General features: G+C 67.8%; 54 protein-coding genes and 3 pseudogenes (1 of these 57 cut by a window edge). 34 read left to right on the top strand and 23 right to left on the bottom strand.

Features of this window, described 5'->3' with window-relative positions:
- The 6 genes from K5L49_RS14750 to K5L49_RS14775 all read left to right on the top strand — a co-directional run.
- Positions 1-1,142, top strand: partial view of an ADP-ribosylglycohydrolase family protein gene (locus tag K5L49_RS14750; protein ID WP_223693870.1) — the 3' portion only. The gene continues 946 nt to the left of window position 1, outside the view; only the last 1,142 of its 2,088 coding nucleotides appear in the window; its start codon lies beyond the left edge, outside the window; its stop codon occupies positions 1,140-1,142.
- 24 nt (positions 1,143-1,166) lie between these two features.
- Positions 1,167-1,604, top strand: coding sequence for a secondary thiamine-phosphate synthase enzyme YjbQ (locus tag K5L49_RS14755; protein WP_223693872.1), 438 nt, complete (start codon positions 1,167-1,169; stop codon positions 1,602-1,604).
- Positions 1,604-2,509 (top strand): PfkB family carbohydrate kinase, encoded by a 906-nt coding sequence (locus tag K5L49_RS14760; RefSeq protein ID WP_223693873.1) that lies wholly within the window; start codon positions 1,604-1,606, stop codon positions 2,507-2,509. The genes K5L49_RS14755 and K5L49_RS14760 overlap by 1 nt, the downstream gene beginning before the upstream one ends.
- A gap of 1 nt (position 2,510) precedes the next feature.
- The gene (locus K5L49_RS14765) at positions 2,511-3,476 is read left to right on the top strand and encodes an SIS domain-containing protein (protein WP_223693875.1); all 966 of its coding nucleotides are present in this window, start codon (positions 2,511-2,513) and stop codon (positions 3,474-3,476) included.
- Positions 3,477-3,569: 93 nt separating this feature from the next.
- A complete protein-coding gene (locus tag K5L49_RS14770; protein ID WP_223693877.1) occupies positions 3,570-4,370 on the top strand; it encodes a GntR family transcriptional regulator in 801 nt (266 codons plus the stop codon).
- Between the two features lie 84 nt (positions 4,371-4,454).
- On the top strand, positions 4,455-5,333 hold the full coding sequence (locus tag K5L49_RS14775; protein ID WP_223693879.1) for a siderophore-interacting protein: 879 nt from the start codon (positions 4,455-4,457) through the stop codon (positions 5,331-5,333).
- A 21-nt stretch (positions 5,334-5,354) separates the two neighbouring features.
- Here the strand turns inward: K5L49_RS14775 and K5L49_RS14780 are convergent, their stop codons facing one another.
- Complete coding sequence (locus tag K5L49_RS14780; RefSeq protein WP_223693881.1) at positions 5,355-6,062, bottom strand: FadR/GntR family transcriptional regulator; 708 nt, start codon at positions 6,060-6,062, stop codon at positions 5,355-5,357.
- Between the two features lie 159 nt (positions 6,063-6,221).
- On the opposite strand from K5L49_RS14780, the gene K5L49_RS14785 reads away from it, so the two are divergent.
- Together K5L49_RS14785 and K5L49_RS14790 are read left to right on the top strand one after the other, a co-directional pair.
- Positions 6,222-7,430: an aromatic ring-hydroxylating dioxygenase subunit alpha gene (locus K5L49_RS14785; RefSeq protein ID WP_223693882.1), complete on the top strand. Its 1,209-nt coding sequence runs from the start codon at positions 6,222-6,224 to the stop codon at positions 7,428-7,430.
- Between the two features lies 1 nt (position 7,431).
- Positions 7,432-7,905: a hypothetical protein gene (locus K5L49_RS14790; RefSeq protein WP_223693884.1), complete on the top strand. Its 474-nt coding sequence runs from the start codon at positions 7,432-7,434 to the stop codon at positions 7,903-7,905.
- A gap of 232 nt (positions 7,906-8,137) precedes the next feature.
- Here the strand turns inward: K5L49_RS14790 and K5L49_RS14795 are convergent, their stop codons facing one another.
- Positions 8,138-8,422: a Fe-S cluster assembly protein HesB gene (locus K5L49_RS14795; protein ID WP_223693886.1), complete on the bottom strand. Its 285-nt coding sequence runs from the start codon at positions 8,420-8,422 to the stop codon at positions 8,138-8,140.
- A gap of 137 nt (positions 8,423-8,559) precedes the next feature.
- On the opposite strand from K5L49_RS14795, the gene K5L49_RS14800 reads away from it, so the two are divergent.
- A complete protein-coding gene (locus K5L49_RS14800; RefSeq protein ID WP_223693887.1) occupies positions 8,560-9,384 on the top strand; it encodes an aldo/keto reductase in 825 nt (274 codons plus the stop codon).
- Positions 9,385-9,638: 254 nt separating this feature from the next.
- Positions 9,639-11,183: an amino acid permease gene (locus K5L49_RS14805; protein WP_223693889.1), complete on the top strand. Its 1,545-nt coding sequence runs from the start codon at positions 9,639-9,641 to the stop codon at positions 11,181-11,183.
- Positions 11,184-11,260: 77 nt separating this feature from the next.
- On the opposite strand, the gene K5L49_RS14810 is transcribed toward K5L49_RS14805, so the two are convergent.
- Together K5L49_RS14810 and K5L49_RS14815 are read right to left on the bottom strand one after the other, a co-directional pair.
- Entirely contained in the window at positions 11,261-13,408 is a 2,148-nt protein-coding gene (locus K5L49_RS14810; RefSeq protein WP_223693891.1) for a S9 family peptidase, read from the bottom strand.
- A 4-nt stretch (positions 13,409-13,412) separates the two neighbouring features.
- Positions 13,413-14,963, bottom strand: coding sequence for an FUSC family protein (locus K5L49_RS14815; RefSeq protein ID WP_223693892.1), 1,551 nt, complete (start codon positions 14,961-14,963; stop codon positions 13,413-13,415).
- A 77-nt stretch (positions 14,964-15,040) separates the two neighbouring features.
- Between K5L49_RS14815 and K5L49_RS14820 the strand changes: the two genes are divergently transcribed.
- A complete protein-coding gene (locus K5L49_RS14820) occupies positions 15,041-15,505 on the top strand; it encodes a MarR family winged helix-turn-helix transcriptional regulator (RefSeq protein ID WP_223693894.1) in 465 nt (154 codons plus the stop codon).
- A complete protein-coding gene (locus K5L49_RS14825; protein ID WP_223693896.1) occupies positions 15,502-17,205 on the top strand; it encodes a glycoside hydrolase family 13 protein in 1,704 nt (567 codons plus the stop codon). Before K5L49_RS14820 ends, K5L49_RS14825 begins: the two co-directional genes overlap by 4 nt.
- 24 nt (positions 17,206-17,229) lie before the next feature.
- On the opposite strand, the gene K5L49_RS14830 is transcribed toward K5L49_RS14825, so the two are convergent.
- The 4 genes from K5L49_RS14830 to K5L49_RS14845 all read right to left on the bottom strand — a co-directional run bounded on the left by K5L49_RS14830 (position 17,230) and on the right by K5L49_RS14845 (position 21,336).
- The gene (locus K5L49_RS14830; protein WP_223693897.1) at positions 17,230-17,814 is read right to left on the bottom strand and encodes a TetR/AcrR family transcriptional regulator; all 585 of its coding nucleotides are present in this window, start codon (positions 17,812-17,814) and stop codon (positions 17,230-17,232) included.
- A 70-nt stretch (positions 17,815-17,884) separates the two neighbouring features.
- Entirely contained in the window at positions 17,885-20,176 is a 2,292-nt protein-coding gene (locus tag K5L49_RS14835; RefSeq protein WP_223693899.1) for a transglycosylase domain-containing protein, read from the bottom strand.
- 81 nt (positions 20,177-20,257) lie between these two features.
- Positions 20,258-20,710 (bottom strand): MarR family winged helix-turn-helix transcriptional regulator, encoded by a 453-nt coding sequence (locus tag K5L49_RS14840; RefSeq protein ID WP_223693901.1) that lies wholly within the window; start codon positions 20,708-20,710, stop codon positions 20,258-20,260.
- 338 nt (positions 20,711-21,048) lie between these two features.
- Positions 21,049-21,336: a ParB family protein gene (locus K5L49_RS14845; protein ID WP_223693903.1), complete on the bottom strand. Its 288-nt coding sequence runs from the start codon at positions 21,334-21,336 to the stop codon at positions 21,049-21,051.
- A 157-nt stretch (positions 21,337-21,493) separates the two neighbouring features.
- Here K5L49_RS14845 and K5L49_RS14850 point away from each other — a divergent pair, with 157 nt between their 5' ends.
- The 3 genes from K5L49_RS14850 to K5L49_RS14860 all read left to right on the top strand — a co-directional run bounded on the left by K5L49_RS14850 (position 21,494) and on the right by K5L49_RS14860 (position 24,174).
- Positions 21,494-22,171, top strand: a complete 678-nt coding sequence (locus K5L49_RS14850; RefSeq protein ID WP_223693905.1) for a PadR family transcriptional regulator — start codon at positions 21,494-21,496, stop codon at positions 22,169-22,171.
- A gap of 156 nt (positions 22,172-22,327) precedes the next feature.
- Positions 22,328-23,356, top strand: coding sequence for an ABC transporter ATP-binding protein (locus K5L49_RS14855; RefSeq protein ID WP_223693907.1), 1,029 nt, complete (start codon positions 22,328-22,330; stop codon positions 23,354-23,356).
- Positions 23,353-24,174: an ABC transporter permease gene (locus K5L49_RS14860; protein ID WP_223693909.1), complete on the top strand. Its 822-nt coding sequence runs from the start codon at positions 23,353-23,355 to the stop codon at positions 24,172-24,174. The genes K5L49_RS14855 and K5L49_RS14860 overlap by 4 nt, the downstream gene beginning before the upstream one ends.
- A 162-nt stretch (positions 24,175-24,336) precedes the next feature.
- Here K5L49_RS14860 and K5L49_RS14865 read toward each other — a convergent pair whose 3' ends face one another.
- Complete coding sequence (locus K5L49_RS14865) at positions 24,337-25,062, bottom strand: winged helix-turn-helix domain-containing protein (RefSeq protein WP_223693911.1); 726 nt, start codon at positions 25,060-25,062, stop codon at positions 24,337-24,339.
- A gap of 420 nt (positions 25,063-25,482) precedes the next feature.
- Complete coding sequence (gene upp / locus K5L49_RS14870) at positions 25,483-26,115, bottom strand: uracil phosphoribosyltransferase (protein ID WP_223693913.1); 633 nt, start codon at positions 26,113-26,115, stop codon at positions 25,483-25,485.
- Between the two features lie 40 nt (positions 26,116-26,155).
- On the opposite strand from upp, the gene tadA reads away from it, so the two are divergent.
- A complete protein-coding gene (gene tadA, locus K5L49_RS14875; protein ID WP_263298880.1) occupies positions 26,156-26,623 on the top strand; it encodes a tRNA adenosine(34) deaminase TadA in 468 nt (155 codons plus the stop codon).
- A 34-nt stretch (positions 26,624-26,657) separates the two neighbouring features.
- Here tadA and K5L49_RS14880 read toward each other — a convergent pair whose 3' ends face one another.
- The gene (locus K5L49_RS14880; protein ID WP_223693915.1) at positions 26,658-27,620 is read right to left on the bottom strand and encodes a cation diffusion facilitator family transporter; all 963 of its coding nucleotides are present in this window, start codon (positions 27,618-27,620) and stop codon (positions 26,658-26,660) included.
- A 23-nt stretch (positions 27,621-27,643) separates the two neighbouring features.
- Here K5L49_RS14880 and proC point away from each other — a divergent pair, with 23 nt between their 5' ends.
- Positions 27,644-28,492 carry a pyrroline-5-carboxylate reductase gene (proC, locus tag K5L49_RS14885; RefSeq protein ID WP_223693917.1) on the top strand — a complete coding sequence of 283 codons (849 nt, stop codon included), beginning with the start codon at positions 27,644-27,646 and terminating at the stop codon, positions 28,490-28,492.
- 105 nt (positions 28,493-28,597) lie between these two features.
- Here proC and K5L49_RS14890 read toward each other — a convergent pair whose 3' ends face one another.
- The 3 genes from K5L49_RS14890 to K5L49_RS14900 all read right to left on the bottom strand — a co-directional run bounded on the left by K5L49_RS14890 (position 28,598) and on the right by K5L49_RS14900 (position 31,731).
- Complete coding sequence (locus K5L49_RS14890) at positions 28,598-29,275, bottom strand: endonuclease domain-containing protein (RefSeq protein ID WP_223693919.1); 678 nt, start codon at positions 29,273-29,275, stop codon at positions 28,598-28,600.
- Positions 29,276-29,630: 355 nt separating this feature from the next.
- The gene (locus K5L49_RS14895; RefSeq protein WP_223693920.1) at positions 29,631-30,302 is read right to left on the bottom strand and encodes a potassium channel family protein; all 672 of its coding nucleotides are present in this window, start codon (positions 30,300-30,302) and stop codon (positions 29,631-29,633) included.
- Positions 30,295-31,731: a TrkH family potassium uptake protein gene (locus K5L49_RS14900; protein ID WP_223693922.1), complete on the bottom strand. Its 1,437-nt coding sequence runs from the start codon at positions 31,729-31,731 to the stop codon at positions 30,295-30,297. The genes K5L49_RS14895 and K5L49_RS14900 overlap by 8 nt, the downstream gene beginning before the upstream one ends.
- 65 nt (positions 31,732-31,796) lie before the next feature.
- Here K5L49_RS14900 and K5L49_RS14905 point away from each other — a divergent pair, with 65 nt between their 5' ends.
- From K5L49_RS14905 to K5L49_RS14925, 5 genes are all read left to right on the top strand, one after another.
- Positions 31,797-32,228, top strand: coding sequence for an ArsR/SmtB family transcription factor (locus K5L49_RS14905; protein ID WP_223693923.1), 432 nt, complete (start codon positions 31,797-31,799; stop codon positions 32,226-32,228).
- 130 nt (positions 32,229-32,358) lie between these two features.
- A complete protein-coding gene (locus K5L49_RS14910; RefSeq protein ID WP_055889786.1) occupies positions 32,359-32,553 on the top strand; it encodes a helix-turn-helix domain-containing protein in 195 nt (64 codons plus the stop codon).
- A gap of 70 nt (positions 32,554-32,623) precedes the next feature.
- Positions 32,624-32,722, top strand: coding sequence for a 30S ribosomal protein bS22 (locus tag K5L49_RS14915; protein ID WP_003792170.1), 99 nt, complete (start codon positions 32,624-32,626; stop codon positions 32,720-32,722).
- A 93-nt stretch (positions 32,723-32,815) separates the two neighbouring features.
- Positions 32,816-33,079, top strand: a complete 264-nt coding sequence (locus K5L49_RS14920; protein ID WP_223693925.1) for a glutaredoxin family protein — start codon at positions 32,816-32,818, stop codon at positions 33,077-33,079.
- Complete coding sequence (locus K5L49_RS14925; protein ID WP_223693926.1) at positions 33,076-33,378, top strand: Dabb family protein; 303 nt, start codon at positions 33,076-33,078, stop codon at positions 33,376-33,378. The genes K5L49_RS14920 and K5L49_RS14925 overlap by 4 nt, the downstream gene beginning before the upstream one ends.
- A gap of 16 nt (positions 33,379-33,394) precedes the next feature.
- On the opposite strand, the gene K5L49_RS14930 is transcribed toward K5L49_RS14925, so the two are convergent.
- The 4 genes from K5L49_RS14930 to K5L49_RS14945 form a co-directional block, all read right to left on the bottom strand.
- Entirely contained in the window at positions 33,395-34,096 is a 702-nt protein-coding gene (locus tag K5L49_RS14930; RefSeq protein WP_223693928.1) for a GntR family transcriptional regulator, read from the bottom strand.
- Positions 34,096-34,770 (bottom strand): GntR family transcriptional regulator, encoded by a 675-nt coding sequence (locus K5L49_RS14935; RefSeq protein ID WP_223693930.1) that lies wholly within the window; start codon positions 34,768-34,770, stop codon positions 34,096-34,098. The genes K5L49_RS14930 and K5L49_RS14935 overlap by 1 nt, the downstream gene beginning before the upstream one ends.
- 106 nt (positions 34,771-34,876) lie before the next feature.
- Entirely contained in the window at positions 34,877-35,059 is a 183-nt protein-coding gene (locus tag K5L49_RS14940; RefSeq protein ID WP_223693932.1) for a YegP family protein, read from the bottom strand.
- Positions 35,060-35,208: 149 nt separating this feature from the next.
- Complete coding sequence (locus tag K5L49_RS14945; RefSeq protein WP_223693933.1) at positions 35,209-35,598, bottom strand: SHOCT domain-containing protein; 390 nt, start codon at positions 35,596-35,598, stop codon at positions 35,209-35,211.
- 175 nt (positions 35,599-35,773) lie between these two features.
- Here K5L49_RS14945 and K5L49_RS14950 point away from each other — a divergent pair, with 175 nt between their 5' ends.
- Both K5L49_RS14950 and K5L49_RS14955 read left to right on the top strand, forming a co-directional pair.
- Positions 35,774-37,726, top strand: coding sequence for a hypothetical protein (locus tag K5L49_RS14950; RefSeq protein WP_223693935.1), 1,953 nt, complete (start codon positions 35,774-35,776; stop codon positions 37,724-37,726).
- A gap of 573 nt (positions 37,727-38,299) precedes the next feature.
- Positions 38,300-39,184, top strand: coding sequence for a PPK2 family polyphosphate kinase (locus K5L49_RS14955; RefSeq protein ID WP_223693937.1), 885 nt, complete (start codon positions 38,300-38,302; stop codon positions 39,182-39,184).
- A gap of 25 nt (positions 39,185-39,209) precedes the next feature.
- On the opposite strand, the gene K5L49_RS14960 is transcribed toward K5L49_RS14955, so the two are convergent.
- Positions 39,210-40,529, bottom strand: coding sequence for an isochorismate synthase (locus tag K5L49_RS14960; protein ID WP_223693939.1), 1,320 nt, complete (start codon positions 40,527-40,529; stop codon positions 39,210-39,212).
- Positions 40,530-40,652: 123 nt separating this feature from the next.
- On the opposite strand from K5L49_RS14960, the pseudogene ubiE reads away from it, so the two are divergent.
- Positions 40,653-41,336, top strand: a pseudogene (gene ubiE, locus K5L49_RS14965) (bifunctional demethylmenaquinone methyltransferase/2-methoxy-6-polyprenyl-1,4-benzoquinol methylase UbiE); the annotation flags it as partial.
- Positions 41,337-41,420: 84 nt separating this feature from the next.
- Here the strand turns inward: ubiE and K5L49_RS20710 are convergent.
- Positions 41,421-41,543 (bottom strand): annotated as a pseudogene (locus K5L49_RS20710) (pentapeptide repeat-containing protein); the annotation flags it as partial.
- Between the two features lie 161 nt (positions 41,544-41,704).
- Between K5L49_RS20710 and K5L49_RS14975 the strand changes: the two are divergent.
- The 3 genes from K5L49_RS14975 (at position 41,705) to K5L49_RS14985 (ending at position 45,218) form a co-directional block, all read left to right on the top strand.
- Complete coding sequence (locus K5L49_RS14975; protein WP_223693941.1) at positions 41,705-42,763, top strand: polyprenyl synthetase family protein; 1,059 nt, start codon at positions 41,705-41,707, stop codon at positions 42,761-42,763.
- 18 nt (positions 42,764-42,781) lie between these two features.
- Positions 42,782-44,140 (top strand): FAD-dependent oxidoreductase, encoded by a 1,359-nt coding sequence (locus tag K5L49_RS14980; RefSeq protein WP_223693943.1) that lies wholly within the window; start codon positions 42,782-42,784, stop codon positions 44,138-44,140.
- Positions 44,141-44,228: 88 nt separating this feature from the next.
- Positions 44,229-45,218, top strand: coding sequence for an alpha/beta hydrolase (locus K5L49_RS14985; protein WP_223693944.1), 990 nt, complete (start codon positions 44,229-44,231; stop codon positions 45,216-45,218).
- A gap of 15 nt (positions 45,219-45,233) precedes the next feature.
- Here the strand turns inward: K5L49_RS14985 and K5L49_RS14990 are convergent, their stop codons facing one another.
- A complete protein-coding gene (locus tag K5L49_RS14990) occupies positions 45,234-45,722 on the bottom strand; it encodes a YajQ family cyclic di-GMP-binding protein (RefSeq protein ID WP_223693946.1) in 489 nt (162 codons plus the stop codon).
- 288 nt (positions 45,723-46,010) lie between these two features.
- Here K5L49_RS14990 and K5L49_RS20715 point away from each other — a divergent pair, with 288 nt between their 5' ends.
- Positions 46,011-47,174 carry an ROK family transcriptional regulator gene (locus K5L49_RS20715; protein WP_223695312.1) on the top strand — a complete coding sequence of 388 codons (1,164 nt, stop codon included), beginning with the start codon at positions 46,011-46,013 and terminating at the stop codon, positions 47,172-47,174.
- A gap of 243 nt (positions 47,175-47,417) precedes the next feature.
- Here the strand turns inward: K5L49_RS20715 and K5L49_RS20720 are convergent.
- Together K5L49_RS20720 and K5L49_RS15005 are read right to left on the bottom strand one after the other, a co-directional pair.
- Positions 47,418-48,578 (bottom strand): annotated as a pseudogene (locus tag K5L49_RS20720) (Bcr/CflA family efflux MFS transporter); the annotation flags it as partial.
- The gene (locus K5L49_RS15005; protein WP_223693948.1) at positions 48,575-50,782 is read right to left on the bottom strand and encodes an alpha-galactosidase; all 2,208 of its coding nucleotides are present in this window, start codon (positions 50,780-50,782) and stop codon (positions 48,575-48,577) included. The pseudogene K5L49_RS20720 and the gene K5L49_RS15005, both read right to left, overlap by 4 nt.
- 137 nt (positions 50,783-50,919) lie before the next feature.
- On the opposite strand from K5L49_RS15005, the gene K5L49_RS15010 reads away from it, so the two are divergent.
- From K5L49_RS15010 to K5L49_RS15030, 5 genes are read left to right on the top strand one after another with little or no spacing between them, the layout of a single operon-like run.
- The gene (locus K5L49_RS15010; protein WP_223693950.1) at positions 50,920-51,648 is read left to right on the top strand and encodes a ThuA domain-containing protein; all 729 of its coding nucleotides are present in this window, start codon (positions 50,920-50,922) and stop codon (positions 51,646-51,648) included.
- 21 nt (positions 51,649-51,669) lie between these two features.
- Positions 51,670-52,677, top strand: coding sequence for a Gfo/Idh/MocA family protein (locus tag K5L49_RS15015; protein ID WP_223693952.1), 1,008 nt, complete (start codon positions 51,670-51,672; stop codon positions 52,675-52,677).
- A 14-nt stretch (positions 52,678-52,691) separates the two neighbouring features.
- Positions 52,692-53,633 (top strand): carbohydrate ABC transporter permease, encoded by a 942-nt coding sequence (locus K5L49_RS15020; RefSeq protein ID WP_223693953.1) that lies wholly within the window; start codon positions 52,692-52,694, stop codon positions 53,631-53,633.
- On the top strand, positions 53,630-54,451 hold the full coding sequence (locus tag K5L49_RS15025; protein ID WP_223693955.1) for a carbohydrate ABC transporter permease: 822 nt from the start codon (positions 53,630-53,632) through the stop codon (positions 54,449-54,451). The genes K5L49_RS15020 and K5L49_RS15025 overlap by 4 nt, the downstream gene beginning before the upstream one ends.
- A gap of 46 nt (positions 54,452-54,497) precedes the next feature.
- A complete protein-coding gene (locus tag K5L49_RS15030) occupies positions 54,498-55,760 on the top strand; it encodes a sugar ABC transporter substrate-binding protein (RefSeq protein WP_223693957.1) in 1,263 nt (420 codons plus the stop codon).
- Positions 55,761-55,762: the final 2 nt, after the last annotated feature.

Below are 55,762 nucleotides of genomic sequence, written 5' to 3' on the forward strand. Positions count from 1 at the left end.
CCGATCGGGCCATCGTCGTCAGCGCGGACGGGGGCGAGAGTGTGACAGACGCCGCGCGCGAAGCACGGCGCATCGTCGACGCCGCACGGACGCAGCGGGGGATGCCCCCGATGCCGCGGCGGGCGCGGTTCGACTTCAGCCTGCCGGGCGCCGTGCACGGTTTCGAGTCGTGCCCGTACCTCCCGGATGCAGTGGTCACCGAGGCTGTCAATCGCAATTACTCGACGGGCCCCGCCGCGCTCGAACTCCGGGTCGGAGCCGGCGAGCAGGCCGCCGTGTCCGCCCCCGTCTTCCTCGACCCGCGTGATGCGATGTCGAACTTCTCGACGCTGGCGTCGCCCACCCTCTATCCCACCGACACGATCACCGCCACGGTGAGTGCCGGTGCTTCGATGCGGGTGTTCCTCTTCGCCGTCTACCAGGACGGCGACACCGTCCACATCGAGCGGGGACCGCTGTCGTCGGTCGATGCCGGCGAGACACGGCTCGACTGGGAGATCCCGGTGGCCGGTGCCCTCATCCCGTTCCGGGTCGGAGTCGCGGCGATCGCGGAACCCGGAGCAGGGTCGACGCTGCTCCTCCACGGGATGGACTGGTCGGGTGCGCCGCGTCGCTTCCAGCAGGAGGGTATCCTCCTCGACTCCATCTGGGACACGAAACCGCAGGCGCTCGCGCCGTGGGTCAGCTCCGCGCGCAACTTCGAGGCGGACTTCGCGACGACGTACTCGGTCTCCCACCCCGAACGCGGCGGTGTCGCGACGATCGGATCGCGCGAGTGGGTCGACTACTCGGTGCGCTCGACCCTCGTCTTCTCTCTGCACGACGGAGCCGGCCTCGTGGTGCGTGCTCGGGGCCACCGCAGCTTCGCCGGTGCTGTTTTCGCGGCGGGCGAGGTGAGGCTCGTCGACCAGAACGGGCCGGAACGGCGCACGCTCGCCTCACGCTCGTTCCCTGCCCGGCTCGACCGGCGGTACGACGTCGAACTCCGATGCTTCGGCCCCCACCTCGCACTCCTCGTCGACGGGGAGCTCCTCCTCACCGCGGAGACGCCTCGCACGCTCGGCGGCGGCGGCGGATTCCTCATCGACTCCGGGACGATGTCGGCCGACGGACTCACCGTCGAACGCATCGCATCCCTCTGACCACCCCTAGGAAAGGCAACACAAATGACAACCACTGGAAAGTGGAGCAGCATCCCCGTCAATACGACGCCGGCGGCCGGGTTCGCGAACCCTGTGCACTACGTCGATGTCACCGACCAGCTCCGGGATGCAGCCCGGGGCGACCACGGCGACGGCGTGCTGCACGTCTTCCTCCCGCACACCACCTGCACCCTCATCTTCAACTCCGGCGTCGACGGGACGACCCTTCAGGACATCCGCCTGTTCATTGAATCCCAGATCCCCGTCGATCAGCCGTTCGTGCACCTCCACGACGGCCCTCAGGATGCGGCGGCGCACGTGCGCTGCGTGTTCGGCGTGCAGTCGCTCCAGCTTCCGGTCGTCGCGGGCGAACTGGGTATCGGGCACAGCCAGGGCGTCTACCTGCTCGAGATGGACGGACCGCGCGACCGCACCGTGCAGTACGCGCTGCAGACGTTCTGATGCCGAAGGTCGTCGGGGTCAGGGGAGGGCTCTCCCTCGACCACCTCGTCACCGTCGGGGCCGGAGCGCGCTTCGACGAGCTCGGCGGACCCGGACTCTTCGGAGCCCTCGGGGCCCGGCTGGTTGCCGGCGCGACCGCCGCCCTCTGCACCAACCTCCCCGCCGACGACGGGCGCTTCGCTCGTCTGTTCGGCGAGGTGGGCGTCGACCTCTCCTCGTCGGAGACGACTCCTTCGGTGCCGCGGGTCTGGATCCTGAACGCACCGGAGGGCCGGCGGATCGTGGAGACCGCCTCCGTGTCGTCTGTCGAGTTGGAGGGCGGAGAGCCACGCGAGGGTGGTTCTGAGGCTGCCGCAGTGGCGCTTCCCGCGCCGGTCGCCTTCTATGACCGGGTGGATGCTCTGCTCGAGAGTTCGCCGACCGAACGGCCGCCGGTGCGGCGGCCGATTCCGGTCGGACTCGACCCGCACCAGCTTCCCCTGAGCGTGGAGGGGATCACCTACCTCGAGCGGGTCAGCCCGACCGGCGCCGTCATCCTGCCGAGCCGCGTGCAGCTCCGGCTGCTGAACAAGGATCCGCGGGCCGCCGCGCGCGAAATGTCGGCGGCGCTCGGCCTGCCGGTGATCGCTCGGCTCGACAGCGAAGGAATGTACGTCGTCGCGCCGTCGGGCGTCTGGTCGGTGCGCGACGCCGCGGTCAGGGTCGTGGAGACGACGGGGGCCGGCGACTCCTCGGCCGCCGCGATCGTCGCGGCGCTCGCCGTCGGCGCCGATCTCGTCACGGCGGCGCAGTTCGGCGTGAGCGTCGCCCGTCTCGCCCTCTCTGATTGGGGGCACGCCGGGCTGCTCGCCTCCGACCCGCTCACCGCACCACTCAACACCATCGAATCGAACCAGGAACTTTGACATGAACTCTGATCAGTACACGCGGATCATCACCGCTCTGCAGGACTCCGCCGATGTGCGGCCGAGCATCCGCGCCGGGGCTCTCGACGGCGCCGTGTTCGTGGGCTCCGGCGACTCGCTCTCCTCGGGGCTGCTGGCGTCGGCTTTCGGCCACCGGGCGCTGTCGTCGGGCGACATCACCTGGACGGGCCGGCTTCCCGCTGGAGCGGAGATCGTGGTCGGCATCTCGCACTCCGGCACGTCCGGCGCGACGGTGCGAGCCTTGCGGCTGGCTCGTGAGGCGGGCAAGCGCACGATCGCGATCACCTCCAATCCGGATTCCCCGCTGGCGGCGGAAGCCGATGAGCTGCAGCTGGTCCCGTCGCTGGGCATCGAAGAGGTCGTGCCCGTTGCCGGCCACCTCATGCTGGGGTTGGGTGTCGCTGCGGTCTGTGGGGTCGACACGGCCGAGGCCACGAACGACCTCGCCCACGTGATCGCGGCACAGCGCGACGTCATCGATGGGGCGATCCAGGGACTTCCGGCCTCCGCGCCCACCGGGATCTCGCTGCTCACACTGCCCGAGCTCCGTGGCGCCGGCGACTTCTGGATGCTGAAGCTCATCGAGGCGACCGGGCTGACCGTTCGCACGGTCGCGCTCGAGGAGAGCGGGCACGTCGACTACTTCATCGGCCCGGATGCGCATCTGACACTTCAGCTCGTCGGCAAGGACGGGAGCGCGCGGTTCGAACGCCTGGCGGTCGCCCTGGAGAGCACGGGGCAGACCCTGCAGCGCGTCGGCCTCCTGCGCGGGGACACCGGAGCGGATATCCGTGGCTCGCTGCTGTTCGAGCTGGCCGGGGCCGCCGTCGGCACCCTTGTCGCCGATGCCGCGGCGGCGAAGTGGGGCCGACCGCCGTTCCGTGGCGGTGCGGTCAACATGGATGCGCGGCACATCAAGCTGGACGAGGAGCCCGCCGCGGTCTGAAACTGGGGGCGCGGCATCCCGCGGGATGTCGCGCCCACCAAAGGTCATGATGTTATAATCATGACATCTATTCGAAACAGTTGGGGACCTCGAATGACCGTCGAATCCGTCGCACATCCGATCGCAGCTATGGCCACGACCGTCGACCGCAAGTCGCCACTGCCCGCGTGGGCGCAGGTCGAACGAGACCTCCGATCGCTCATCGACCAGGAGCTCGAGATCGGGTCGCAACTGCCGACCGAGAACGACATGGCCACGATCTACGGCGTGAGCCGCATTACGATCCGGCAGGCGCTCGCGGCGCTGGCCGACCACGGCTACGTCGAGCGCCGGCAGGGAACGGGAACGTTCGTCGCCGATCGCCCGCGCCTCGTGCAGCACGACTTCGGGCTGATGACCCCGTGGCGTGATCGTTTCCGGGCCGCCGGCGAGACGGCCGAATCCGTGTACCTCCGGGATTCCGTGGTGGAGGACGAGCCGTACGAGGTCAGCCACGAACTCTCCGCCGACGAGCGGCTCGCGCCGCGGCTGCACCTGAAGCGCCTGCACCTGGTGAATGGCCGGCCGATCGGGCTCACCGACTCCTGGCTCGCGGGCAAGGCGGCCGACGCGTTGAGGCAGGCGCCGCTCGTCGAATCGTCGGTGTCGAAGACTCTGGAGACCTTCGGGCTCGCATCGACGCATGTCGAGCACTTTCTCGAGGTGCGTTCTGTCACCTCGACCGAGTCGGTTCTGCTGCAGACCGGGATCGACTCGCAGGTCTTCGTCGACTGGTCGATCGGGCGGCTGAACGGCGAGCTGCTGGAGACCTCACGCACGGTCTGGCTCGGTTCGCGCGTGCGTTTCCACTACGCCACCGACCTGACCGGGCTCTCGGCGTCGACCGACGTGTAGACGGTCGGTCGAGCGGGCCCGACGCATCCGTGGGCGGCACAAGGCACAGCCGGGTGCACATTCGGAGGCGATACGGTCGACGGTATGGACTCGCCCGTGAACGCCGCTCCGTCTGAACCCGTTCGCCGTGCCCGGGGGGTGCAGCACGTGTTGCGCGTGGCGGAGAGCGAACGGCTCTCGCCGCGGATGGTGCGCGTGCATTTCGAGGGCCCGGGGGTCGTCGCCCTGCTCGAGGCGGCGGATGAAGGCAAGCTTGTATCCACCGACAAGTACGTCAAGATTGCGTTCGCCCGCCCCGAGCTCGGGTTGGAGCCGCCCTACGACCTGGCGGAACTGCGGGAGCGACTGCCGGTCGAAGATCTGCCGTCGCAGCGCACGTACACCGTGCGCTCCGTCGATCGGTCGGCCGGCCGTATCGCGATCGACTTCGTCGTGCACGGCGACGAAGGAATAGCGGGACCGTGGGCGGCGCAGGCCGCACCAGGAGACCTCGTCGCTCTTTCCGGTCCGGGCGGCGGCTACACGCCGAGCGGAGACCCGGAGGTGTGGCATCTCCTCGTCGGTGACGAGTCGGCGCTGCCGGCGATCGCGGCGGCGGTGGAGGCGCTGCGACCGGATGCGCGCGGCCGGGTGGTCATCGAGGTGCACGGCCCGGAGGACGAGCTGTCGCTCACCGCCCCGGTCGGTGTCGCGGTGGACTGGCTGCACCGTTCGGTGAGCGGCGCCGGCCACGGCGAACTGCTCGTCGGCGCGGTCGCGGCGATGGCGCCCGTGACGGGTTCGGTCGGCGTGTTCGCGCACGGTGAGCGCGGCGCGATCAAACGGATCGGCGCGGTGTTGACGCGTACCTGGGAACTGGACCGCCGGGCGATGTCGCTGTCGGCCTACTGGGCGCTCGGCCGCGCAGAAGACGCGTTCCAGGCCGAAAAGCGAACGCCGGCGGGGGAGATCTTCGTCTCCTGAGCACGCTCGAGGGGAGGCCGGTCAGCGCCCGTCGACAACCAGGTAGTCGTCGTACACCGTCTGGTGCCGTCGAACCGCTCGCGCTGCGGCCTCCGCGTCACCGGCGATGATCGCCGCGACGAGCTCTTCGTGGATCTCCAGCCGCACCACCGAGTTCGGCGGGATCCCTGCATCCCGGGCGTACGGTTCCTCGTTTGCTTCAACGTACGCGAGGAGGTTCAGGTAGACGACTTTGAGCATGGGGTTCGGTGCGATCTCCGCGATGCGCCGGTGGAGCCGCCAATTCGAGCGCAGGCCGTCGATGCGGTCGGCCCAATTCGTGCGCAGTTCGTCGAGCAGGCGCTCGAGGTCGTCGATGTCTGCCTCGCTGCGGAACTCGGTCGCGGCCGCCACGATGGCGGGATCGAGTGCGTCGATGACTCGCACGCAGTCGAGCGCCGAGGTTTCGACGGATTGCAGGCTGAGGAGTCCGTTGCCGATCACGGCGTGCGCCGAGCGGTGGGCGACGAAGATCCCGCCCTGCGGTCCGGTCTTCGTCGTCACCAGCCCTTTGGCGTCGAGCACACGCACCACCTCGGCAACGGTGGTCGGCGCGACGCCGTAGCGCTCGGCCAGGTCGGTACGGGTGCCGAGGCGGGAGCCGACGGCGAGCGCGCCCTCGGCGATCGACTGTTCGATGTCGGCGACCACGGATTCGACGGCTGAGCGGCGCACGGTGGGGGTCGACATGGTCAGTCCAGTATGGCCGGTCGGATGGCCGGCAGGGGACCGTTGGCGCTATTAGACTTGTTTAACTGGTTCATTACGTTTAGCGTAGTGCTTCGCCGGTCGCAGCAGTCCGGCGAAACCGCCGCGAGATGGAGGGACAAGACGACGATGTCCGATGTCATGACCGAACCCACGGATACCGGGACCGCCTACGGGCTCGCCCTCGGAGGCCCGCTGCTCGAACTCTCACAAGTGGGGCCCGGCACGCCGTTCGGCGAAGTGCTCCGCCGCTACTGGCATCCCATCGCCGCGTCGACAGAGGCGACGACGCGACCGACGCGCATCCGCATCCTCGGTGAGGACATCATCCTGTTCCGCACCCGCAAGGGTAAGGCCGGAGCGCTGCACCCCCGCTGCATGCACCGGGGCGCGAACCTCTTCTACGGCGGTGTCGAGGAAGAGGGCATCCGTTGCTGCTATCACGGTTGGCTGTTCGACACCGAAGGCCGCACGCTGGAGCAGCCGTGCGAACCCGAGCTCGGCAAGCACCGTGACCGGATGCGCCAACCCTGGTACCCCGTGCAGGAGCTGTACGGTCTCGTCTGGATCTACATGGGCCCGGCGGAGAAGAAGCCGCTGCTGCCCAGATACGACGTCTTCGAAGACATCCCCGAGGGGCAGACCCTCATCGTCAACGATGCGGGTGTCGGCGGCGGGGGGCCGGCGTTGCTCGACTTCAACTGGCTACAGCACTGGGAGAACGTGATGGACCCGTTCCATGTGCCGATCCTGCACGCCCGGTTCAGCGGGAACCAGTTCACGCCCGAGATGGCGCTGATCCCCGAGGTCGACTTCGAGTACACGCCCGTCGGCGTGCGGTCGACCCAGATCCGCACCATCGACGAGCGCTCCGCTCTGCGCCGGGTGACCGAGGTCGTCTTCCCGAACCTGCGTGTCGTGGCCAGCCCGAAGCTCGCGAGCGGCACGACGAACATGATCGGCTGGGTCGTGCCGTGTGACGACACTTCGTTCCGGATCATCACGCTCGCGGTCGACGACGATCCGGAATTCCTCACGAAACTTCGGTCGACGCACGAGGGCAGGCCGTGGCGGGAGCTCACCGACGAAGAGCATCAGCGGCTGCCGGGCGACTACGAGGCCCAGAAGAGCCAGGGCGACATCTCCTGGCATTCGGAGGACCACCTCACCACCACCGATCAGGGGGTCTCGATGCTCCGCCGGATGATGGCCAAGCAGATCAAGGTGGTGCAGGCCGGCGGGGATCCGGTCGGCGTCGCGTTCGGCGGCGACGACGACGTGGTGCGGATCACCGGAGGCAACTTCTTCTTCGACCCGATGGCGCCGACCGCCGCGCCGGCCGAGGGCTGACATGCTCGCGCCGCTCACGAAGTATCGGCCGGTGCCGGTCGCCGACCCGCTCAAACCCCTGCTCGTGCTCGGAGTGACGAACGTCGTCGCGCTCGACGACGTTCCGGCCATCCCGGCCGACCGGATGCGGGTCTCGGCGGCGGGCAAGTGGACGCGCGAGGTCTACATCCCGCGCGGGACGGCCGGACTCGTGGCCGGGCTCGCGACCCGATACAGCATCGTCTGGGCGTCCGAGTGGGGGCCGAACGCGCATATCGCATTGCACGACGTGCTCGATCTGCCCGACCGGCCCTGGCCCTACCTGCCGGTGCAGTTCGACAAGATCGGGTTCATCCAGCGGTTCGCCGCCGGGCGTCGGTGGGTCTGGGTCGACGACCCGGTCGTCGACCTCGGGGAGCTCCCGACAGCAGAGGGGGGAACGGTGCTCCGCGTCGACCCGCTCGTCGGGCTGGTCGGGGTCGACCTGGGCGCGTAGGCGCTGGAGGGCAACCCGGGCATCCTCCCGCGCCATGTCGTCGAGACCACGCGCCCATGGATCGACTATGCGGCGGCCGGTGACCGGCCTCCGTGGTTGCAGGTTGACCGTCGACGCCCCGAACCCTCGAGGGCGAAACGAGTTGTCACGAATCGCCGTGCGCCCGCGGGCTCGCACGGCGATTCGTGACAACGACCCGGTGCGCTTGCGGCGCCGGGGCCGAGGTTTTCGCCTAGGCGACGGCCCCGAGGGCGAAGCTGACGGAGCCGCTCGCGTCCACCTGGGCGTCGAGCACCTTGTCGTCGAGCGCGACGGCCGCACCAGGCTCCAGGAAGAGCCGCGCGCCCGACACCTCGACGACCTGGTCGGCCGGCTCGGGGGAGGGGGCGACCGCAGCGGCGAAAGCGGTGTTCTGCGGGTTGCTGCTGCTGATGCGCAGACCCGCCTCCTCGGCGTCGGGCGACTGCCCGGTGATGGTCTTGACGATCGTGCTGGCGTTCTCGGTCAGGGTGAGCATGTGCTCTCCTTCCAGTTGCGTATCCCAAGAACGGCCCACGCTCCCGCGGTCGCCACCGGCCTGCAAGGGCTGCGGCGCCATTGCCAGCGAACACTCAAGGTCGCCTTCCGTGTCGCCGGTGAGGCGACAATGGAGCCATGACCACGATTCCGACGATCCCGCTGAACGACGGCAACCGCATCCCGCAGCTCGGTTTCGGCGTGTACAAGATCCCCGAATCCGAGACCGGGGATGCGGTGGTCGCCGCCCTCGACGCCGGCTACCGGCACATCGACACGGCGGCCTTCTACGGCAATGAGCGCGGCGTGGGCGACGGGGTCCGGCGCAGCGGTCTCGACCGTGACGAGGTCTTCGTGACCACCAAGGTCTGGTGGGAGGAGAATGGTTACGACAGCACCCTCCGCTCCTTCGACGAGAGCCTCGACCGGCTGGGCTTCGACACGGTCGACCTGTTCCTCATCCACTGGCCGGCGCCCCGTCAAGACCGGTACGTCGAGACCTGGCGCGCCCTCGAACGCGTGCGCGAGGAGGGTCGGGCGCGCTCGATCGGCGTCGCCAACTTCCACATCCACCACCTCGAGCGTCTGGCGCGGGAGACCGCCGTCGTGCCGGCCGTCAACCAGGTGGAGCTGCATCCGTGGCTGCCGCAGACCGAGGTGCGCGGCTACGGCGCCGAGCATGGGATCGTCACCGAGGGCTGGTCTCCGCTCGCCCGGGGCCGCATCCTCGGCGAGCCGGTCCTGGTGGCGATCGCGGCCAAGCACGGGGTGACCACTGCCCAGATCGCGATCCGCTGGCAGCTGCAGCTCGGCGCGGTCGTGATCCCGAAGTCGGTGACGCCGGAGCGCATCCGTCAGAACCTCGACGTCTTCGGCTTCGAGCTCGACGCCGACGATCTCGCCGCCATCGCCTCCCTCGAGTCCGGCGAGCGCACCGGCAAAGACCCCAACACCCTAGGCTGACCCTCTCCCCCTCTCTCCTCTCCCCCCCCCCCCCGCACCAGTCGAGTCCACGAATTGTCTGCGTGCTCGACGGGTTTCGGCCGATTTCGCGCGGACTCGGCGGGCAGTTCGCGCGGACTCGGTGGGAGTTCCGGGGTGCGTCTGTGATACCGGACACGGAAGTCGGCAGGCCGGTAGCCGGAGAAAATGCATGCCCGATTGGGTGGGACGACGGTGGTTCCCTCATCGCCGTCACTGACCGGATCGGAGCAGCAATGACGCAGCACACCCCCCTCCCCGACCCTGAGCCGACCGCGGGCATCATCGCGGAGTCCGCAGCCGACGGGGCCCCGAGCGCCCGGTCCGCCGACGGTCGGAGTGCGACTCCGACGGCCCTGCGGCGCGGACTGACCGCGCGGCACATCCGGTTCATGGCGCTCGGCTCGGCGATCGGCACCGGTCTCTTCTACGGTTCCGCCTCCGCCATCCAGAAGGCTGGGCCGGCTGTGCTGATCGCCTACATCATCGGTGGTCTCGCTGTCTTCATGGTGATGCGGGCGCTCGGTGAACTCGCCGTGCGGCATCCGGTCTCCGGGTCGTTCGGGCAGTACGCGGGCAAGTATCTGGGGCCGCGGGCCGGGTTCATCACCGGCTGGACGTATGCCTTCGAAATGCTCGTGGTGGCGCTGGCCGACGTGACGGCGTTCGGCATCTACATGGGGTTCTGGTTTCCCGACATCCCCCGCTGGATCTGGGTGCTCGCCATCGTGTTCTTCATCGCTGCCCTCAACCTGTTCAGCGTGAAGGTGTTCGGCGAACTGGAGTTCTGGTTCTCGATCATCAAGGTCGTCGCGATCGTGGCGATGATCGTGGGCGGGATCGCGGTGATCGTGTTCGGGTTCGGCATCCAGACCGAGGGCGCATCCGGTGTGGGGGCGTTGTTCGACCCGTCGACGGGCGGGTTCGTCCCCAACGGGATCGAGGGGATCATCGCCTCCTTCGCCGTGGTGATGTTCGCGTTCGGCGGCATCGAGGTGATCGGGATCACCGCTGGTGAGGCCGCCGACCCCAAGACGGTGATCCCCAAGGCCATCAACTCGGTGCCCCTGCGCATCCTGCTGTTCTACGTGCTGACTCTCGCCGTGATCATGATGATCGTGCCGTGGAACGCGATCGATGGCAGCCGCAGCCCTTTCGTGATGATCTTCGAGTCGGTCGGGATCCCGGCCGCGCCGTCCATCCTCAATGCGGTGGTGATCACGGCGGCGCTCTCCGCGATCAACAGCGACATCTTCGGCGCCGGACGCATGATGTTCGGCCTCGCACAGCAGGGGCACGCTCCGCGGGCGTTCGGCAAGACGACCGCGAACGGCGTCCCCTGGATGACCGTGATCGTCATGGCTGCCGCACTGCTCGTCGGCGTCATACTGAACGCGGTCATGCCCGAGGGCATCTTTTTGGTGATCGCCTCGATCGCCACGTTCGCGACCGTGTGGGTGTGGCTGATGATCCTGCTCTCCCACCTCCGGATGAAACATCAGGTGCGTCGCGAGGGACGACTGCCGTCGGAGTTCCCGGTGCCGCTCTGGCCTGTCGCCTCCTACGTCGCTCTTGCGTTCGTGGTGTTCGTCATCGTCGTCCTCGGGCTTTTCGACGACACCAGGATCGCCCTCATCGTCGGTGCCGTCTGGCTCGCTCTGCTTCTGCTCGCCTACCGGTTGGCCGTTCGCGGCACCGGTCGCACTCCCGCCGACCTCGTCGACGAGACCGGGCCGATCACCCTCCCGAAGCGTCACCGCCCGTCTGGTCCCTCTCGCTGAGTCTCCCGGCCGGGCACACGAACACTCCGCGGACCCGGCCGGGCGGACCCGGCGGCGCGGAGACCCGGCCGGGCGGACTACTCGCCGGTCGGGTGGGCGCCGACCGCGTCGATGAGCCATGCGTAGGCGAACGCCCGCTCGCGCCAGGCCGAGTACCGGCCCGAGACACCGCCGTGGCCGGCCGCCATCTCGATCTTGAGCAGCGCATCCGCCCCCACCTCGCGCAGCCGCGCCACCCACTTCGCCGGCTCCACGTAGAGAACACGGGTGTCGTTGAGGCTGGTCACGGCGAGGATGCGCGGATAGTGCGTCTCGTGCACGTTCTCCAGCGGCGAGTACGACTTCATGTAGGCGTAGACCTCGGGGTCGTGCAGGGGGTCGCCCCACTCGTCCCACTCGATCACGGTCAGCGGCAGCGACGGGTCGAGGATGCTCGTCAGCGGGTCCACGAACGGCACCTCGGCGAGGATGCCCGAGAAGTATTTCGGCGCCAGGTTCGCCACCGCGCCCATCAGCAGGCCGCCCGCGCTTCCGCCCTGCGCGGCCAGCCGGTCGGGGGTCGTCCAGCCCGTGTCGATGAGGTGGCGTGCGCTGTCGACGAAGTCGGTGAACGTGTTCTTCTTGTGCAGCTTCTTGCCGTGCTCGTACCAGAGCCGGCCGAGCTCACCGCCGCCGCGCACATGCGCAATGGCGAAAACGATGCCGCGATCGAGCAGGCTCAGCCTCGGGATGCCGAACGACGGGTCCATGCTCGCCTCGTATGACCCGTACCCGTACAGCACCAGGGGCGCAGCTTCGCCCGGTGTCACCAGGTCGCGGCGGTAGACCAGCGAGATCGGGACGCGCGTGCCGTCTTTCGCGGTCGCCCACTCCCGCCGCTGCTCGAACAGGGCGGGGTCGAACTCGCCGAGCACGGCCTGCTGTTTGCGCAACCGGAGTTCGCCGCTGCGCACGTCGTAGTCGTACACGGTCGACGGCGTGACGAAGCTGCCGTAGCCGAGGCGCAGTGTCGGCTGGGTCCATTCCGGGTTGCCGCCGACGCCGACGGTGAACAGTTCTTCGTCGAAGTGGAGCTCGTGCGGGGTGTCGTCGCCGTCGCCGAGTTTCTCGGGCACGCGGGCGACGGCCACGCGGGTCGACCCGTCCCGGCGGTATTCGATGGCGACGAAGTCGCGGAACGCGTCGACGCCTTCGAGGCGAACCTGCGGGTCGTGGGGGAGCAGGACGCGCCGCGGTCCGTTCGGGTCGTCGGCGGCCACGCTCACGAGCTCGAAGTTCACCGCGTCGCGGTTGTGCACGATGAGCAGCCGGTCGCTGTCACCGACCACGACATGGTCGATGTCGTATTCGACGCCCTCCTCCCGCGGCCATACGACGGTGAACTGGCCGGTCGGGTCGTCCGAGCGCAGCAGCCAGGCCTCGCTGGTGATGTTCGATCCGGCCTCGATCACCAGGTAGCGACGGCTGCGGGTGAGCCCGACACCGATCCAATACCGCTCGTCCGGCTCGTGGAACACCGTGACGTCTCCGCTGTCTGCGCCGTCTAAGGCCGGCGCGGTGCCGGCCGGGTGCCGCCACACGGTGTCCGGCCGCCAGGCGTCGTCGACCGTCGTGTAGAAGACGAACTCACCACTCTGGTCGAACAGCGCGCCCGAGCTGGTGTCCGGGATCTCGTCCGGGAACACGATCCCGTCGTCGATCAGCGACCGGATGCGGATCGTGTACCGCTCGTCGCCTTCGGTGTCTACCGCCCAGAGCAGCCGCGTGCCGTCCGCGCTCACGTCGAAGCTGCCGAGCGAGTAGAAGTCGTGCCCCTCCGCCTCGAGGTTGTCGTCGAGCAGGATCTGTTCGCCGGGGAGTCCGGCCCGCTGGGTCTCTTCGTCGAGTGTCGGCGGCTCCCAGTCGTCGGCGTCGGCGATGGGTGCGCGGCAGTGGATGCCGTATTGCCGGCCCTCCACCGTTCGCGTGTAATACCACCAGTCGCCTTCGCGTGTTGGAACGCTCAGGTCGGTCTCTCGGGTGCGTCCTTTGATCTCTTCGAAGATCTGCTCCCGGAGCAGGCCGAGGTGGTCGGTGCGTGCGTTGGTGTACGCGTTCTCCTCGTGCAGGTGGGCGAGCACCGCCGGGTCGTCCTTGTCGCGCAGCCACTCGTAGTCGTCGATGTACACATCGCCGTGCTGCACGCGTTCGGTCGGCTTCTTCGCTGTCTGCGGCGGCTTGATCATGCGTTCAGGCTACCGGCGGCCCGAGCGCGGCGCGAAGTGCCTGGAGTGCGCCGAGGATGCGGTCGAAGTCCGCCGGCGCCGCCAGGCTCTGCCGCGCGGTGCGGATGGCGTCGCGCAGTCGTGCCCGCTCGGTCGCGGGGTCGGCCTCGCCTGCACCTGTCGCGGCCGGTGGGGCGTCGCCTCGCGCCCCCGCCGCGAGGCGGCGGTCGAGGGTGTCCGGAAGCGCCGCCGCCGCTTCGATGCAGTCGATCGGGCGGGCGTGCCGCCGGTGCCGATACACGGCTCGATGAGCGCGGTGCGCCGGAGCCAGCTGCTCCAGTCGGTCCACCGAGGCGCGAAAGGCGGCTGCCCGCTCCGCGCGGCTCGTCGGCGCGGCGTCATCGGGCGGTGGTGCGAAGACGGCGGTGAGCGCCAGCAGCGCCTCCGAGAGCCGTTTGCGCACCACATCCGCGCTGCGCACCGGCAGGAGGAACCAGCTGGCGGCGATGCCGAGAGCGGCCCCGGCGACGATCGCGAGCATCCGCTCCCCGAGCATCAGGCCGATCTCGCCGGCGTCGGCCGGGGCCGTTCCGAGCAGGCCTTGCAGCATCGTCAGCACCAGCGTGATGGTGAGCGCCCAATATGCGTAGCTGTATTCCCGCAGCCAGGTGCCGAGGAAGAGCGCGGCGAAGATCACGGCGACGGCGCTGAATCCGGTCGGCTCCACCACGAACGTCAGGGCGACGGCACCGACGGTGCCGACGAGCGCCCCTCCCAGACGAAGCGCGCTCTTGTAGACCACGTCGCCGCGCCCCCGGTTGCCGGAGCACACGATGAACGCCGTGAATACGGTCCACATCGAATGCTCCGGGAACAGGATCCTGCCGACGATGAAGGCGGCGGTCAGCGCGACCGCCAGCTGCAACGCCATCCGTGTGCTCGCCGGCAGCGCGCGAGACCGCTTCGCCCCCGCACTCGGGCGTGGGGTCGCGCCGCGCCGCGACGAATCCTCAGGCGCCACGGCGCGACCCCGTGTCGGCGCGGCAGCCGCGACGGAACCGGCGCGCCCGACCGTGAGAAGCGCTCCGAGGTCGCGGAACAGCCACACCCACAGGATCGCGACCACGGATGCGCCGACGAGCATCAGCAGGTCGAGCCACCATCGTCCGGTGTGCGGCGGTGCGGTCGGGGCCACCAGGATCGCCACGAACGGCAGGGTGATCAGTGCGCCGGCCCGCGAGGCGCGTTCGCCGAATCGACGCATCCAGATCGGCAACGACATCCCGGCTACGAACGCCGCCGCGCCGACCGCCGGCAGCGCCACGAGCAGCCAGCCGACGGCCGCCGCCGCGAGGCCGACCACCGGAAGCAGCGCCGACGTTCGCAGGAATTCCGCGCGGTCTGCGAAGGTGCGACGGGAGAGCGTGAGTGCGATCACCGTGGCGAACAGGGCGGTGGAGTATCCGGAGCCGACGGCCACCGCGATCCCCCACATCGTCGCGCAGGCGCCGATGGCGGCGCCGACGCTGCACATCGCCGTCACGCCGGCCATGCCGAAGCGCGAGAGAGTACGCAAAGGCTTATCTTCTCATCCGTTGTTTTCCTAAAGAACGGCAGTACACGGTGATAATACTAAGTGATAGCGTAATGATTGTGACCGACGATCCACTCGAAACCGCCGTGCTGGTGCGTCGAGGTGTCAGCAGCCTTTCGCGTGTGCTCCGCGGCAAACGCCCCTCGCGACTCAGCCTCAACAAACTGAGCGTGCTCGGGCACCTCTACCGCGCTGGTCCCCTCGCCATGGGCGCCCTCGCGGCCGCCGATGGGGTGCAGCCGCAGGCGCTCACTCGCGTCGCCGCCCAGCTGGAGGAGGCCGGCCTCGTCGACCGCACCACCGACCCGCTCGATCGCCGGCGTTCTCTTCTGCAGCTCACCGAGCGTGGTGTCGAGGCGCTCGGCGAGTCGATGCGCCCGCGCGACGAATGGCTCGCGGTCCGGCTGGCCGACCTCTCGCCGACGGAGCGCGGCGTTCTGCGGCTGGCCGCCGCCCTGCTGGACGAGCTTGCGGCGCCCTCGCCTGATCCGGCCGCCGCGCGAGTCGCTAGGGTGAACGAATGAGCGACAAATGGTGGCATTCCGCGGTCGTCTACCAGATCTACCCGCGCAGCTTCGCCGATGCGAACGGTGACGGCGTGGGAGACCTGCGGGGTGTCATCGACCATCTCGATCACCTCGTCGAGCTCGGCATCGACGTGGTCTGGCTGTCGCCCATCTACGCCTCCCCGCACGATGACAACGGCTACGACATCAGTGACTACCGCGCCATCGATCCCGCCTTCGGCACGTTCGCCGACTTCGACGAACTGCTGGAGGGGCTGCACGCGCGCGGCATCAAGCTGGTGATGGATCTCGTGGTCAACCACACCTCCGACGAGCACCCGTGGTTCGTCGAATCGGCGAGCAGCATCGACAGCCCGAAACGCGATTGGTACTGGTGGCGCGCGCCCCGCGACGGTGCGACGGCCGGCGAACCCGGTTCCGAGCCGAACAACTGGGGTTCGTTCTTCTCCGGTTCGGCCTGGCAGCTCGACCCCGCCAGCGGCGAGTACTACCTGCACCTCTTCTCGCGCAAGCAGCCCGACCTCAATTGGGAGAACCCGGCCGTTCGGGATGCGGTCTACGAGATGATGAATTGGTGGCTCGACCGCGGGGTCGACGGTTTCCGCATGGATGTGATCAACCTCATCTCGAAGGTTCCGAGCCTGCCCGACGGCGCCGTCGCCCCGGGCGCGCTGTTCGGCGACGGGTACCCGTTCTACGGGCAGGGGCCGCGCATCCACGAGTTCCTGCATGAGATGCACGAGCGCGTGTTCGCCGGCCGGGACGACCGCTATCTGACCGTGGGCGAGATGCCCGGCGTCACCGTCGACGAGGCCCGCCTGTTCACCGACCCGTCCCGCGGCGAGCTCGACATGGTGTTCCAGTTCGAGCATGTCGACCTCGACCACGGGCCGGGCGGAAAATGGGATCACCGTGAGGCCTCCGTGCTCGACCTCAAGAAGTCGTTCGGCAAATGGCAGGACGGTCTCGCCGAGACCGGTTGGAACAGCCTCTACTGGAACAACCACGACCAGCCCCGGGTCGTCAGCCGGTTCGGCGATGACGGCGCCCGGCGTCGCGATTCGGCCACGGCGCTCGCCACGGTGCTGCACCTGCAGCGCGGAACGCCGTACATCTACCAGGGCGAAGAGCTCGGGATGGCCAATGTGCCGTTCGAGGGGATCGCCGACTTCCGCGACATCGAGTCGCTCAACCACTACGCCGAGGCGGTCGGCGTTCTCGGCGCAGACCCTGCCGATGTGCTCGCCGCGTTGCGCCGCACCAGTCGCGACAACGCGCGTACGCCCGTGCAGTGGTCGGCCGAAGCGAACGCCGGTTTCACGACAGGAACTCCCTGGATCGCCCCGAATCCCGACTTCGTTCGGGTCAACGCGGTCGCCGAGAGGTCCGATCCGCAGTCGGTGTTCGCGTACTACCGGGCACTGATCGATCTGCGCCACCGGGAGGCGGTCGTCGCCGACGGGAGCCTGCAGCTGGTGCTGCGCGAGCATCCGCAGCTCTTCGCGTTCACGCGCGAGCTGAACGGCGTGCGGCTCCTCGTGCTGGTGAACCTCAGCGGCGAACCCGCCGAATACGAGCTGCCTTCGGCCGCGGAGTGGGTGGGCGCGGAGTTCGTGCTCGGCAATCTGCCGAACGGCACGCGCGCCGTCGACGGTTCGCTTGCGCCGTGGCAGGCGTTGGTGCTTCGCACCGCCTGACGCCGCCGAAGCGGGGCTGAGGGCTCAGACCTCGAACGCCTCGCGCAGAAAAGAGGCCACGAACAGGTCGAAGGCGGCGACGGTCCTGGTGTGGTCACCGCTGAGGAGGAAGCCGAAGTGCAGGCCGGCCGCGGTGTCGGCGAGCCAGTGGGCGAGCACCGCGGAGCGTTCGGTCTCGACGCCCTGGCCGACGAGCCAGGCTGCCACCGCGTCCCGCCACCGGGTGAAGGAGAGCGTGATGCGTTCGCCGATGTCGGGGTCGATCGGTTCTAGGGCGCCGGCCTCGAATTGCAGGCGCATCCCGGTGCGGTTGTCGTCGCGCAGCGAATGCCGGAACGACTCCTTGTACCAATCGGCGAACTGGATGCGGTCGAACGCGGCGAGATCGACATCGGCGACACCGTCACTGTGCTGCCGCACCCCTTCTTCGAGGATCGCGTCGATCATCTCCTGCCGGGAACCGAAGTGGTACACGAAGGAGTACGTGCTCACGCCGAGCGCGCCCGCGAGACTGCGGAAGGTCATCCGCGACAGAGGTTCGGTCGCGACGTGGTCCATGATGCGGCCGAGCAGCTCAGGCTTCCGATTCGGATCAGGTGTGCGTCCCACATCACCACAATAGGCGACGCGTCTTCGGTGCAGCCGGGCAATTCGGGCGGTCGGCCGGGTGGCCGCCGCCTCAGTGCCCCTTGCCGCCGTTGCCGTTCCCGGGAGCGCCGCCGCCGTTGCCCGGCTTGGTCGGTGTTCCTGGCTGTGTCGGTGTTCCCGGCGCCGGTGTCGCCGGTTTCGGCGCGACCGGCCGCGTGACGTACTTGCCGCTCGGACTCGGGAAGGCCGCACCCCCGTAGACCGCGTTGAGCGCGGTCACGATCGGCTTGACGATCGAGAATTTCACGTCGCCGCCGCCGACGCCCTGGAACCGTTGACTGCGGAGCGGAACATCACCGGAGACGTTCCCGACCCAGGTGGCCTGCGCGATCTTGCTGGTCGAGGTGACGAGCCAGTTCTCAAGCGAATTGTCGGTCGTGCCGGTCTTCCCGAAGATCGGAATGCCGTCTCGAGGATTCGCCGAGGTCGCCGTGCCGTTGGTCATCACGCCCTGCAGGGCGTAGATGGCCGCTGCTGCGACGTTCGGATCGATGGGGGTCGTCGAGCAGACGCTCTTCGGCACCGCATGGTCGGTGCCGTCGGGATTGACGATCTTGTCGATGGCGATCGCGCTGCAGGCCACGCCGTTGTTGGCGATTCCGGCGTACGCCGTGGCCATCGTCAGCGGGGCGATGTAGTTCGTGCCGAGAGTCGCGGCCGGAACCGCTCTGAACGGGTTCGCAGCCTCGTCGGCGCCGTGCACCAGAAGATCCTGGGCGCGCTGCTTGATGCCGCAGAGATCGAGCTTGGTGGCCATCATCGCGAAGATCGTGTTGATCGACTGCGCCGTGCCATTCATCACGCTGGTGCTGCTGACCGACTCGCCCTCGTCGTTGGAGACCGGCCACGCTGGACCGCCGAGGTCGTTGCACGGTGCGCTCTCGTGGAACGCGGACTGCGGGAACAGATGCTTCGTTCCGTCCACCGATTCGTAGAGGGAGTGCCCTTCCTGCAGCCATTCGAGCAGGTCGAACGCCTTGTACGACGAACCCGTCTGGAACCCTTCCGAGCCGCCGTAGGCGTAGTCGGTGTTGTAGTTGACCGAGGTCGTGCCCGGGCCCGGTGTCGCCGTGTTGTCGTATGCCCTGTTCTCCACCATCGTGACCACGCGGCCGGTGCCGACTTCGACCGAGACGTTCGAGCCCCCGAGGTCGAGGTTCGGGCTGGTCGGTGGGATGTAGGCGCTGAGGGCGTTCTGTGCGGAGCCCTGCAGGTCGAGGTTGAGCGTGGTGTAGATCTTCAGGCCGCCGCGGTTGAGGAAGCTGGTGCGCGAGTCGTCTGTGTTTCCGAAGATCGGGTTCTGTTCGATCGTGCGCTCCACGAAGTCGCAGAAGAAGCCGGCGTGGTACTTCTGGGCGTTCATGCAGCCGCTCTGCACGGAGGTGATGTGCGGTTCGACCTTTGTGGCTTTGGCCGCATCCCGCTCGGCTGTGGTGATCTTGCCGTTGGCGAGCATCCGGTCGAGCACATAGTTGCGTCGTTCGAGAGTGGCGGCGTAGCCGTTGGCGGCGCCGTTCACTTTGCTCGTCGGCTGGTCGATGCGCAGGTTGTCCGGGTTGTTCAGGATGGCGATGAGCGTCGCCGATTGCGGGAGGGTGAGTGCTTTCGCCGAGACGCCGAAGTAGTACTCCGCCGCCGACTGCACGCCGTAGACGCGTCCGCCGAACAGGGCGATGTTCAGGTAGCTCTGCAGGATCTCGTTCTTCGTGTACTGCTTCTCGAGGCCGATCGCGTAGCGCATCTCTTTGAGCTTGCGAGCCGGGTCGACCTCGGTGGCGTCGTTGTAGCAGGCTTCGTATACCGCGAGCTGCTTCTTCTGCACCTTGGCGGTGGCCGTCACATCGGGCTGCTTGTTCTCGCACCGCTGCACGAGGATGTTCTTCACGTATTGCTGTGTGATCGACGAACCGCCCTGCACGTTCTTGTGCAACGCCGTGAGCAGGGCGCCGCGGATGGTGCCGGTGACGTCGACCCCGCCGTGCTCGTAGAAGCGTGGATCCTCCGTGGCGACGGCGGCGTCTTTGAGGTTCTGCGCGATATCGTCCCAGCCGACCTCGACCCGATTCTGGGAGTAGAAGCTCGCGATCGGCACCGGCTTGCCCTGGGAGGTGGCGTACATCGTCGACGCCTGGGCCAGCGGATCGACCTTGATGTATTCGGGCAGGCCGTCGAAGACGCCGATGGTGGAGTCGGCTGCCGAGCCGGTGAGGGCGACGGCCGGTGTCACGGCGGCGGCCGCGAGCACACCCGCGACCGTGCTGAGTGCCACGAATCCGAGGAGTGCGGGTGCCCATCCCCAGCCGCGGCGTCCCGAAGAATTCATGGCGTCATGATACGGGGTGAAGGTGGCGCGACGCCCGGCGATCGGTCAGCGTGTGCCGTTTCTCGCCGTGTTCGGGCAGGGTCAGGCGCCGTCACGCAGCTTATCGCAGAGCTCGACGAGCCGTTCGAGTTCGTCGGGGTCGAGCCTGCCGCCGACCCGATCGGTGATCGTTCTCATGTGCTCGACGGCCACCCGTCGGAAGAGCTCGAATCCCTCGTCGGTGAGGCGGATGACGGTGCCGCGCGCATCGGTCGGCTCGGGGCACTTGTCCACCAGGCCGCGGGCCACGAGACGGTCGACGAGGCGGCTCACGCTCGGCTGGGTGAGCAGCACGTGCTTGTTGAGGTCGCGCAGTCGCAGTTCGCGGTTCGGCTGCCGTGAGAGGTTGAACAGCACGTCGTACTCGTTGAACGAGATGTCTTTCGTGGGGAATTCGGCGGCGAGCGTGCGCATGACCGCGACCTGGGCGCGGAACAACGATTCCCAGGCCGACACCGCGTTCGGTCGTGCCTTCACGCGTTCCTGTGTGCGCATCCCACTGCCTCCTGATGCCTTGCGCCGATCCCTGGGACGGAGCATTGCCGAAATCTCAATGCATTCGCATCATCTCACCACCCGGCGACACCGGCATCGGTGCCCGCACGGGTTTCGTGCACGGGTTAAGAGATTGAGGGCCGGCCGCAGAGGCTAGCGGCCGGCCCTCTCCCTTGCACCAAGAGTGTCCTGCAATCACATTCCGCGTTGGCTGCCACAGCAAACAACTAACGCTCTTGAACTATATAACGAAGAGGTAACGGCCGCTAGTTACCTGTTCGTTATTTTTGCTGCGAGTTTTCTCTGCGCGTCCTATGGATTCGTCTCTGTGGGTTTTCTCAGGCCGTCGGGATGTCGGGATCGGCCGGGGAGCGCCTTCGCGTGGGTGCACCGGCGCCGAGGGGGAGGGTGCTTCCTTCGTAGGTCCGGCCCGCGTTGTGTTCCTGTTCCCGACGCTCCACTTCGAGAAGCACGGCCTTGGCGACGAAATCCGACCAGCTGAGGTCGCCCTCCCGGTCGGCCGTCGCGCGATAGGCCGCGCGTGCTCGGTTGCGCAGCTCGCGCGTCAAATAGACGGTGATCGTCGTGCGGTCGTCGGGTCGATCGTCGGGTCGGTCGTCGGTCATTCGTGTTCTCCCTGCTTCGCGCGTTCTGAGAGGGAGACGGCCGAGGCGCCGGAATATGACGAAGGTTCACCTCGCGGTCGGCGATCTCACAGGTTCGCCCCGCTCTAGACATATCACTCGAATGCGAATACTCTGAGTCAAGTATTTGGAGGTGACTATGTCGAAGCGTCCTGTTTCCAACCCGCTGGCCCTTGCGGTGCTGTCCTGCCTGTGGGAGCGGCCGATGTATCCGTACGAGATGACGACCTCCATGCGCGAGCGCGGCAAAGAAGACAGCATCCGCCTCAACTTCGGCTCCCTCTACTCCGTCATCAAGACACTGGAGAAGCACGGACTGATCGTGGTGGCGCAGACCGAGCGCGAAGGCAATCGGCCGGAGCGCATCGTCTACGCGATCACGGAGGCGGGCCGACGCGAAGCCCACGAGTGGTTGCGCGAGCTCATCGACACTCCGGCGAAGGAGTACCCGGCGATCGAGACCGGACTCTCGCTGATCACCATGCTTCCGCCCGACGAAGCCCTCGAACTGCTCGAGAAGCGCGCCGAGCGGCTGGGTGCCGACATCGCGGCCCGGGAGCTCAGCCTCACGGGTGAGGCGGCGGCCGTGCCGGAGCTGTTCATGGTGGAGTTCCACCTCAGACTCGCGATGCTGCGGGCCGAGCGCGACTACATCGCCGGGCTGGCCGAACGCATCCGGGAGCGCGAAGTGGGCGGTATCGAGATGTGGGAGGGCCTGCACGAGCTGCTCGCCCAAGGCCTCAGCATGGTCGAGATCCAGAGAATGATCGAGGCCGGCGACTTCGGGCAGGAGGTGGCCGACCTGTTCAGCTCGTGAATCACCACTCACCAAGGTGATGGCCGGAGAGCGGCAACTCTCCGGCCATCCAAACCCCAGTCGTTCCGTGAGGAACCTGCGTCAACAGTCACCGAGGGTCCACTCAATGGTACTGCGCGGGTGCTCACGAACGGCTTTCACCGAAAGGAAGCCATCGTGGCTCAGCACACTCCGGCGGGGGAATCGGCGCTCATCGCCGAGAACCTCGTCAAGACCTACAAGGCGGGGAGGGGCAAGACCCCTGTCCGCGCTCTCGACGGGCTCAGCTTCGCGGCCGAATCCGGAACCGTGTTCGGTCTGCTCGGACCGAACGGCGCGGGCAAGTCCACCACCATCAAGATCCTCTCCACGCTCGCCCGGGCCGACTCGGGAACAGCCCGCGTCGCAGGGATCGACGTGCGGAGGCATCCGGGCCGGGTGCGGCGCGCCATCGGTTTCGTGGCGCAGAAGTCGGTCGCCGATCCGATGGACACCGGAGTCGAGAACCTCGTGCTCGCCGGGCGGCTGCAAGGGCTGACCGCCCGGGAGGCGCACGCCCGCGCCGCCGAACTGCTCGACCGGTTCACCCTGACCGAGCACGCCGGCCGGCAGGTCAAGACGTACTCCGGCGGAATGGCGCGGAAGCTCGATGTGGCGATCGGGCTGATGCATCGGCCCCAGGTGCTGTTCCTCGACGAGCCGACCACCGGTCTCGACCCGGAGGCGCGCGCAGAACTCTGGGCCGAGATCGAGCGGATGACCCGGGCCGAGCATATGACGGTGCTGCTGACCACCCACTACCTGGAGGAGGCGGATCGGCTCGCCAAGCGACTCGCCATCGTCGACCACGGCACGGTCGTCGCCGGAGGAACGCCGGAAGAGCTCAAGAACGACCTGCGCGGCGACGCCGTGATCGTCGAGCTCACCAGCGACGGCGACCCGTTCGCCGCGCTCGCCGCCCTGCAACGGGTGGAAGCGCTCCGAGAAGTGGGCGGTGACGGTCGCACGCTGCGCGCCCGCGCCGACAACGGCGCGGCCACCCTTCCGCTGGCGCTCGCCGCCCTGGAGGCCGCCGCCGTGACGGTCGCCTCCGCCACCGTCGCCCGGCCCAGCCTGGACGATGTGTATCTGCGGCACACCGGCCGCACCCTCAGCAAGGCGCAGGAGCGCGCCGAGCAGAACCTCGCACTGGAGAACGCATCATGACCGCCATCGGCTCGGGCGCCGGCGCCCGCACCTCGTACGCACCGACCTTCCTCACCCACACGGCGATCCTCACCGGGCGTCAGCTTCGCGCGGCTTGGCGGATGCCGGCCTTCCTGGTGATGAACCTCATCCAGCCGATCATCTGGTTGCTGCTGTTCGGGCAGCTGTTCAAGGCGGTCGTGCAGATCCCCGGTTTCGGAAACGGCCAGAGCTACCTGGAGTTCCTCACTCCGGGCATCGTGATGATGATGGCCCTGTTCGGCAGTGCCTGGTCGGGGACGGTGTACATCCAGGACATGCAGCGTGGGGTGATGGACCGGTTCCTCACCTCGCCGACGAACCATGCCGCCCTGATCGTCTCGACCCTCGTCTACCAGTCGATCCTCGCGATCTGCCAATCCCTCGTCGTTCTGGGGATCGCGTTCTGGGCGGGTGCCAGGTTCGAGGGCGGGTTCACCGGAATCGTGCTCTTGCTGTTGGCGGTGGTGCTGCTGACAGCCGTGTTCTGTTCGCTGTCGAACGCCGTCGCGCTCCTCGCTCGCGATCAGACGGCGCTGATCGGTATCTCGCAGATCATTACTCTGCCGCTGATGTTCCTCAGCTCGGCCATCATGAACACCAAGCTCTCACCCGAGTGGGTGCAGAACGTTGCGGCGTTCAACCCGTTCGAGTGGGCGGTGATCGTCGGTCGCCAGGCGCTCAGCTCCACCCCGGATTGGGCGTCCCTCTGGGGGCACGTGGGTCTGCTGGCCGCACTCACCGTGGTCATGGCCGCATGGGCGACCTCAGCCTTCCGCGCCTACCAACGCTCCGCCTGACCCCGTCCGCCTGACCCCGTCCGCCTGACCCCGTCCGCCTGACCCCGTCCGCCTGACCCCGTCCGCCTCGCTTCGCCCAGAATCCGCCGAGTACACGAAACTTCGCCCAGAAACCGTCGAGTACGCGGAGAGTTCGTGTACTCGGGTGCTGTGGAGGAGGGTTTAGAAGAGGTCGGGGGAGGGGGCGGAGGCGTGACGGATGGAGACGTCGGCGTGGCGGTCGAAACGGTAGCCGACCCCGCGCACCGTGCGCACGATGTCCTCGTACCGGCCCAGCTTGGCGCGCAGGCGACGAACGTGCACGTCGATGGTGCGCTCGTTCGGCACCTCGTCGTCGGCCGAACCCCAGAGCGATGAGATCAGCTCTGTGCGCTCGATGGTGCGTCCCTCGCGCAGCACCAGGTACTGCAGCAGCTCGAACTCCTTGTACGTGAGTGCGGCCGTCTGATTGTCGAGCAGCAGACGCTTGCGTGAGATGTCCACGACGACACCGCCGGATGCGCGGTCGTCGTCGTCGTCGATGCTGGCGGTGTGGCGGTGCTTGGCGATCGCAGCCGGGTCTTGCAGGGCGAGGCGCACCACGTCCACGTCGCGTCCGCCGGCGCCTTCGGGGGCGAGGGCCACCGCGGCGTATGTTTCGGCGGCGGGGGCGATCTCGGCGGTCAGGCGCTTGAGCGCCTCGACGATGCGGCCCAGATCGGTGCCGGCAGCGGCGGCCTTCGCCTCGTCGATTCCGACGTAGAGCACGAAGCCGCGGGCCTCGGTGCCGTTCGGCACGGCGCGGATCTGCGGGGCGGCGGATGCCGGGGCGGGGGCTGCGGCCGGCGCGGGGGCGGCGGCTAGGCGGCGGGCGGGAGCGTAATCGGTGTCGATGGTTGCCAGAGACATGGGATGAAGTCCTTTGTGATGATGCTGGGAATCCGCTGCCGCCGATCGGCGTTCCCGTCCGAGCCGGAGTATCCGGCGATGAGTGTGACGAGGTGCGGGGATTCGCGTGTTCTGTGTTGGGCCTTCAGAATTCGGCCGGTGAACGGATGCGTGAGTGTGGCGCATCCGGGGAACCAAGGGCCTGGCTCGACTCAGTGGGTCGGCGGCCGGCTGGTTCGGCGAAGAGTCGTCAGATTAGCGACACATTCGGCAACACATGACCGAAGCGCTGCCGGGCATCATCATGCCGGCATCCCCAGGGGCCTCGAAGGAGGTCAGGGTACGCGAGTTGTCAGTCATACCCGCAAGTAAAGCGAACAGTGACGCGCCGTGTCAAATGATGACGAAATGTTTCGGCGGATGTCCAGACTCGCTCGGTGGTCAGACGGTGCCGTAGAGGCGGTCGCCCGCGTCCCCGAGGCCTGGCACGATGTAGCCGTTCTCGTCGAGGCGTTCGTCGAGCGCGCCGAGCACGATGGTGACGTCGCGACCCTCGGTGGCTTTCTCGAGCGCGGCGATGCCTTCGGGGGCGGCGAGGATGCAGATGGCTGTGACATCCACGGCCCCGCGCTTGAAGAGGAATTCGATGGCCGTGCCGAGCGAGCCGCCGGTGGCGAGCATCGGGTCGAGCACGAAGCACTGACGGTCGCTGAGGTCTTCGGGCAGACGCTCGGCGTAGGTGGTCGGCTCGAGTGTCTCCTCGTTGCGGGCCATGCCGAGGAAGCCGACCTCGGCGGTGGGCATCAGGCGCACCATGCCCTCCAGCATCCCGAGCCCAGCGCGCAGGATGGGAACGACGAGCGGGCGCGGCTGACGCAGCGTCACACCCATGGTGCTGGTGACCGGCGTCTCGATCTGCACCGGGTCGACCTTGACCGCGCGGGTCGCCTCGTAGGCGAGCAGCGTCACCAACTCCTCGGTGAGAGCGCGGAAAACAGGAGACGGGGTGTCTTTGTTGCGCAGCACCGTGAGCTTGTGGGTGATGAGAGGGTGGTCGGCCACGTGAACGCGCATAGGCTCAAGGCTACCGAACATCTGTGTCAGGAGATCCCGTTTGAGCCTCGCCGTTCCCGCCGACTACGACGACTGGATGCGCCGCGCCATCGACGACGCCCGTGCGGCGTTCGGAACCGGTGACGTTCCGGTCGCTGCGCTCGTGCTCGACGAGGCGGGGGTCGTGATCGGCCGCGGGCGGAACGAGCGGGAGCTGCACCACGACCCGACCGCACACGCAGAGGTGCTCGCCTTGCGCGAGGCCGCCGCATCCCGGGCCGATTGGCACCTCGAGGGATGCACCCTCGTCGTCACGCTCGAACCGTGTGTCATGTGCGCGGGGGCGATCCTGGCGGCACGGGTGCCGCGCGTGGTGTTCGGCGCGTGGGACGAGAAGGCGGGCGCGGCGGGCTCGGTCTACGACGTGTTGCGCGACCGCCGCCTCAACCACCGGGTCGAGGTCTATGCGGGCGTGCTGGCCGAGGATTGCGCCGAACTGCTGCTCGACTTCTTCCGCGCCAAGCGCTGACCGGTCAGCTCCCGTCGGGAGCGCGCGGCTCCGCCTACTCGAGACCTTTGATGACGATCGTGTCGGTGGCGGGGTGCTTCTCGTTCGGGTCGATCCAGACATCCGGTTCGATGTAGATCACCCGGGCGGCGGGAACCGCATCGCGGATGCGCCGCTCCACCGTGTCGATCGCCGCGGCGACATCGGCGAGCCGGTGCTCACCCGGCACGGCGAGCTTGGCGCCCACCAGCAGCTCGTCCGGGCCGAGGTACAGGGTCTTCATGTGGATGATGCGCTCCACCTCCGGGCCGGCGAGCACCGCCTGCTCGATGGCTGCGACATCTGCGTCGCTCGCACCCTCGCCGACGAGCAGACTCTTCGTCTCGATGCCGAGGATGATCGCCACCACGATCAGCAGGGCGCCGATCAGCAGCGTGCCCACCGCATCCCAGACGCCGTTGCCGGTGATCACGGTGAGCCCGACGCCCGCCAGGGCGAACACGAGACCGGTGAGGGCGGCGACGTCCTCCAGGAGCACCACCGGCAGTTCCGGCGCCTTCGCCCGTCTGATGAACTGCGGCCAGGTCATGCCGACCTTGTGCGGGCGCGACTCGTGCACCGCCGTGCGCAGCGAGAACGACTCCAGACCGATCGCGACCACCAGCACGAGCAGCGGCAGCCACCAGTTGTCGAGCGGATCCGGGTGCGACAGCTTCTCGAAGCCTTCGTAGAGCGAGAAGACGCCACCCACCGAGAACAGGATGATCGACACCACGAAGGCGTAGACGTAGCGTTCCCTGCCGTATCCGAACGGATGCTCGCGGTCGGCCAGCTTCTTCGCTTTGCGTCCGCCGAGCAGCAGCAGCAGCTGGTTGCCCGAGTCGGCGAGCGAGTGCACGCCCTCCGCGAGCATCGACGACGAGCCGGAGAAGAACCAGGCGACGAGCTTCGTGAGCGCGATGCCCAGGTTGGCGGCGAAGGCCGCGATGATCGCCTTGGTGCCACCGGATGCGCTCATGCACACCATCCTAGGATGGCGGCATGACCGACACGCAGAACGTCACGCTCCCCACGATCGCCCTCCTCGGGGCCGGTTCCATGGGCCGGGCCATCCTCAGCGGACTCGTCGCCCCCGGCGTCGTGGTCCAAGGCGGCATCCGCGTCACGAACCGCGCCGAGGCGCGCGCGGCCGAGCTCGGCGACCTCCCCGGCGTGACCGCCTATGCCACCTCGTCGCGCCCGGAAGCGAACCGGCTCGCCGTCGACGGCGCCGAGATCGTGCTCGTGGCGGTGAAGCCCGCGATGGTGCCCGACCTGCTGCGCGAGATCGCCGCATCCCTCACCCCCGGCGCCATCGTCGTGAGCGTCGCCGCCGGCGTGACCATCGCCACGTTCGAGGCCCTGCTCCCTGACACCATCTCGGTGGTTCGCTCGATGCCGAACACTCCGGCGATCGTCGGCAAAGCGGTCACCGGTATCAGCGGAGGGCTGCGCTCCGACGCCGACGACCTGCAGACGGTTCGCACCCTGTTCGAGACCGTGGGCGAGGTGGTCGAGGTGCCTGAGGCGCAGCTGGATGCGCTGAGCACCATCTCCGGCTCCGGCCCTGCCTACGTCTACTATCTGATCGAGGCGCTCACCGCCGCCGCCGTGGGCAAGGGGTTCACACCCGACCAGGCGGCTCAGCTGGTGAACGGTACTTTCCTCGGGGCTGCCGAACTCCTCGTCACCTCCGGCGACGACCCCGCCGAGCTCCGCCGCCGCGTCACCAGCCCGGGCGGCACCACCGAGCGGGCGATCGCCGTGCTCGAAACCGCCGACCTCGCCACCCTGTTCGCCCGCGCCACCGACGCCGCCCTCGCCCGCGCCCGCGAACTCGCCGCCTCCTAGCTGTACTGATCCCCGCCGACCCCCCCCTGATCCCCGCCGACCGTCGAGTCCGCTCAAAGTCTCCCAAACACCGTCGAGTCCGCAGACAGTTCGTGGACTCGGGTGCTACTTCGTGAGGGATCGGCGGAGCGCGGTGCGCACCCGTCGGGCCACGTCAGAGAACGCGTCGGCCGCGGTCACGAGGATGACGTCCCATCCGCGCTCGACCAGCCACTCGCGGCGGCGGATGTCGTCGCGGTAGACCTTCGCCGTACTGCGATGGTGGTCACCCAGATACTCGATCGCCACCCGATACGCGGGGTACGCCAGATCGATCATCGCAGCGGTTTCACCCGTCGGCCCGGCAACCCGGTAGTTGAGTTCCGGCGACGGCAGCTGCGCATCCTCGAGGGCCAGGCGCAGCCGTGACTCCTGAGGCGAGAGCGATCCGTAGCGGATGCGCGGCGCGGCGAGCCGCAGATTCCGGACTCCGCGGTGACGGCCGTGACGGCGAAGCGCGCCATCGAGTTGGGCGCGTGTGACAGGTGGGGGGTTCCGGCTGTACGGCTCATCGCCCGTCAGGAGGAAATCACCGATCACCGTGAGCTCCTCAGGCGTGAGAAGGCTACCGAGCTGCACCCAGGCTTCCTCGGGAGCCAGAACACGCATGCCTCCGACCTGCACCACGCGCTGCCCGGTCGGCGTGAGCTGGTGGCCGGTGACCCCGCGTATCCGCGGCGGACGATCGGGCTCGAAGACGCTGACGTCGACCTCGACGGGGAGAACCCGGCGGGGGAGAGGCATTCTGTGGGCGACCGCTGCCGATCGGTGCGACAGGACAACCCCAGGAGGGAGTATCAGCATGGCTGTGCGACACAACTCGAGGTGACCTGTCGGCGCTGTCGACGTGCGAATCCCGTGAAAGGGCCGGTGGTACCGGCCGTCGTACAGTGAAGCTCGCGGCACACCTGCGGCGAGTGCGTCTCTCGTTCTGAACCCCTGCATCCGCTCACCCAACCGCATCTTCCGTCAGCCCGCAGAAGTTATCCACACCCCACCCGTCGAGTGCGCACAAAGTCGCCCGAAAACGCGCGAGTCCGCAGACAATTCGTGGACTCGACGGTTTGGGGGGAGGGGGGGCGGGGCGGGGAGGAGGGGGTTAGGAGTCGAGGGCGGCGAAGCGTTCGATGTCGGAGGAGGTGCCGGAGATGATGATGAGGTCGTGGTTGGAGACGACGGTGTCGGCGGTGGCATAGGTGAACGGTTTGCCGGGGGACTTCACGCCGACGACAGTGATGCGGTATTTGGTGCGCACGCCAGACTCGGTGAGGTTGAGTCCCCGGATGGGTTTCGGCGGGTACATCTTCACAAGGGCGAAGTCGTCGTCGAACTCGATGAAGTCGAGCATGCGGCCGGAGACAAGGTGGGCGACACGTTCGCCCGCTTCGGCCTCCGGGTAGATCACGTGGTTGGCGCCGATGCGTTCGAGGATCTTGCCGTGCGATTGCGAGATCGCTTTCGCCCAGATCTGCGGCACCTTGAGGTCGACCAGGTTCGCGGTGATGAGCACGCTCGCCTCGATTGACGAGCCGACAGCCACGACGGCGATGGAGAAGTCTTCCCCGCCGATCTGGCGCAGGGTCTCGATGGATCGCGCATCCGCCTGCACCGTATGCGTCACGCGGTCGGCCCACTTCTGCACCAGGGCGCCGTCTGTGTCGATGGCCAGCACCTCGCGGTCGAGCCGGTCGAGCTGTCCGGCGGTGGCGGCGCCGAAACGTCCGAGGCCGATCACCAGCACCGGGGCGTTGTGCTTGATCCTGTCAACCAACGAGCGGCCTCTCCTCCGGGTTCTGGAACAGCTGTTTGCGTTGACTCTGGGCCAGCGCCGCAGCGAGTGTCACTGTACCAACGCGCCCGCAGAACATCGTGGCAGCCATGACGTACACACCCGCATCCGGGAGCTTCTCGGTGAGCCCCGTGGAGAGACCGCAGGTGGCGAACGCCGAGATCACATCGAAGAGCACATGGTCGAGGGGGGCCTTCGTGATCTGCAGGATGACGATGCTCGACACGGCAACGATCGTCGCGCCCCAGATGGCGACCGCCACCGACAGGCGCAGGACGTCGATCGGGATGCGGCGCTTGAACGCATCCATCGATTCCACCCCGCGTGCCTCGGCGAAGGCGGCGAGGAACAGCACAGCGAGTGTCGTGACTTTGATGCCGCCGGCCGTCGAGGCCGAGCCGCCGCCGATGAACATGAGCATGTCGGTCACCAGCAGGCTCGAGCCGTGCAGATCGTCGATGGGGATCGTCGAGAACCCGCCCGACCGGGTCATCGTCGACAGGAACAAGGATTGGAAGACGGTGTGGCCGGCATCCAGATTGCCGAACGTCTTCGGGTTGTCGTATTCGAGAACGATGTAGAGCACAGTGCCGGCGACGAGCAGGATCACCGACGTGAGCAGCGTCATCTTCACGTGGATGGACCACCGCCGCCGCCGTTTCCGCAGGTTCATGGCGATGGCGAGGATGACCGGAAACCCGATCGAGCCGAGGAAGACGCCGATCATCAGGGCGCCGAGGAACCAGTAGTCGGTGGCGAACGGGGTGAGGCCTTCGACGTTCGGGGCGAAGCCGGTGTTCGTGAACGCCATCGCCGAGTAGTAGACGCTCTCCCAGACGGCGGTGCCGAGCCCGGTGCCGGCGATGAGCATCCGCACGAAGAGCAGCATTGCCACGACGCCTTCGATGACGACCATGCTGAGAGCGACGGTGATCAGCAGCTTTCCGACCTCGCCGAGGCGCACAGCCTGCCCCTCGGCCACCGGCCCGGCGTGGATGCGCTGTGGGTTGCTGTCGCTGGCGGCCATCAGCTTGGCGCGCAGTCCGAGCCGTCTGGAAATGACGAGGCCCAGGATGCTCGCCATCGTCAGCACGCCGACCGCGCCGACCTGAACGCCCACGTAGACCAGCGAGTGCCCGAACACCGACCAGTGGGTGGCCATGTCGACGGTGGAGAGCCCGGTGACGCAGATCACGGAGACGGCCGTGAACAGGGCGTCGGCGAGCGGCGTGGTCGAGCTCGTGGTCGTGGCGATCGGCAGCGAGAACAGCAGCGTGAACACGAGGATGAGCAGCGTGAACACCAGGATCGCGAACCGTGAGGGGCTGCGGCTCGCGAAGCCGTTGAGGGCTTCGCGAACGCGGCCGGCCGGGCCGGCCGGCAGCCGTCTGGTGAGCTGGCCTGCTCGCATGGTCTGCTCCTCCCTGACGACAGCTTGACATGGTACTCCGCTGGGCGAGTGACTAGCCTGGGGGAATGGCCGACATCTTTGACGTGATTGCCGACGCGACGCGACGCGACATTCTGGGCGTTCTCCTCGACCGTCACGCCGCCGACGCCGCCGACGCCGCCGGCGAGATCAGCGTCTCCGAGATCGTGGCCACCCTTGAGCTCAGCCAGCCGACCGTCTCCAAACACCTGAAGGTGCTGCGGGATGCGGGACTCGTCGCCGTTCGCGAGGAGGGCCAGCATCGCTACTACCGCCTCGATTCGGCGCCGTTGGAGGCCGTGGAGGATTGGATCATCCCGTTCGTGGCGACCGAGCTCGACATCTCCGGCCTGGGGGTCGATCTGGCCGACGAGACCCGCGAGTTCGCGAGCACGGTCGGCAAGGTGTTCGCCGACACGAGCCACCGGGTGACGTCGGCCGTCGAGCGCGTCACCCCGCGCAAATGGCGTCGCGACTGAGCAGGCGCCCCTCGCCCCTTTACGCGAGGGCCGAACTGGCTCTAGAGTGTCGATTCACCACCCGTTCCACACGGGTACCATTGGACTTCAGACCCGTCATCGGGTCCGGAACAAGAGGAATTCGACACTCATGGCACGCGATCTCTCGGATGTGCGCTTTCTGACGGTCGCCGAGGTGGCCGACATGATGCGCGTCTCCCGCATGACCGTGTACCGTCTGGTGCACTCTGGGGAGCTCCCCGCCATCCGGTTCGGGCGTTCGTTCCGGGTGCCGGAGTCGGCCGTCACGCAGGCTCTGGACAACCACGTCGCCGACACTGCCTGACGTCCGCTAGACTGGTGTCTTGTGTCGCCGCGTATCCCGCGGCCTGCCCCCTATCTTTTGTGAGGTCTACGTGGGTTCCGTTATCAAGAAGCGTCGCAAGCGTATGGCGAAGAAGAAGCACCGCAAGCTGCTTCGCAAGACTCGCCACCAGCGTCGCAACAAGAAGTAGACCTCAGCGTCTGCAGCGCAAGCGTCGGCACCTGAAAGGGTCGGCGCTTTTTGCTTGGTCCCGTTTATGGTGGCCGGGCTCTAGGCTGATCAGGTGTCTTCCGTCGACCTGATCCTCATCGGCAAACCGGGCTGCCATCTCTGCGATGACGCACGGGAAGTGATCCGGTCTGTCGTTGCCGACCTGCCGGAGGATTCCCCCGCTGTCACCGTCGCCGAGCGGAACATCCTGGAGGATGCCGAGCTGCACGAGCGCTACGTGGAGGAGATCCCCGTCGTGCTCATCGGCGGCCGGGTGCACACCTACTGGCGCGTCGATCCCGCGCGTCTGCGAACCGCTCTCTTGGAGGCAGTATGACCATCCGCCACGTCGTCTCGTGGAAGCTCGCCGCGACCGGGGAAGCCGAGCGTGCCGAACAGATCGCCGCGATCACGTCCGGCCTGGAGTCGCTGCCGGCGACCATTCCGGAGCTGCTGAGCCTGGAGGTCGGCGTGAACGCGCTCACCCCCGAGGCGAACTTCGATGTCGTGCTGATCAGCGACTTCGAGGATGCGGCGGCGTTGGCGCGATATGTCGAGCATCCCGACCACCAGGCCGTCGCCGCGTACATCCGCTCGGTGATAAGCGGCCGCTCAGCCGTCGATTTCGAGGTCTGAGCAGCCGCTCGACCGATCAGAGGATCGGGTTCTCGTCGATCTCCGCGTCGGTGCGCCGGAACTCGCTGAAGAACTGCTGGCGGGCGGATTCGTAGAGTTCGTGGACGAGCGTCGCCGCTTTCTCGCCGTCTCGCTCTTTGGCGGCGGCGGCGATCTCGGCGATCCGCCCCGGGATGTCGGCCGTGTCGAACGGCAGCTCCCAGACGGTCACATAGCGCAGGAGCTGCGGGCTGAGTCCTTCGGCCACGGCGAGGAGCACGCGGTTGTCGGTGGCTTCTTCGAGCTCGTGGAAGAACGCGTTGAGGTCGGCGCCGAGGGCGGGGAGGTCGGCCGACTTGGCGTGCTTCCTCGCATCTCTGGCCAGCTTCTCGAGGCGGGTGATCGCGGCCGGGGTCAGCTGCGGGATCCCTGTGCGGGCGGCGTGCTCGTGGAGGATGCCGGTAGCGTAGATCGCTTCATCGATGGCGCGCAGGTCGATCGGGGCGACCCGGGTGTACCGGTTGGGTGCCATCTCGACGAGACCGATGTCGGCGAGCTTCATGAGGGCCTCGCGCACCGGAGTGCGGGAGACGCCGAGCCAGGCGGTCAGTTTCTCGTCGAGCAGGGTCTCGCCGGGCTCGAGCGTGCCGTCGATGATCCCGTCGTAGAGCCGGGTGTAGACGACGTCGCGGAGCAGCTGACGCTCGACGGGCTTGGTGTCTTTGACGGGCAGTGGCATTATTTCTCCTCGGTCTCGAGCGAGTCCACCAGTGCGCCGACGGTGTGCAGCCAGAAGTCGTCGACTCCGGCGGCCGCCGTGTCGGCGTCGCCGGCGATCGAGGCGTCAACGGTGGCCTGCAGGATGGGCAGGCCGGTTTCGAAGGGGGCGGTGGAGGGCGCGATGTTGATGGCGCGCCGGATCTCGGGCATGTGGCGCGAGAGGAGGCGGGCGATCGTTTTGTTGTCGAGCCGCCGCACGTAGATGTTGAGGAAGTTCTCGCTGACCAGCCGTGATCGGCCGAGGTCGGCCAGGCCTTCGCCGGAGCTGATCTGCTCTGCGAAGGAGGCGAGCTCGGCCTTGTCTCCGTCGGTGAGCAGTGGGGTCGCATCCCGCACCACGCTGCGGAACAGGGTGCGGAGGGTTTCGATCAGACCGCGGAGGCGGTTCGTGTCGATCGGCGTGACCCTGGTGCGCTTCTGGGGCAGGATCTCGACGAGCCCCATGGCTGCGAGCTGGTTGAGGGCCTCGCGCACAGGGGTGCGGGAGACGCCGACCCATTTCTCGATCTCGGCGTCGAAGAGCTGCTCACCGGGGAGGAGGTCGCCGTCGACGATCGCGTCGAGGAGGCGGAGGAATACTTCGTCTCTGATCAGCCGTCTCGGGTTGACGGCCTCTGTGTCGGGTACAGGCATACATGAATATTACATCTGCCACGGTGTCACGACAGGAGGACATCGACCAATGAAAAGGGGCGTCCGCCGATCTCGATCGGAGGGCGCCCCTTGCTCACTATCGAGATCAGCTGTCGACGACGACGACCTCGGCTTCTGCGGCGTTGCGCTTCACGGAATCGATCCCGTTCTGCGCGCTCGCCTTGGAGTTGTACGCCTCGCCGACGGCGATGATCTCACCGTTCCCGGCCTTCAGGCGGAACCGCCAGTGCTCGGACTTGTCTTGGTAGAGCTCGAACTTTCCCGCCATTGCGCTTGCTCTCTTCCTTGCAGTGGATGCGGCCGACTGGTCGCGGATATCAGAATACGAACCGCACGGGCGTTCGCGCTAGAGGGGAGAGCCTCCGTGCCCGGCACGGGCGTCGCGAACGCCGTGCGTCGTCGTCGGCGTCGACGGCCTCAGAACTTGTTGCCGAGGGCCTTCGCTTTGAGGGCGTCGAACTCGCCCGCAGTGATGACGCCCTGGTCGAGGAGCGCCTTCGCCTTGGCGATATCGTCGGCGGGCGAGGTGCTGGCGACCTGACGGATGTAGTCGTCGGCCTGCGACTGAGCCTGGGTCACTTCCTTCACCTGGCGCTCGGCCATACCGCGGCCGCGAGCGATCAGGTAGACGAGCACCGTGAGGAACGGCAGGAAGATGAGGAAGATGATCCACAGCGCCTTCCACCAGCCGTTGAGCTTGCGGTCGCGGAACAGATCACCGATCACGGCGAACAGCGCGAACAAGTACGCAATGAACGCGAAGGCCCAGAAGATGAGCCAGATGACGTTCCAGAAGTTGTTCCACATTGCGGGGTTTCCCTTTCATTCGCCGTGCCGGAGTGGCGCGGTGTCCTGACGAAAAGGTAGCGCTCGCGTCGGCTCGGGCACCAGCGAAAGCGACTCAAATACATGTATGTAGCGCATCCCGCCCGCGGGGCCGCCGCCAGGAGTCCGCGTCGGCCGCCAGCGCTAGGCTGACGCCATGCTGCCCCAGAACCGCCCGCGCACAGCGCGAGGCCGCGGGCCCGGGCGGTGGATCGCCCTCGTCGCCGGGCTGATCGTCGGGGGTCTTCTCGCGCTCGCCGTCGGCCTGCTCCTGCTCGTCGTCGCGGTCGCGGTCGGCCTCCTCGCCGTCGTGGTGCGGATCGTCGAGGCGCTGGCGGGCTGGGTGTGGTTCGCCGTGCAGCGGAGGGCGCGCAACCCCTACCCGTTCCGTCTGCGGCCGCCGCGCGATCGCGCGGAACGCACGCTGACCGACAGCTCCCTCTATCTGAACGCGGCACCCCGGCTCTTCGGGGCGACCGCGCGGCTGGCGGTGCCTCTGCTCGCCCCGCTCGCATTGCTCGCCGGGCTGATCGGCCTGGTCTCGCCGCGGTGGCGCGCCCGGCCGTACGTCGCGGTCTTCACGCTGCCGGGTCTCCTTCGCAAAGCCGTGAACGTGGGACGTCGTCGCGGGCTGCTCCTCGACGGGCACCGCGTGCGCACCCTCGAATACGACGACTATCTGGCCGAGACGTTCCCGCACATTCGCGACTTCCTCACCTGGTGGCGCGACCCGGATGCGCGGCACGATTATCGGCCGTCACCGGGCATCGTCGACGCCCCGGCCGCCCTCCTCGGGCTCGCCCTCGGGCCGTACCCCGACCCGCTCGGCTACCCCGGACTCGCGGCGGGAGCGTTGAGACGGCACCAGATCACCGGTCTGCGCGACCTGTTCGTGAGCCAGCGCGAGATCGACGACCTGTGCGATCCCGACCTCGACGATCGGGCGGATGTCGCGCTCATCCGGCTGAGCTCCCGCCCGGATGCGAGCGGGTTGCGGCACTGGATCGTGCAGTTCCCGAGCACCAAGTCGTGGCATCCCCGCGCCGGCGTCGCCCCCAACGACCTCACGGCCGACCTCGTGATCGGCGCAGACGTCGAGGCGACCGCTACCCGTGCCGGACTCGAGACGATGCGTGCCGCCGGAATCCGCCAGGGCGAGCCGGTGCTGCTGGCCGGGTTCAGCCTCGGCGGAATGGTGGCGGCCCAAGTCGCCGTTCGGGCGGCCGCCGCCGGCTTCACGGTGACGCACCTGGTCACCGGTGGTGCCCCGCTCGGCCGGTTGGAGTTACCGCCCGGCGTGCGTGTCCTCGCCCTGGAGCACGTGCTCGACATCGTTCCCCGGCTGGAGGGCCGCGAGAATCCCGTGCGCTGGAGCCGGGGCGGTGTCTCGGGGGTGACCGCGGGCACCCGGGAGTTCGTGACCGTCAAGGCGGGTCCGCCGCTGCCGATCGGGTTCCGCTTGGGCGCGCTCCACCAGTCGACCGCCTACGCAGACACGGCCGGCGCACTCGAAGCCGACCCGCCCGACGAGCGCGTCGCCGACATGCTCCGGCAGTTGCGCGTGCACTTCGGCCCCGGGCAGCGGCTCGTCGACCACGCCGCGCTGCGGGCCGGGGCGTCGGTGCCGCAACCGTCGGTGCCGTTCTACCTGCACAGCACGGTGCAGGAGGGGATCACCCGCGGCACCCTGCGACAGACGCTGCGGCGCATCCCCGGGGTGATAGCAGTGGACGTCTACCAGTCGCGTGCCGGATTCGCCACGACGATCCTGTGGAACGCCGATGTGCTCGTGCGCAGTCTGCGGCCGTGGTTCACCTCGGTGGAGCGGATCGCCGTCTACCGAGGGCTGCTCTCGCTGCTCAAACGGCGACGCGCCGTCGGCATCCACTTCCGGCTGCAGGCCAAGGAGACCCCGGGCGTCACCTGGGAGGCCACGGTGCAGCGGATGCCGGACGGACGCTGGCGGGAGATCCTCGACCTCACGTTCGAAGACGCCGAGGCGGACGCCGAGTTTCGGCCGCTGCTACTGCCGGGCGGGGACGAGTCGACGGTGGCCTACTACCCGGCGCACGCGTTCGATCCGGTATTCGACCGGACGGTGACCGGGTGACCGGGTGACCGGGTGACTGGGTGACCGGGTGACCGGGTGACTGGGTGACCGGGTGACTGGGTGGGCGCCGGGAGGGCGTCGCCCGTATTCAGGATGAATGCCTCGGGCGCGACCGCCAGTGCCTGAGTACAGGACGTGTCGGCGCGCGCCGCGTGGGTTCCCCTGAATTCAGGGGGCCGGGGCAGGGCGGGGGCGGGCCGGCTGACCGGGTGGCCGGGTGACCGGGTGGCCGGCCGACCGGGTGGGCGCCGGGTGGGCGTCGCCGGTATTCAGGATGAATGCCTCGGGGGCGACCGCCAGTGCCTGAGTACAGGACGTGTCGGCGCGCGCCGCGTGGGTTCCCCTGAATTCAGGGGCCGGGCCGGGGCGGGGCGGGCCGGGGCGGGGCGGAGCAGGGCCGGGGCGGGGCGGAGCAGGGCGGTGCCGGGCCGGGGCGGGGGCAGGGCGGGGCGGGTTCTGGCGCGACGGCCGCTGCAGAGGGTCGTGGTCACTCCGCGGCGGATGCGGCGTTCGCAGATGCGCCACCGTGTCGACGCGCATCCCGGTGTCGAAAATCCGTGCCGTGACCGTACTATGAACTCACCGCTCGATCGAGGAGGACACGTGGGACGCGAAAGCTTCTGGACATCCGACCCGTACGACCTGCTGAAAGCCGGGGACGACTTCACGCTGGCCGACCAGGCGACGGATGCGCACTCGGGTTTCGACGGCGGCAAGCACGACGGCGCCGCAGCGCTGGCGGAGGGGGCGAGCATCCTCGCCGATCTGCAGGAGCGGCTCTTCGCGGCAGGGACCGTCGGCGACCAGCGCCGGGTGCTGCTCGTGCTGCAGGCGATGGACACGGCGGGCAAAGGCGGGATCGTCTCGCATGTCGTGGGTGCTGTGAACCCCGGCGGTGTCCGTTACAAAGGGTTCAAGAAGCCGACGAAAGAGGAGCTCTCCCACGACTTCCTCTGGCGGGTGGAGAGGGAACTCCCGGCCGCCGGTCAGATCGGCGTCTTCGACCGCTCCCACTATGAGGATGTGCTGATCGGCCGCGTCCGCGAGCTCGCCCCGGCAGCCGAGATCGAGCGACGCTACGGCGCGATCAACGACTTCGAGTCGCAGCTCGTCGACGACGGCACGAGCATCGTCAAGGTGATGCTGCACCTCGGCAAGGACGAGCAGAAATCACGGCTCGCGGACCGGCTCGACCGGCCGGACAAGCACTGGAAGTACAACCCCGGCGACGTCGACGAGCGTCTGCTCTGGGATTCGTACCAGGATGCGTACCAGACGGTGTTCGAGCGTACCTCCACCGAGCACGCCCCCTGGTTCGTGGTGCCCGCCGACCGCAAATGGTATGCGCGGCTCGCCGTGCAGCATCTGCTCATCCGGGCGCTCGAAGAACTCGACCTCGGCTGGCCACCCGCCGACTACGACGTGGACGTCGAGCGTAAGCGCCTGGCCGCCTCCTGATCTCGTCGCTTCGGTGGGGCGGGGCTCAGCCGAATGCTTCGACGATGGGGCGGAACTTCATCGCCGTCTCGGCGAGCTCCCGCTCCGGGTCGGAGTCCGCGACGATTCCGCAGCCGGCATACGCCGTGAGGTCGCCGTTCTCGCTCACCTGTGCGCAGCGCAGGGCGATGGCCCATTCGCCGTCGCCGTCGGCACCCACCCAGCCGACCGGTCCCGCGTAGCGGCCCCGGTCGAACGGTTCGAGCTCGCGGATGAGGGCCACCGCATCCCGGGTCGGGGCTCCGGCGACCGCTGCGGTGGGGTGCAGGGCGTCGATCAGGTCGAGGGAGGTGGAGCCGTCGCTGAGGGTGCCCTCCACGTCGGTCGCCAGATGCCACAGATTGGGCAGCTTCAGGGTGAACGGGACATCGCTGGCCGCGAGCCCCGAACTGTGCGGCGCGAGGGCGGCCAGGACACTGTCGACGGCGTAGCCGTGCTCATCCTGGTCTTTGGTGCTGGCGGCGAGGGAGACGGCCGCCTCGTGGTCGCTGGCAGCGTCGCTGCCGCGGGAGATCGTTCCGGCGAGCACGCGCGCACTGACCGCGCCGTGGTCGACCCGAACCAGTGTTTCGGGGGATGACCCGACGAGACCGTCGACCGCGAAGGTCCAGCATTCGGGGTAGCCGAGCGCCAGTTCGACGAGCGCTCGCCGTAGATCGGATTCGTGGGGGAGGTGGCCGACGAGGTCGCGTGCCAGCACCACTTTGCTGAGATCGTGTTCGCGGATGCGCTCCACCGCGGCGGCCACCGCCTCGCGGTAGCCGTCTTTCTTCAGGGCGCCCGGGAGCAGTGAGAGACGGTATTCGTCGCCGAACGGTGTGGGCTGAGGGTTCGGGACGGCGCCGAGGCCAGATGTGGAACCGGTACGGCCGGTGTCGGCTCCGGTCCTGTCAGGCATTTCGGCGTTGTCGAGCGGTCGGATCCGCGTGATCCAGCTGCGTCCGTCGCGTCGCCCGATCACGACCTCGGGAACGATGAGCACGCTCGGCCGTGCGCTGTCGTCGGCGAACGCGAAGGTGCCGAACGCTACGAGCCCCGTGCCCGGCTTCGCGAGCGGGTCGATGACAGACGACCGCGAGACCACCTCTGCCCACGCCGTCGTCGCCGCGCGCATGCGGTCGGCCCCGGTGAACTCCAGTCGCAGGGCTGTTCCGATGCCGGCCAGACCTTCACCGCGGCGCAACCAGAGCAGCGGGTGCCGCGCGTCGAGGAACGGGATGAGCTGGCGCACGTCGTCGAGGGGGGTCGTCTCGACCGTAAGCGCGATGGCGCCGGGCGCACGCGTCGTGGTCGCTGTAGCTGTCACCGGTTCAGCCTACGCCCGGGATGCTGGGGGACCGATGCGCGTGGCCTGGGCGTTCGTCGTGGTTGTGGCCTCGGCTCCGCCGTCGTCGATGCGCCGTCCTCGGGCTCCGCCTAAGCTAGTGGGGTGAGTAAGGCCGACCTCCGTAAGCAGCCCGAGCAGGTCGCCGCCATGTTCGATGAGGTGTCGACCCACTACGACCGGACGAACAACGTCCTGTCGATGGGGAACGCGGCCCTCTGGCGGATGGCGACGACGCGTGCTGTCGCCCCGCGCGCCGGAGAGGTGATCCTCGATGTCGCCGCTGGTACCGGCACTTCGAGCGCGTCCCTCGCCAAGGAGGGGGCCCGCGTTGTCGCGGCCGACTTCTCGGCCGGGATGATCGATGTCGGCCGGGCACGCCAGGCGGGAAACCCTTTCGTCGAGTTCGTGCAGGCGGACGCCATGGCGTTGCCCTTCGACGATGACACGTTCGATGCGGTCACGATCTCGTTCGGGCTCCGCAACATCGTCGACCCGCAGAAGGCGCTCGCCGAGTTCTTCCGCGTCACGAAACCGGGCGGCCGTGTCGTGATCTGCGAGTTCTCCCGTCCGCCGCTGTCGCTCATCCGCAGCGGCTATTCCGCATACCTCCGTTTCGGGATGCCGGTGCTGGCCAGGGTGGCCAGCTCGAATCCCGTTGCCTACGAGTATCTGATGGATTCCATCGAGGCGTGGCCCACCCAGCCCGTGCTGGCCGACTGGGTTCGTCAGGCCGGTTTCGAGTCGGTCGCCTACCGCAATCTGACCGCCGGAATCGTCGCCCTCCACCGGGGTGTCAAGCCAACGGCCGTCGCCCCCGCGAAGCCTGCAGCTGCGAAGCCGACTGCCGTGAAGCCGACTGCTGCGAAGCCGACTGCTGCGAAGGCCTCTGCCGCGAAGTCTGCTGCTGCGAAGCCTGCAGCTGCGAAGCCGACTGCCGCGAAGGCCTCTGCCGCGAAGTCTGCTGCCACGAAGTCTGCTGCCGCGAAGTCTGCTGCTGCGAAGCCTGCAGCTGCAAAGCCGACTGCCGCGAAGTCCACCGCGGCGAAGCCTGCCGCGTCCAAGCGTGCACCTCGCTCCGAAGCGGGGTCGAGCAAAGCGTCATCGAAGCCAACCGTCCCACCTGAGGGGGAGTAGTGCCATCAAGCGTTCCGGCTGTGCGACGACCTGCGTCGCTTTCTAGCCAGATCGGCCTGAGCGAGAAGATCTTCGCCTCAGGGGAAGACAAGGGTCTCGCTGCCGCCGTCGACGCGGGGCTCATTCTCGTGGAGGAGGGTCTCCACTCGCAGATGCGGTTCGCCGACGTGCTCGCAGACGTCACGGCGCGCTACCTTCTCGAGGCCGGTGGCAAACGGGTTCGCCCCATGCTCACCCTGCTCACCGCTCAGCTCGGTCAGGGCAACACTCCCGAGGTCCTCTCCGCTGCCGAGGCGATCGAGATCACTCATCTCGCCTCGCTGTACCACGACGATGTCATGGACGAGGCGCAGATGCGGCGGGGGGTCCCGAGCGCTCAGTCCGTGTGGGGCAACTCGGTCGCGGTGCTCACCGGCGATCTGCTCTTCGCCCGTGCCAGCAAGATGGTCGCGGCGCTCGGGGAGCGCGCGATCAATCTGCAGGCCGACACCTTCGAGCGGTTGTGCCTCGGACAACTCCACGAGACGATCGGCCCCCAGGAGGGCGAAGACCCGATCGAGCATTACATCCAGGTGCTCGCTGACAAGACCGGGTCGCTCATCGCGGCCGCCGCACAGATGGGCGTCGTGTTCTCGAAGGCGCCGGCTGAGTATGAGAGGCCGGTCGTGGTGTTCGGCGAGAAGGTCGGCGTCGCCTTCCAGCTCATCGACGATGTGATCGACCTCTCTGCCAAGGGTGTGAAAGAGACCGGGAAGACACCGGGGAACGATCTGCGCGCCGGAGTGGCGACGCTGCCGTTGCTGCGCCTTCGGGCGAGGGCGCAGACCGATGCGGACGCGCGAGAGCTTCTCGAACGGCTGGAACGCGATGTGATCGGCACGGTCGACGACGGCGTGCTCTCTCCGGAGGCGACCTCGGCGATCGCGGCACTGCGCGACCACGAGGTGACGAGGCAGACGCTGGAAGAGGCGCACCAATGGGCACGAGAAGCGGTCGAGGCGCTGGCGCCGTTGCCGACCGGTTCGGTGAAGAAGGCCCTGACGCGTTTCGCGGAAACCATCGTGGAACGTTCGAACTGAGCAAGGAAGACACAACGAATGACCAAATTGCGACTGGCCATCGTCGGCGCGGGCCCTGCGGGGATCTATGCCGCGGACATCCTGCTCAAGGCGGAGCGGGAGTTCGACGTCTCCATCGACCTGTTCGAGCAGCTGCCGGCGCCGTACGGCCTGGTGCGCTACGGCGTCGCCCCCGACCATCCCCGCATCAAAGGCATCATCACCGCGCTTCGCGAGGTGCTCGACAGCGGTGAGATCCGATTGTTCGGGAATGTCACCTACGGTCGCGACATCACCCTCGACGATCTCAAGAAGCACTACAACGCTGTGATCTTCGCCACAGGGGCGATGCGGGACTCCGACCTCGACATTCCCGGTATCGACCTGAAGGGGTCGTATGGGGCCGCCGAGTTCGTGAGCTGGTTCGACGGGCACCCCGATGTTCCGCGCACCTGGCCGCTCGAGGCGGAGTCGGTCGCGGTGATCGGGAACGGCAATGTCGCCCTCGACGTCTCGCGCATCTTGGCCAAGCACGCCGACGATCTGCTTCCGACCGAGATTCCGGACAACGTCTACGAGATTCTGAAGAGCTCGCCGGTGACGGATGTGCACGTCTTCGGGCGGCGTGGCCCGGCACAGGTGAAGTTCACACCCCTGGAGCTGCGTGAGCTCGGCGAGCTGAACGACGTCGACATGATCGTCTACGACGAGGATTTCGACTACGACGAGGGTTCCCGAGCGGCCATCGCCAGCAACAAGCAGGTGATGGTGATCGATCGCGTGCTGCAGAAGTGGCGGGAGCGCGAGGTAGGCCAGGCGTCTCGCCGGCTGCACCTGCACTTCTACGCCAAGCCGCTCGAGATCGTCTCCGACGACGAGGGCGCTGTCGCGGCGATCCGGTACGAGCGAACCGAGCCGGATGGCGAGGGCGGCGTGCGGGGAACCGGCGATATTCGGGAGATCCCGATTCAGGCGCTCTACCGTGCGGTGGGCTACTTCGGTTCGCCTCTTGACGAGATTCCGTTCGACAAGAAGCACGGTGTGATTCCGAACCACGAGGGTCAGGTGCTGCGCAAGGGCGACAATGAGCGCATGTACGGCGTGTACGCGACGGGGTGGATCAAGCGGGGCCCGGTCGGGCTCATCGGCCACACCAAATCGGATGCGATGGAAACGATCAAACATGTGATCAACGATCAGGGGAATTGGTGGGTTCCCGCCGACCCCTCCGAGGAATCTGTGGAGAACCTCCTCAAGTCCCGCGGTGTGGAGTACACGAACCTTGACGGCTGGCACAATCTGGACGCGCACGAGCTGTCACTCGGCGACCAGCGCGGACGCACCCGCGTGAAGGTCGTTCCGCGCGATGAGATGGTGCAGATCTCGAACCCGAAGTAACCTCCTCCACCGTTCGACGTCGCGAGGAGTTGTCCACCGGTCCGCCTCGGCACTGGCCAGGAGGGTGGCCGCCTGCCACGCTGTGTGCATGAAGCAACAGACGAAATGGCAACCGGATGTGCTGGGGGCGGGCTTCGAGCAGCTCACGTTGCCGCTCGAGCCGGATGCCGAAGGGGAGGTCGTGGCGACCCTGGTGCGCTACGCACCGGGGCCCCGCCTTTCCGATGTGCACTTCGAGCGTGATCCTGCGGCGCACACCGATGTTCTCTACGTGCACGGGTGGTCCGACTACTTCTTCCAGAAGGAGCTGGCGGAGTACTGGCACCGAATGGGAGCGCGGTTCTACGCGCTCGACCTGCGGAAGTACGGGCGAAGCCTGCGCCGCTGGCAGACACCCGGATATGTCGAGAACCTCACGACCTACGACGAGGAGATCGAAGCGGCTCTCGCCGTGATCGGGCAGACCGGGGGTCGACGTCTCGTCCTCTTCGGCCATTCGACCGGTGGGCTCACGCTGAGTCTCTGGGTGAACCGGCATCCGGGGCGGGCGGATGCGCTGGTACTGAACAGTCCCTGGCTGGAATTCCAGGCGCGCTCGGCCGGCCGGGCGGCCTTGGCCCCGATCGTGGGCTTGCAGGCCCGAGTCGATCCGCGCGCGGCGATGCCGAACGTCGACCTCGGCTTCTATACGCGAACCGTGTCGGCGACGATGGACGGCGAATGGGACTACGACTTAGACTGGCGCCCCCCGCGAGGCTTCGTCGTGCATTCGGGCTGGCTGAGCGCCGTTCTGGCGGGTCATGCGCAGGTCGCCGCCGGGCTGGCGATCGACGCACCCGTGCTGACCATGGCCTCGGCGCGCTCGACCATCTCGCCGCGGTGGACCCCCGAGATGATGTCCTCCGACATCGTGCTGGTCGTCGACGACATCGCCCGTCGGGCGCTCTCGTTGGCGCCGACGGTCACGGTCACCCGCATCGACGGCGCACTGCACGACATCTTCCTGTCGAAGGAACCGGTGCGGAAGGAGGCGTATGGGCGAATGACGCGCTGGCTCCGCGGCTATCTCAGCACGTGAAGCGGGCGAGCCCGATCAGCGGAAGTTGACGAACTGCAGAGCGACGTCGAGGTCGGCGTTCTTCAGCAGCGCCATAGTGGCTTGCAGGTCGTCGCGGCTCTTGGAAGTGACGCGGAGCTCGTCGCCCTGGATCTGAGACTTGACAGTCTTCGGGGCCTCATCGCGGATGAGCTTCGAGATCTTCTTGGCGGCATCCTGCTCGATGCCGTTCTTGATCCCCGCTTCGATGCGGTACTCCTTGCCGGAGGCGAACGGCTCGCCGGTGTCGAGTGAGCGAAGCGAGATTCCACGTTTGATGAGCTTCGACTCGAACACTTCGAGCACCGCCTTGACGCGCTCCTCGGTGTTGGCCTTCAACAGCACCTTCTCGCCGCTCCACTCGATGGAAGCGCCGACACCCTTGAAGTCGTAGCGCTGCTCGATCTCTTTGCGGGCCTGGTTGAGGGCGTTGTCCGCCTCCATCTTGTCGACCTTGCTGACCACGTCAAACGATGAATCGGCCACGGAATCCAACCTCCCAGAAATGAAACAGACGAAGGGCACCCATGCTCACCCGACACGAATCATGAACGCCATACCGCATCCCGCCGAACGCGAGAATCACTAGCGACACGGGCACGGACAAGCGAGCGACGCCCATTCCTTCCAGTCTAAAACCCGGGAGCCCTCGCCCTGATGCACTGCTCTGCCCCAGGCGCTGCCGAATTCAAGAGCGAACGGCCCATGCGTGCTAGCATTCTTTAAGCTAGAACCTTTCATAAGACGCTTTCGCATGAGGTCGAGGGAGTGGACATGGCATCGGGCGGACTTCGCGCAGGCGGTGATTCCTCCGTCTTGCGTCGGCTCAACCTGCAGTCGGTCCTTCGCGTGCTTCACCAGGGAGGCGCCCGCACCGTCACTGAACTCGCGTCCGCCGCGCAGATCTCCCGCCCCACCGCCAAACAGGCCATCGACGATCTGGTGGCGACCCAGTGGATCACCCTGGTCGAACACGAGGCCGCCCGACCCGGAAAGGTGATCGGCCGCCCAGCCCAGGCCTACGAGTTCCGACCGGACGCAGGCCATGTGCTCGGCGTCGACATCGGAGCCCACAAGGCGGTCGCCTTGATCTGCAACCTCAAAGGGGAGATCTCGGCCCGCGCGCGCCACCAGCTCGACCCGGGATGGACCTCGGAACGGCGTCTCCGTGCGCTCGACTCGGTGATCGAGGAAGCGTTGGAGCATGTGCCGTCCGGAAGCGAGGGCATCGACGACGCCGTGATCGCGACACCGGGAGTCGTCGGCATCGACGGGGTCGTCGCACACAGTCCGGTCATCCCCGGCTGGGAAGGTCAAGATCTCGGCGCGCACGTCAGCGAACGGTTCGGGTTTCCGAGCCGGGCCGCCAACGACATCGCGATGGCGGCGCTCGCCGAACACTGGCTGGGGGCGGCGAAGGATGCGGGGGATGTCGTGTACCTGCACGCCGGCCGTCGCATCGGCACAGCGCTGCTCATCGACGGTCGCCCGCACCGCGGGCATCACGGAGCGGCGACCGAGATCGGGCTCTGGCGTGGCCTGCAGTGGGCGCCGGCCTACGACCGGTTCCTGCAGTTCACCCACGAGACGAAACCCGATCCCGGCGAGGCGGTCGAGCGCGTCTTCGCGGCGGCCGCCGCCGGTGACGCTGAAGCCCAGCACCGCATCGACGACTTCGCAGAAGATCTCGCCGTGGGTCTCGCGCCGATCATCGTCGCGGTGGACCCCGAGCTGCTCGTGATCGGCGGCGGAATGTCTGCGGCCGGGGATGCGATCGCCGACCCAGTTCGCGAACGCATCGACAAAGAGACGCTGTTCCCCCCGCGCGTCGTGTGCTCGATCCTCGGCGACGAGTCCGTGGCGATCGGCTCCCTCAGGCTGGCGCTCGATCGTGCCGAGGAGCGCCTCTTCACCGGTCTCGCGCCCGCCGGCGCCTGAGTGAACCCCGGCACCTGAGCGAACCCCGGCACTCCGGCGTCGGGCGGCTCCCCACCCGGGCACGCCGCGCCGCGGCACCCCCTCCGCCATGCGCCCCCAGCACGGCTGCAGATCGCTGCGGCTGCGGATCGCTGCGGCTGCGGATCGCTGCGGCTGCGGATCAGCGCGGCTGCGGATCGCTGCGGGGCGCCGGATGCGGTTCGGGGAGAACACGATCGATCGCGGGCGCGCCACCATCCAGAGTGCGCAGACGGCGAGCAGCTGACAGGATGCCACGACGATGCCGAGCGGAAGCGCGGTGCCCAGCCCGAAGAACCCCGCGAGGGGGGAAGCGACCGCCCCGAGCCCGAGTTGTGCGGCACCGAGCAGGGCCGCCGCCGTGCCGGCGTTGAGCCCGTTGCGCTCCATCGCGAGCCCCTGGAGGCAGGGTGTCGTGGCGCCGAGGGCGAACGTGAAGACCCACAGGGGCCCGAGCACGGTGAGCAGCGGAGGCTCGGGCGATGTGGCGACCGCCACCAGCGCGAGCGCCGCGAGCGCGGTCACGGCGGTCGACACCCCGATCACACGTCCGGGAGGCACCCGCTGTGCCAGACGTGCGCCGACCTGCGTGCCGACGAGCATCGTCAGCGCGTGTGAGGCGAAGACCAGACCGTATTGGAACTCCGTCAGTCCGAACACGTCCTGGAAGAGGAACGATGACGACGAGAGGTAGCAGAACATGCCGGCCCAGAGCAGTCCGCCGGTCAGGAAGAGTCCGACCGAGACGCGGTCGCCGAGCACCGCGCGAAAGCGGGCCGGGCGACGCGATGCGGGATTCGACGCGGCGACGAGCGTCTCGCCGGTCGAGAGCATCCCGTAGACGCCGACGAAGAGTCCGTAGCAGGCGAGCGCCACGAAGACGCCGTGCCAGTCCAGCACCCGTAGCAGCAGCGAGCCGAGCATCGGACCCACCGCGATCGCGAGCCCGGAGACGACCGCGAGTGCGGCGAACATCCGCACCATCGGGCGCCCACGGTAGAGGTCGCGGACCATAGCGAGCGCGAGCACCCCGATCGCCGCCGAGGCGGCGCCCTGCAGGAAGCGTGTGGCGATGAGCACAGCCACATTCGGCGAGGCCGCGCAGAGCAGAGAGGCGACCACATGCACCCCGATCGCCGCGCCGAGGAGTCGGCGGCGGCCGATCGCGTCGCTCCACGGCCCGACCACGAGTTGCCCGATCACCATGCCCACGAGGGCGCCCGTCATGGTCAGTTGGATTGCGGTCGTCGGCGCACCGAAGTCGGCGGCGATCCGCGGGAAAGCCGGGAGGTACACATCGACGGTCAGTGTGCCGAGGGTCTGCAGGAGGCCGAGCGCGAGCGCGAGGCGGATGCCGTGCCGAACGGCGGGTGCGGCGGCGCTCATCCGGCGTCTTCGTCGACAGCGACCCGGAGCAGAACGCCGGATTCCGGCAGCAGGGCGGGAAACTGGAGGCCGACGCTCTCCAGCATGCGACCGGTGAAACGACGTTCGACGGCGGGGTTCTCCTCCTGTAGCCACGGCGGAAGGTCCGTGCCGGCCAGCACGGAGCTCGGATCGATGATGTCGACCCGATACGTGAGATCGGTGTCGAGTCCCCTCAGTCGCAGGCGTTCCATCGGGCTTTCGTCGCTTCGCGCGAGCATCACGACCGAGAACAGGGCCTCCCGGCGGTCGCGGGCGACGACACCGGTCGTCCACCGCGCGCCGGCGCCGTCGTGCGAACGGATCAGTTCGCCGCTGTGCAGCAGGGGGCGCCACCGCTTGTAGACGGCAACCCAGCCGGCCAGCTCGGAGCGATCGTGCGGCGAGAGTGTCGTCAGATCCCATTCGATGCCGAGGTGGCCGTACAGTGCCGTGACGGCACGGAAGCCGAGGGTGTGCATCCTGCCCGTCGTGTGGGAGCGCTCCGAGGCGATGTGGCTGCCGATCAACTCCAGAGGGATCAGCTGGCTGGTCCAGCGCTGGACGCCCTGGCGTTCGAGCGGGTCGATGCAGTCGGACGCCCAGACCCGGTCGGTGCGTTCCAGGATACCGAGGTCGACCCGCGCCCCGCCCGACGAGCAGCTCTCGATCTCAAGCGCGGGAAAGAGCGCGCGCACCTCGTCGAGCAGCCGGTAGACGGCCAACGTCTGGGCGTGCACCCCCGGCGTTCCCGAGGGCCCGCGGCCCGCCTCGACGAGGTCGCGATTGTGATCCCATTTGATGTAGTCGATCTCGAACTCGCTGACGATGGACTGCAGGCGCCCGAGAATGTAGGCGTAGGCCTCGGGATTCGTCAGGTCGAGCACCTGCTGGGCGCGCGACTCCGGCGGGAGGCGGTCGCCGGTGCGCATGATCCAGTCGGGATGCGCGCGGGCGAGGTCCGAATCGGGGCTGATCATCTCCGGTTCGAACCACAGCCCGAATCCCATTCCGAGTCGTCGCACCTCGTCGACCAGCGGATGCAGTCCGAGCGGCCACACGGTCTCATCGACGAACCAGTCGCCGAGACCTGCACGGTCGTGGCGACGGTTGCGGAACCAGCCGTCGTCGAGGACGAACCGCTCGACACCGACCTCGCTTGCGACAGCGGCGAGGGCCGTCAGTTTGGCGATGTCGTGGTCGAAGTAGACGGCTTCCCAGACGTTGAGGTTCACCGGGCGAGCGGATCGCGGATGCGCGGGCCGCTCGCGCAGGAGGGCGTGGAAGTCGTGCGCGAGGGCATCCAGGCCGGTGGCGGTGCCCGCGTAGAGCGTGGGGCTCGCGTAGCTCTCGCCGGGTTCGAGTGCGATCTCGCCGGGCAGCAGCAATTCGCCGCCGCCGATCAACCGTTGCCCGTCGCTGGTGCGTTCGGCGCGGTAGCGGTGGTTTCCGCTGAAGCCGAGGTGCACGCCCCAGACTTCCCCTGTGGCGAAATCGAACTCCGCCTCGCCGACGGTCAGCACGGTCGCGGCATCGGGCCCGGTGCGGCCCCGGCGGCCCTCGCGCAGGTGGCCGCCGATGGTGAACTCGTGTCGCTGCGGCACGCGTTCGCGAGACCAGCGCCCAGCGAGGTCGAAGATCTGAGTGGCCCGGCCGGGAACGGGCAGCAGGAGTTCTAGGCCGCCCAGGTCGTAACGGTCGTCTCCGCGGTTGGTGACAGTGGCCGAGAGCTGCAGCACACCGGATGCCGTCAGCTCGATTCGAAGGTGCAATCCGAGGGCGGCCGCGCTGTCTTCGGCGTCGAAATGGAGCCGCACGGGACCGGTGACGATGTCGACGTCGGCCGTGCCGGTCATCCGGGTCTCGGCTGACAGTGGTGCGGCGCCCGCCGAGGTCACCCGGAAGCTGGTCGCCCACGCGCGGCCGCCGCGCGAACCGAGGAGCCCGGGCGTCCCCACCCAGCCGGTTCGGTTCTCGGGCACCAGGGAGGCCGAGATGGAGTCGTCGATCAGGTTGTCGACGCGAGCGGGGAGGGCAGCGTCGGCCAGCGACCTCACGGTGTCGGGGTCGACCGCTCCGAGCTCGCGACCCCAGTGCGCGATCGTCGGCAGGCCGCCGCCCCGTGCGTCGATGACGACGGTCGTCGATCCGCCGGTGAGGCAGAGGAGGTGTTCTCGAATATCCACGCGGTCGCGTCCTTTCCCGTCCGCCGACTCTGGCGGTCGTCCCCCACGCTAGCCTAAAGAAAGATGGTTGCGAAAATAGCTTTCATTACTTAGGCTACGTTCGATGTCTCTTGAGAAAGGTCAACGGTGATCGGCAGATGATCCGAGCCACAGTGTGGAATGAATTCGTCGAGGAGAAGATCTACCCCTCGGTCTCCTCGGTGTACCCCGACGGCATACATGTCGTCCTCGCCCAAGCGCTCGGTGACGAACTCGCACAGGAAGTGCAGGTGCGCACGGCCGTGATGCAGGACGACGAACACGGCCTCACCGACGATGTGCTCGCCGCGACCGACGTGCTGCTGTGGTGGAGCCACCTCGAGAACGACGCCGTCTCCGACGAGATCGTCGCCCGGGTGCAGCGACGCGTGCACCAGGGGATGGGCCTCCTCATCCTGCACTCGGCGATCCTCTCCAAGGTGGCCAAGACGCTTCTCGGAACCTCGAACGACGCGACCGGATGGCGGCACGGCGACAAGGAGCACCTCTGGACGATCCTGCCGACGCACCCGATCGCGGCCGGCGTTCCCAACCCGGTCGTGATCCCGCAGCAGGAGATGTACGGGGAACCGATCGACATTCCGACGCCGGACGAACTGGTCTTCATCAGCAACTTCGAGGGCGGCGAGGTGCTCCGGAGCGGATGCGCCTACCTGCGCGGTCAGGGGCGCATCTTCTTCTTCGCACCGGGCCACGAGGAGTACCCCGTCTACTTCCAACCCGAGATCCGTCGGATCCTCGGCAATGCGGTGCGGTGGGCGGCGGCCGGGCTGCCCGCGCCCGCGCGACCGACCCGCACCGGGGAGTACCCCGCGAGTGGTGGCTGACCGAAGAAGGGACGCGCTGAGATGACGCACTCCCTCATCCAGGTCGGTCTGGGCCCGTGGGGAACGGACTGGGCGACCACGATCCTCCCGCAGGTCCCCGGCGCGAATGTCGTTGCCTGGGTCGATGCCTCCGCCCAGAGTCGGGAGGCGTTCCGGGCGGCGACGAATGCTCCCGCCGACAGCGTGTTCGCCGACCTCGGATCGGCGGTCGCCGCGACGGGCGCCGAGGCCGTGATCGCCCCCGTGGCCATCCCCGCCCACGAGGCGGTCGCCCGCGAGGCGATCGATCTCGGCCTGCACCTGCTGCTCGAGAAGCCGTTCGTATTCGATGTGCGCACCGCGCAGTCATTGGTGCTGGACGCTGAAGCGCGAGGGCTCACCTTCGTGATCGACCAGAACTACCGGCACTTCCCGGCCGCGCCGGTCGTGCGCGGGCTGCTTGCGGATGGCACCCTCGGAACGCTCCGCCGAGTCGGCGTGCGCTGGCATCGGGTGCACCAGGGTGTCTCCCTATCGAACGCGCTCGTCGAGCTGGCGATCCACCACTTCGACCTCATGCGCTACATCCTCGGTTCCGACGCGCTGGCGATCACCTGCGTCACCCGACCGCGGATCTCGCAGGTGAGCGACTTCGCTCCCGAGGCGCACGCAATCATCGAGATGTCGAACGGGATCGTCGTCGACTACACGCTCACCAGTCAAGGCATCGACGCCACGACACCGTGGCCCGGGCAGTGGTGCATCAGCGGCGACGACGGCGAGCTGCAGTGGGGTACGGCCGAGACGAGTCCGAACGAGCCCTCGCACGAGTTCGTCCGCCTCCGCGCGGCCGACGGCGAGAGGCAGCGCGTCCCGATCGACACGGGCGTGCCGTTCGAACGCGTCGGCGTTCTGCTCGACTTCCTGGCCTCGATCGAGACCGGGGCCGCGCCGCGGTCCTCCGCAGCCGACAACCTCGGCAGCGTGGCGATGCTCGAGGCGGCCCTGCTATCCGCTTCCGGCGCCGGGCGCGTCGTCATCGCGTCATGAGTGAGGGTCGTGTCATGAGCGAGGGTCGCGTCACGAGCCGGGGACACGACCTGAGCCGGGGGCGCACGGTGAAACGGGGACGGCATGGCCTCTTCGGAAAACGTGCCCTGCTCTTCCTGATTCCGGGCGCGGTGTACCTCGCTGTGCTCTCCATCTACCCGCTCATCGACCTGTTCCGCACCGCCTTCGCCGATGTGACCGCCGCGAACATCCTCGGCGGCCGACCGTTCAACGGCCTCGACAACGCGCAGGCCGTCCTCGACGATCCGGCGTTCCTCGGCATCGTCGTGCAGACCCTGGTGGTGGTGGCGATCGTGCTCGTCGTCAGTCTGGGCGGCGGATTCCTGGCCGCCCTCGTGCTGCGGCCCCGCACCCGGCTCAGTGCCATCACCCTCGGGTTCATGGTGTTCGTGTGGACCCTCCCGCCGGTGGTCTCGGGCAACCTCTGGAAGTTCCTTCTCTCATCCGATGGCGCGATCAACACGACGCTGATCGCGTTGCATCTCATCGACAAGCCGCTGCCCTGGCTCTCCCAGGGCACGCTCGCACTGGTCGTGCTCGCATTGGTGAACGCCTGGACGATCGTTCCGTTCTGCGCACTCGTCATCCGGGCCGCCCTGCTCGACGTTCCGGAGGAACTGCTCGAGGCCGCCGCCATCGACGGCGCCTCCGGGTGGAAAGCCAACCGCTACATCGTGCTGCCGCTCCTGCGGCCGGTGCTCTCGATTCTGAGTGTGCTGGTCGTCATCAACGCGTTCCGGAGCTTCGACTTGATCTTCGTGATGACGGCCGGCGGGCCGGGCACCGCCACGACGACGCTCCCGTTCCTCAGCTACCAGCAGGCGTTCCACTTCTACGAGTTCGGTCAGGGCGCGTTCACCGCGCTCCTCTCACTGCTGATCGTGCTCGGGCTCGCCGCCGTCTACATCCGCGCGAACCGCAAGGAGACGCAATGAGAACCGTCCAACACCGCACCTGGCTCACCGTGGTCGGCGCGATAGTGCTGCTCGCCATCTACGCGCTACCGCTCTACTGGCTCGTCACCACGTCGTTCAAGAAGCTCGACGATGTCTTCGTCGGTACAGCGGGATTCCTCTTCACGCCGACGGTGCAGGCCTATGTCGACGTCTGGAACTCCGGCTTCGCGCAGTCGGCGCTCAACTCGATCATCATCGCAGTGAGCGCCACGGTGCTCGTGCTCGTGATCGGGGTTCCGTCGGCGTACGGACTCGCCCGGGTGAACGGATGGATCGTCAACCTGAGCCTCGCCCTGCTGATCGTCCTGCAGATGGTGCCGGCCACCTCGACGCTGATCCCGCTTTACAGCCTGCTCGCGTCCTGGCAGCTCACCGGCAACCTGTTCGGCGTCGCCCTGGCGATCGCGGCCGGCACCCTTCCGTTCAGCGTGCTCCTCCTGCGGCCCTTCTTCACCTCGGTGCCGATCGCCATCGAGGAGGCGGCGTCGCTCGACGGGGCCGGGATGCTGCGCCGATTCTTCGAGGTCGTGCTCCCGATCACCCGCAACGGCATCGCGACGGTCGGAACCCTCGCGTTCATCGGTGCGTGGGGCGAGTTCCTCTACGCGATCACGTTCCTCACCGATCCGCAGCAGTACCCGGTCAGCGCGCTGCTCGCGCAGCAGATGTCGTCGTACGGAGCCAACTGGCCCGGGCTGATGGCCGTTTCGGTGCTCGTCTCAGTTCCGACCGTATTGATCTTCCTGTTCGGCCAGAAACTCCTGGTCGGCGGAATCACCATGGGCAGCGTGCGCTGAGGCACGCGTCTGACCGGCAAACACACCAGCAGTAAGGAGAAGGACAATGTTCGACAAGCACAGCAGATCTCGCCGAGGACGACAGGTCGCCCGCATCGTCGCGTTCGCGGCGATCGCCTCCCTGAGCGTCTCGGGCCTCGCCGCGTGCAGCAGCGGCGGCAACGCGGCCGGTGGCGACAAGACTGTCTCGTTCTGGCACTACTACGCGCAGGGCATCCCGGCCACGAAGAAGTTCACCGCGGATCTCACGAGCATCGTCGCGAAGCAGAATCCCGGCATCACGCTCGACCCGGTCTTCGTGCCGACCGAGCAGCTCACCCAGAAGGTCATCGCCTCCGCCGCGAGCAAGAAGGGTCCGGACACCTTCGTCGAAGACGGTTCCGATCTTCCTCAGCTCGTGAAAGCGGGCGCGCTCGCCGACTTCACGAAGCAGTTCGACGCGTTCAAGGACAAGGACCAGTTCCCCGAGTCCGTCGTCACCCGCATCGACGGCAAGGTCTATGGGGTCAAGGGCTTCATGAACGGCGTCGGCCTCTGGTACAACCAGGACATCCTCGACGAATTCGGGCTCACACCGCCGACGACGATGGACGAGCTGAACGCGGATCTGGCCACGATCGGCACGAAGTACATCGGCCTCGGGGTCGCCGGTCAGGGCCAGCAGGACGGCGACGCGTTCCCGTTCATCACGGCGTACGGCTTCGACTACAAGAAGCCCTCGGCCAAGCCGCTCGAGAAAGCCTTCTCGATGGTGGGTGACTGGGCGCACAAGGGGTACATCCCGCAGGACGCGGCGACCTGGACCGGTGATGTCGTGTTCCAGAAGTTCCTGACCGGCACCATGGCGTTCGCCGTCGGAGGCAACTGGCAGTACGGAAACGCGAAGGCGACGGCCAAGTTCAAGTACGGCGCCGTGCCGATGCCCTCCGGAACGCAGCCGGCGCAGGTCTACCAGTTCGGCGACTACGCGTATATGGGCGCCTTCACGAAAGACAAGGACACCGCGTTCAAGGCCATCGCCTCCATGTTCCTGAGCAAGGAGGGCGAGATGGCGGCGTTCGCGGCAGGCAGCCTTCCCACGCGGAAGGATCTGGCCGACGAGCCGGCGCTGAAGAGCGATCCCGTGTTCAGCAGCTTCCTCAAGGGGCTGCAGAACAGCGTGCCCTACCTCATCCCCGGTTTCGGAACGGAGCTCACGCAGATGCGCGAACCGGTCGGGCAGGCGTGGGGCTCGGTCATCGCCCAGCAGAAGAGCGCGGCCGACGCGGCGAAGGGAGCGATCGACGCCATCGACCGCGTGAAGAAGTAGCA

The organism is Leifsonia poae (assembly GCF_020009625.1).
Lineage (GTDB): Bacteria > Actinomycetota > Actinomycetes > Actinomycetales > Microbacteriaceae > Leifsonia > Leifsonia poae_A.

Bases quoted from the DNA above. Each gene is read 5' to 3' on its own strand.
- K5L49_RS14755 (WP_223693872.1), top strand. From the start codon at position 1,167: ATGACAACCACTGGAAAGTGGAGCAGCATCCCCGTCAATACGACGCCG.
- K5L49_RS14760 (WP_223693873.1), top strand. From the start codon at position 1,604: ATGCCGAAGGTCGTCGGGGTCAGGGGAGGGCTCTCCCTCGACCACCTC.
- K5L49_RS14765 (WP_223693875.1), top strand. From the start codon at position 2,511: ATGAACTCTGATCAGTACACGCGGATCATCACCGCTCTGCAGGACTCC.
- K5L49_RS14770 (WP_223693877.1), top strand. From the start codon at position 3,570: ATGACCGTCGAATCCGTCGCACATCCGATCGCAGCTATGGCCACGACC.
- K5L49_RS14775 (WP_223693879.1), top strand. From the start codon at position 4,455: ATGGACTCGCCCGTGAACGCCGCTCCGTCTGAACCCGTTCGCCGTGCC.
- K5L49_RS14780 (WP_223693881.1), bottom strand. From the start codon at position 6,062: ATGTCGACCCCCACCGTGCGCCGCTCAGCCGTCGAATCCGTGGTCGCC.
- K5L49_RS14785 (WP_223693882.1), top strand. From the start codon at position 6,222: ATGACCGAACCCACGGATACCGGGACCGCCTACGGGCTCGCCCTCGGA.
- K5L49_RS14790 (WP_223693884.1), top strand. From the start codon at position 7,432: ATGCTCGCGCCGCTCACGAAGTATCGGCCGGTGCCGGTCGCCGACCCG.
- K5L49_RS14795 (WP_223693886.1), bottom strand. From the start codon at position 8,422: ATGCTCACCCTGACCGAGAACGCCAGCACGATCGTCAAGACCATCACC.
- K5L49_RS14800 (WP_223693887.1), top strand. From the start codon at position 8,560: ATGACCACGATTCCGACGATCCCGCTGAACGACGGCAACCGCATCCCG.
- K5L49_RS14805 (WP_223693889.1), top strand. From the start codon at position 9,639: ATGACGCAGCACACCCCCCTCCCCGACCCTGAGCCGACCGCGGGCATC.
- K5L49_RS14810 (WP_223693891.1), bottom strand. From the start codon at position 13,408: ATGATCAAGCCGCCGCAGACAGCGAAGAAGCCGACCGAACGCGTGCAG.
- K5L49_RS14825 (WP_223693896.1), top strand. From the start codon at position 15,502: ATGAGCGACAAATGGTGGCATTCCGCGGTCGTCTACCAGATCTACCCG.
- K5L49_RS14835 (WP_223693899.1), bottom strand. From the start codon at position 20,176: ATGAATTCTTCGGGACGCCGCGGCTGGGGATGGGCACCCGCACTCCTC.
- K5L49_RS14840 (WP_223693901.1), bottom strand. From the start codon at position 20,710: ATGCGCACACAGGAACGCGTGAAGGCACGACCGAACGCGGTGTCGGCC.
- K5L49_RS14845 (WP_223693903.1), bottom strand. From the start codon at position 21,336: ATGACCGACGACCGACCCGACGATCGACCCGACGACCGCACGACGATC.
- K5L49_RS14850 (WP_223693905.1), top strand. From the start codon at position 21,494: ATGTCGAAGCGTCCTGTTTCCAACCCGCTGGCCCTTGCGGTGCTGTCC.
- K5L49_RS14860 (WP_223693909.1), top strand. From the start codon at position 23,353: ATGACCGCCATCGGCTCGGGCGCCGGCGCCCGCACCTCGTACGCACCG.
- K5L49_RS14865 (WP_223693911.1), bottom strand. From the start codon at position 25,062: ATGTCTCTGGCAACCATCGACACCGATTACGCTCCCGCCCGCCGCCTA.
- upp (WP_223693913.1), bottom strand. From the start codon at position 26,115: ATGCGCGTTCACGTGGCCGACCACCCTCTCATCACCCACAAGCTCACG.
- K5L49_RS14880 (WP_223693915.1), bottom strand. From the start codon at position 27,620: ATGAGCGCATCCGGTGGCACCAAGGCGATCATCGCGGCCTTCGCCGCC.
- proC (WP_223693917.1), top strand. From the start codon at position 27,644: ATGACCGACACGCAGAACGTCACGCTCCCCACGATCGCCCTCCTCGGG.
- K5L49_RS14890 (WP_223693919.1), bottom strand. From the start codon at position 29,275: ATGCCTCTCCCCCGCCGGGTTCTCCCCGTCGAGGTCGACGTCAGCGTC.
- K5L49_RS14900 (WP_223693922.1), bottom strand. From the start codon at position 31,731: ATGCGAGCAGGCCAGCTCACCAGACGGCTGCCGGCCGGCCCGGCCGGC.
- K5L49_RS14905 (WP_223693923.1), top strand. From the start codon at position 31,797: ATGGCCGACATCTTTGACGTGATTGCCGACGCGACGCGACGCGACATT.
- K5L49_RS14910 (WP_055889786.1), top strand. From the start codon at position 32,359: ATGGCACGCGATCTCTCGGATGTGCGCTTTCTGACGGTCGCCGAGGTG.
- K5L49_RS14925 (WP_223693926.1), top strand. From the start codon at position 33,076: ATGACCATCCGCCACGTCGTCTCGTGGAAGCTCGCCGCGACCGGGGAA.
- K5L49_RS14930 (WP_223693928.1), bottom strand. From the start codon at position 34,096: ATGCCACTGCCCGTCAAAGACACCAAGCCCGTCGAGCGTCAGCTGCTC.
- K5L49_RS14935 (WP_223693930.1), bottom strand. From the start codon at position 34,770: ATGCCTGTACCCGACACAGAGGCCGTCAACCCGAGACGGCTGATCAGA.
- K5L49_RS14940 (WP_223693932.1), bottom strand. From the start codon at position 35,059: ATGGCGGGAAAGTTCGAGCTCTACCAAGACAAGTCCGAGCACTGGCGG.
- K5L49_RS14945 (WP_223693933.1), bottom strand. From the start codon at position 35,598: ATGTGGAACAACTTCTGGAACGTCATCTGGCTCATCTTCTGGGCCTTC.
- K5L49_RS14950 (WP_223693935.1), top strand. From the start codon at position 35,774: ATGCTGCCCCAGAACCGCCCGCGCACAGCGCGAGGCCGCGGGCCCGGG.
- K5L49_RS14955 (WP_223693937.1), top strand. From the start codon at position 38,300: ATGAACTCACCGCTCGATCGAGGAGGACACGTGGGACGCGAAAGCTTC.
- K5L49_RS14980 (WP_223693943.1), top strand. From the start codon at position 42,782: ATGACCAAATTGCGACTGGCCATCGTCGGCGCGGGCCCTGCGGGGATC.
- K5L49_RS14985 (WP_223693944.1), top strand. From the start codon at position 44,229: ATGAAGCAACAGACGAAATGGCAACCGGATGTGCTGGGGGCGGGCTTC.
- K5L49_RS20715 (WP_223695312.1), top strand. From the start codon at position 46,011: ATGGCATCGGGCGGACTTCGCGCAGGCGGTGATTCCTCCGTCTTGCGT.
- K5L49_RS15010 (WP_223693950.1), top strand. From the start codon at position 50,920: ATGATCCGAGCCACAGTGTGGAATGAATTCGTCGAGGAGAAGATCTAC.
- K5L49_RS15015 (WP_223693952.1), top strand. From the start codon at position 51,670: ATGACGCACTCCCTCATCCAGGTCGGTCTGGGCCCGTGGGGAACGGAC.
- K5L49_RS15020 (WP_223693953.1), top strand. From the start codon at position 52,692: ATGAGCGAGGGTCGCGTCACGAGCCGGGGACACGACCTGAGCCGGGGG.
- K5L49_RS15025 (WP_223693955.1), top strand. From the start codon at position 53,630: ATGAGAACCGTCCAACACCGCACCTGGCTCACCGTGGTCGGCGCGATA.
- K5L49_RS15030 (WP_223693957.1), top strand. From the start codon at position 54,498: ATGTTCGACAAGCACAGCAGATCTCGCCGAGGACGACAGGTCGCCCGC.